The organism is Agathobaculum butyriciproducens (assembly GCA_003096535.1).
GTDB lineage: Bacteria > Bacillota > Clostridia > Oscillospirales > Butyricicoccaceae > Agathobaculum > Agathobaculum butyriciproducens.
The window spans coordinates 1-57,671 of sequence record QEKJ01000013.1 but is presented as its reverse complement, the minus strand read 5'-3'; the positions used below and the strand labels follow the sequence as shown (position 1 = coordinate 57,671).

Sequence of the window (57,671 nt, the reverse complement as noted above, 5' to 3'; positions counted from 1 at the left end):
GTGGTGTACGCCTGCACGGTGCCGTGCGCATGCGCTGTGCGGTACTTTCCGCCTTCGCGTGTCGGCTCCACCAGGCCGCTGATGAGCGTATCACCGGTCTGCACGGCATCTCCTGCCTGCACCATTGGCTGTCCCTCGAGCGCACGCACCTGCGTTACCACGCCGTCCCGCGTGGCCACCACCTTGGTGACCGCGTGCTCGTCCAGTACCTCCGGCGGGTCGGTGCTGCCGTAGGCGACCACGGTCAGGCTGTTGCCCCGCAGATTGAGCGAAAAAAACGTGATATTCGGCTGCAGCTGCATCATCTTCCACCGTATCTGACGGGTGTTCAGGTCCTTGATGGGCATGCCGATATGCACCCCCATTTCGCTCAGCTGCTGCATGACAGCCGTTTCGTCTATCGCCGGTGCGATCTCGGTCTGTATCGCCCATACATGCGTGCCGAGCAGCCAGCACAGTGCCGCGGCGAATACGGCTCCGCCCCAGAGCGCCGTACGCGGACGCAGACGCGCCGCAAGGAACGGCAGACCGCGTTTCCGGAGAATATGCACGCGACATCCCGTGCGGCCCATGTGCCGCCTGAGCGTCCGGAAATCCCGGATGGACAGGGTTGCGTGCAGCTCATTCCATGCCGTGCGGTCCATCTGCCGCAGCGTGATACCCTGCGCCGCGCACAGGTTGAGAAACCGCGTCAGGCTTGCGCCTGTCACGCGCACGCGCACCTGCCCGCAAGCCAGCAGCCACAGCCGCCCGATCATTCGCGCTCCTCCTTCCTCACTCGGTCGTAATGTATTCCACCGACGAGATCACGCCGATCACCGCCAGTTCGTCCATGGAAAGCGCCGTCAGCTCCAGGTCTGCACCCAGAATGCGTACCTCGCACCCGCGGCATCTGACGCGCAGGATGCTGTCGTCGTATTCCTGTATGCCGCAGTGGTTCTCCACGATCACCCGGCTATCTCCGAGGATTTCCACACGCGGGCGGTTTGGGTGGAGGTCCTCCATGAGTTCGGCGTATAAGTTATCTTTTAGCATGTTGCGCCACCTTCATATCGCATTTTACCTTCTCCGCAGGGCGAGGCACTCCAGAGTGGCTTCTCTTGCGGCTTTGCCGCAATTCACCTTCTGCCCTCACCCCGCCGTGTAACTCATTTGCAGATGCGTAGCCGTAGGGGCGAACAGTGTTCGCCCGCAACGCGACCGGAGTCTGCGCAAGGAACGGCCAAAACCGCATGATTTCACGTTACGTGGGAGCACAATGTGCTCCCCTACGGGGTAGATTGTGCAGACCAGACAGATACGGCGGGGTGAGGGTGCCCCGCCCTACGGTATATCAGGTATAACGGTATATGTTATGTATAAACGTACTGAAACTTTCCTGCTTCTCATACACTGTTCCGAGGTGACGCTATGAAGCTGTTCTTATCGCTGGCTCTTTTTGCCGCGTTTTTGCTTTGCCCGACTGCCTGCGCGGATGGTGTCCGCGAGGGGCTTTCTTTAGCCGCAGTGCAGGCCTTACCGGCTTTATTTCCGTTTTTCGTTGTCAGCGGACTGCTTGTCCGCTGTGATACCGCGCGGCTGTCGCCGCTGCTGGCAAAGCCGCTTGCCCGCTTATACGGCCTGCCGCCCGAGGCTGCGCCTGCACTGGTGCTCGGACTCATCGGCGGGTATCCGGTCGGCGCCACGACCGCATGTGCGCTGCTCTCCGAGGGTGTGCTTTCCCGCGAAGCGGCAGAGCGCGTGAACCGGTTCTGCAACTGCGCCAGTCCGGGCTTCTGCATCGGACTGGTTGGTCTCGGCGTGTTCGGCTCCGCGCAGGCAGGCGCGATGCTATACGGGATACATATCGTTTCGGCACTGATCGTCGGATTGTTTTCCGCGCGTACCCCATTATCTGCCGTGTCGCAGCGTATCCATAACCGGAACCGCACCTCATTCCCCTCGATTTTCTGCGCGTCCGTACAGCAGGCAGCGTCCACGGCGCTGACCGTGACGGCATTTCTGACCATGTTTTCCATCCTGCTGCGGCTGCTTTCGCCGGTTTTTGCACTTTTGCCGTACGGAAACGTACTGGACGGCATGATCGAGCTGACTAACGGCTTAGACGAGCTGACGGTGCTGACGCTGCCGCGCAGGACACGGCTGACGCTTGCGTCCTTCCTGCTGGGATTTGGCGGACTGGCTGTGCAGTTTCAGGTGCGCGCCCTCGCGGAAGCACACGATTTGCCGGTGCGCGGCCTGTTTGCCGCAAAGCTGCTGCACGGTACGCTCGCAGCTGTGCTGACGGCTTTCCTGTTTTCCCTCTCGCCTGCCGTGCTGACGGTTTCCTCACCGGAGCTGACACCGATATCGGTACGGTTCCGGTATACGCTTGCTGTGCTGTTCGTTTCCGCTTTGTATCCAATTTGGGGGTGGAAAAAGCGCAGGAAATGATATATAATATTTATATATGTCTTGTGTCCGCCGATACTGATCCTGTCGGACACTTTTTCACCTGATTTTATCACGACTGGAGTGACCACGCATGAGGCTCAAAAAGCTGCTGCGAAAAAATATAGAACCGCGCTGCACCTACTGCGCGCACGGCTCTCCGCTGGCGGACGGCGAACGCATTGCCTGCCGCAAACGCGGTGTGGTAAACGGCACCGATCACTGCCGTTCTTTCCGCTACGATCCGCTGCGGCGCACACCGCCCAAGCCGGCGGTTCTGCGCGGGCACTTCACCGATGCCGATTTTTCTTTAGGAGATACCGATGAAGAGCAATAATTTCAAAAACCGTCTTACCGCACTGGCGCTGTGCTTTACACTGCTGCTTGGTGCGGCGCCGATCACCCGCGCTTATGCCGTGAATGACGAGAGTGATACCTCATCGAGCCAGTCGGATTCCGACAGCACGGACACCTCGTCCACCGATTCCGACAGCACGGACACCTCGTCCATCGATTCGGGCAGCACAGATTCTGCCGACAGCAAGGATTCCAAGGACGCGACCGCCGACAACGACAAGGACGTTATCGCAGCGGCAAGCGAAGCGCCTGCCGTAACGGCTACCGCCGCCCTGCTCATCAGCCCGGATTCCGACATGGTGCTGTATGAGAAAAATGCGGACGAAAAGCGGTATCCGGCGTCCACGACCAAAATTATGACCGCGCTGCTGACGCTTGAGAATGTCAAGGATCTGAACGAGACCGTCACAGCCGAACAGGGCGACTTCGCCAAGGTTACATCGGACAGCTCGAACGCAGACATCAAGGTCGGTGAGACCGTGCGCGTCATCGACCTGCTGTATGCGCTTATGCTGCCCTCCGCAAACGAGGCGGCGTACATGCTCGCGCGCCATGTCGGCGGCACGAGCGAGCACTTTGTGGACATGATGAACACCCGCGCCGAGGAGCTTGGCTGCACCGGAACGCATTTCTGCAACCCGTGCGGCCTGCACGAAGAAGACCACTACACCACCGCCCGTGATCTGTACCTCATTGCCCGCGAGGCCATGAAGAACGACACGTTCACCAACATTATCGACACCGTGCAGTACCGTATGCCCAAGACCAACATGCACGAGGAACGCATCATCTTCACCACCAACCAGCTCATCTTCAGCTCGTTCAATCCGTGGTCGTACCCGTACAACAAGGGCATCAAAACCGGACATACCTCGCAGGCGGGCAACTGCTTTGTCGGCTACGCGGAGTACGGCGATGCCAAGCTGTATTCGGTCGTGCTCGGCAGTGCCGCCTCGTCCAAGGAGTACCCGACGGTAGCGGCCAGCTTCACGGATACCAAATCGCTGTATCAGTGGGGCTTCACCCACTTTAAGACCAAGACCGTTGCGAAAAAGGGCGACACGCTCGCCCATGTAAAGGTGGATCTGTCCACGCAGACCGATCAGCTGGTGCTGACCGCAAAAAACGATCTGGTAGCGCTGCTCCCTGCCGATGTAGAGACCGATTCGCTGGAAGCGACACCCAATCTGCCGGAAGCCGTTGATGCGCCCATCAAGGCCGGTGATGTGGTCGGCAGCATGACATACAGCTACAACGGCACGTCCTACGGCACGGTCGAACTGGTCGCGCTCAGCGATGTGGAAATGAGCCGCGTACTCTATTACTCGGACAAGCTGAGCCATTTCTTCCAGAGCACCGTGTTCAAAATCGTGCTGATCGCAGCCGCAATCTTCATCGTGCTGTACATTCTGTTCAACATCACATTCGGCGGAATCCGGCGCCGCCGTCGCCGCAAGGCGATGCGCAAGCGCTACGATAACGATGATTATCCGCGCAGACACCGCCGATAAACAATCGCATACCGGCGGTTCAGCGAACTGCAAATACAGAGGCGGACCCATGTGTCCGCCTTTCATCTTACCCCCAAAAATCATACGTCAAAAGGAGCCTTTTCCCATGCAAATCATCGCAGACCTGCATACCCACACCAGTGTAACCGACCACGCGTTCAGCACGCTCACCGAAATGGTGCAGGCGGCCGAGGACCGCGGTCTTGCGGCTATCGCCATCACCAACCACGGCCCCACCAATCCGGACGGCCCGCACGAGTGGCATTTCTCCAACCTGGACCTTATCCCGCGCAAGATTGGCAAGGTAACGGTCATTCGCGGCATTGAATTCGACATCACTGCTCCGGCAGGCGGCATCAACGTCATTTCCAACAAGAGTCTCAAGCCCGTTGAGTTTGCGCTCGCATCCTTCCACGAGTGCATGTTCCCGCCGGTGGACAGCAGCGTGCACACGGCGGCGCTCGAGGCCATCCTGTACAACCCGTATGTCAACGCGTTCGGCCACCTCGGCAACTCCAACTTCCCGTTCGACCACGAGTACATCATCAGCCGCTGCAACGACCACGGCAAGATTGTAGAAATTAACAACGCATCTCTGTCCATCCGTAAGGGCAGCCATGACAACTGCATGGACATCGCCCGCCTGTGCATGAAGTATGAGGTGCCTATCTCGGTGGACAGCGACAGCCATATCTGCTACCGCGTCGGTCATGTGGAGGGCGCACTGGAAATGCTCGAGGAAATTGGTTTCCCGGAGGAGCTGATCATCAACAGCAGTGTGGAGCGGCTGAACAACTATTTCAAGGGCCGCGGCCTGCATCTGTTCGACGAGGAGGATTTGCTGTGAGAATCGGTATTGATCTGGGCGGCACGACCGTCAAGGCGGCGCTCTGCACCGAGGACGGCACGCTGCTGTGCAAGGACAGCCTTCCGACCCGGACCGGCAACGCAGCCGGCCTGAAAGCAGATATGAAAACGCTGGCGCTCTCGCTGTGCAAGGCGCACAGCTGTGCGGTAGAGGACGTAACGGCGATCGGCATCGGCGTGCCCGGCTCGTTTGACAAGAAAACCTGCACCCTGCGGTTCGGCACCAATCTGGGTCTGAATAACGTCAGCTTTGCGGATGCGTTTTTGCCTGAGTTCGGCTGTCCGGTGCATCTGGATAACGACGCGAACTGCGCCGCGCTCGGCGAAGCGACTGCCGGTGCGGCCAAGGGCACGCGCAACATGCTGATGGTAACGCTCGGCACCGGCGTTGGCGGCGGCATTATCATTAACGGCCAGCTGTACACCGGCTGCAACGGCATTGCCGGTGAGATCGGGCACATGGTGATCCGAAAAGACGGCGAGCCGTGCAACTGCGGACGGCACGGCTGTCTGGAGGCGTACTGCTCGGCGGCTTCGCTCGTGCGGTTTGCCGAGCGTGCGCTCGAGGACGGACGAAAGAGCGTGCTTGCCGTACACAAGGGTCAGCTGAACGCCAAGCAGATCTGCGATGCAGTAGACACAGGTGACGCGCTCGCGCAGGAGCTGTTCGACGAATACTGCGGCAATCTGGCGAACGGTCTGGCAAGTTTTGTGAATCTGTTCCAGCCGGAGAGTATCGTGCTCGGCGGCGGACTGGCGGGCTATGGCGAAAAGCTGCTCGAGCCGCTGCGCATGCTCACTTTCCCGCAGACCTTCCGCGGTGAGGACCGAAATACCGAGATCGTCTGTGCGTCGCTCGGCAATGACGCAGGTCTGGTGGGCGCAGCGATGCTTGCAGAGTAATCGCTTGCGAAGCGAACGAATCTTGCCTGCCCGGCAGGGGCACAAGAGGGTAGACACCAAGGTTTCCACCCTCTTGTGAATCACCCCTTTCCCTTTGGGATAGTCTAGCGAAAATCGGAGAGCGGCGACCGCTTCGAAAAGGAGAACGGCAGAGGATTTTTTCTTCCGTAGGGGAGCACAGTGTGCTCCCATTTCTCTACCTCTGCGCAGTGCCAGATACATTGCTTCTACACATACCAGCTACTCTTCGCAGGCGCAACATAACAGTGTTGCGCAACTCGTTTGCGCGTTGTTACGGACGGCATCTACGAATTGTATCTGATGTAAGACTATACCGTAGGGTGCGACGACTCGGCGCACCGTATCAAACAACCTGCACACGCGTAACCGTAGGGGCGGTCATTGGCCGCCCACGCAACAGAAAATCGTCACGTCAATTTTCCATTCTCCATTTTCCATTCTCCATTATTCAACCGCATAAAAAAGGGCTGACCCGTCGGGTCAGCCCTTTCTCTGTCCTGCTGTTTTGTCTGCCGTTACTTGATGATGTTTTCGCACCAGCGCTGCATGATCGCTGCGATCTCGGCACGGGTGGCGGTGCCGGTCGGTGCCAGACGGCCGCCATTCTTACCGTTCAGCACGCCTGCGCCGACTGCCCACTGCAGAGCCGGAATCGCGTACTCACTTGCCTGCTGAACATCCACATAGCTGAGAATATTGGTATTCTCACCCACGCTTACGTCGATACCCTTGCTCTGGGCGTAGCGATACAGGATCGCTGCCGCCTGCTCGCGGGTGACGGCTGCATTCGGTCGGAAGGTACCGTCTGCATAGCCGGTTACGACCTTACTGGACGCTGCCCAGCCGACTGCTTCGGCATACCATGCGTCAGCCTGCACATCCGAGAAGTTCGCTGCTGTGCCCTTCGGCTTGCCTTCCAGGTTATACAGGATCTGCACGAGCATACCGCGCGTCAGGTTGGCATTCGGTGCAAATGCACGGCTCGATACACCGTTCATCATTTTGTGCGTGAGCACATAATCAATGGACAGATGATACCACTTTGCAGTATCTACATCTGTAAACGGTGCGGACGGACAATCCTTGCCGCCATCGCACGGCTGGTCTGCGGTAGTCTTGAAGCCCACGCTGACCTTAGCCGCCGGCATCTTAAAGGTGTATTTGCCGCTGCCGAGATCGGTCAGGGCAACCGTCTTGCCGTTTACGTCCGTGACAGTCAGCGTACCTTCTCCGGCAACAGTCAGCGTTACGGTGTCGCCTGCGGCCGCCTTGGTCTTATCCGCCTTGACGGTATTCGCCAGTGCGGACGGGATCACGATGTCGTAGGTGGTCGGGGCAACGGCTCCGCCGCCGCCACCGCCGCCGCCCGACGTCGGCGCGGTATACTTCGTCCAGCTTACGCCGAACGGAGACAGGCTGGTTACATGGAACCGCAGACCATCGGTCTCCTTGGTGATATGGGTAAACTTCTCGATCTTGCCCTCGGAACCGGTCTTGGTCAGCATATGGACGATTTGGAAGGTATCCTTGCTGTCCGTACCGTTCGGATACGGCAGAACAACGTCTACACCGTCCGCCGGGAAGTTGTTTTCGTTTACCGGAATCCACTTGCCGCTGTCATAGTATTTAAGCGCGATGTCGTAGAATGCCACGCCATCCTTCCTGCCGGTCAGTTCCGCTGCCAGCTTTGTCTGAATCTTTTCGACCGTATCCAGTTCCGGAATATTTTTGAATTTCTCCGGAACGGTCAGATCGCCGATGATTACCCGATGTGCTTCTACGCTCATATCCGGCACTGCCGTTACGTTCTTGATCGTGACGGTGTAGCTGCCGTTTGCGTTCTTCCTGGCTTCCACTGCGTCACAGCCATGCAGCGTTGCATGTTCGGCAAGTTTGCCGTTGATGCAGTCGTAGCCGTTGATGACCAGCTTGCTGATTACCGTGTAGTCACCTGCCAGACCGACTGTGAATGTCAGATCGCCGTTTTTGCGGATTTCAGTCTCCGGCTTGGTATCGTCCGGTGTACGCTTCACATCGGAGACCTTCCAGCCGATGCCGCCGGTCGGAATGGCGAAACCTTTGTAGGGAACGAACTTGACAGCTACATCGGTCTTGCCGGTCAGGCTCGGGATAACCAGCTCGTTAGAGATGTTATTCTGATCTACACCGTTTACCATCCACTGTGCGACCATCTGCTTGTTTCGTCCGTTTTCTACGGCAGGCGTTGCCGTGAATACGATCTTGCTGCCGCGGGTAACACTTGCCGGACTGTTCTTCTGCGGCGTAATGGCCTTGCCGTTTGCCGCTGCAGCAACCGTTGTGCCGGTATCTGCATCCTGAACATCCAGGGTTACATCGTAGTTGATCGCGCCGTCAAATACGGCCTTGACCGTCGTATCCCTGCGAATTTCCGTCAGTGCCAGCGTATTGCCGGATGCAGCCTGTGCAGCACCGCCGTTAACCGACCATTCCTTGAGATAGTAGCTATTGCTGCTCGGTACTGCGGTAACAGTCGTGCTGCCGCCGCGCTTGACGCTTGCCGGTTCTGCCGACGCCGTACCGCTGCCCTCGCTTGTTACCGTAATGGTGTATGTCGGGCGCTCAATCAGCGTTGCGGAAACCTCAGTCTTTGCGGTTACATTCTTGACCGTATAAGTGAGCGGTGCATCTGCCGTATCGGTCATCTCAGCGACTGTCGAGCCGTTCACCTGCCATGCCTGCACCATATCGTCCGTATTCTCCGGCGTTACGGTGAAGGTTACGTCCGAACCAGAGGAAACATAGCCGTCCGTTATTGTCTTGCCGTTTGCGGTGATGGCGATATTGCCGTTTCTGCCGTTCGGCACGGCGCTGACCGGAACCATTGCCTTGAAGGTGACTGCAACCGTGCTGTTTTCGGTTACGTTCAGGGTGTAGGTGCTGCCGCTGTTGGCAACCGAATGACCGTTTACCGTCCACTCGTCAATCTCATAACCCTTATCGGGTTCTGCGGTGAAGGCAACCTTAGTGCCGCCGTTGACCTGTGTGCCGGCTGCAACCGATGCACTCAGCGTGCCGCCCGCCGGCTGGCTATACGTTACTTCGTACTCTCCTGCGCTGAACTGTGCTTCAACATGATATGCCGTTACGTTCGGCTTCGTGAGACAGCCGTTCTCGACCGTCCACGTCAGCGTATTGCCGTTACCGGCAACTGCCTTGCCGTTGACCGTCCAGCCGGTCACATTCTGACCTGCTGGCGGTACTGCCGTAAAGGTGAGCGACTCGCCGCCGCGTGCGGTTGTGCTGTTCTGTCCGTTTACGGTGACGTTATCACCGGTGGTGATGTTGTACTCGACCTGCTGGAACCTCGGTGCAATGTAAATCGAGTTTGCACTGGTCGTGTTTGGATAGGTATAGGTTTCGCCTGTGCCTGCGCTGTCATCACGCACATTATTGACGTACCAGCCTTCGATTTCGTAACCAGGCTTTACCTCTGCCGTGAACTTGATCGGCACGCTTGCCGCAATATTCGCGCCGGTAGCCGCATCACCGAGGATAGACGTTTCATTCGCCTCTGCCGCGCTGATATAGCCGCCTTCGCTTGTTTCGTCCGTCGGACCGAAGGTAATGCCGGTCACCAGCTTGACAAAGCGAACCTGAACCGTCGTTTCACCCCGCAGATTGCTCAGCGTCTTGCTCACTGCGGTATCCGCCGTGGTCTGGCCGTTGATGGTCCAGTCCTGTACGCGGTAGCCTGCGTTCGGCACCGCCGTGATCGTGATATCCGAGTCGCGGTAGAAGCTGTGCGTGCCTGCTTCGAGGTTCTCCTGCTTGTATGCGCGCATGCCCTTGCGGGTGATTTCTGCGGAAACCGTGCCGCCGTCTCCCTCGTCACCGAGCGAATCAACGGACAGGGTGAAGTCGTACTGCGGGAGCGCCTTAGACGTTGCATGAACTTCTACATTGCTTTCGATAGAGCCACTCCGGGTATAAGTGGTGTTATCATTTTCTGCTCCGTTGACATTCGTCCAACCGGTAACGTTCCAGTTGTCAGTCTCGTAGCCATCATCCGGTGTTGCCGTAAATACGATATCGCCGCTGTACTTCTCGACATGATCGCCGGTGCTCAGCGTCTTGTTACCCTGCTTTGCCGTTACGGTGATGTGAGTGTCACCGCCAAAGGTTATCACCGGCTTCTCGGCAAAGATTACCTGAACCAAGGTATCCTTCGTAATCTGGATATCATCCTTCGCTACCTTGCCCGACTGATAAGCCTGCGCATTGTCGTAATCGAATGTCTGCGTTGCACCATCAGCCGTAACCATGATTTTCTGCACGAAATAACCGTCGTTTGGTGTTGCCGTGATTGCTGCCGTGCTGTTCATATTCACATGACCGTTTTCACCCTCAGCACCAGTCAATACAACATTCTGGATACCGCGTGTGCCAGCAACTTCGACTGTGCCGTTGACCGGCGCAGCCACCGTCACCTGCGGCTTCTCCGCGATATGTGCGATAACCTCAGTGGTCTTTTCCAGACTTGCGATGGAGGCCTTTGCCGAATCCTTTGCATCCGCTTCCGCACCAGTCCATTTAGAAACATAGTAATTCTCGTTTACCGCAGCAGCAAACTCAATCGTCGAATAATTGCCAACCGTACTGCCGCTGGTAATCGCATTGCCGTTTTTAATCTTTGCGGTAACGGAAGCAATGTCTGCGTTTATCAGGTCACCCTTTGCATCCACTGCCTTGAAGGTCAGCATTACCTCCTGCGCCGCATTGATCACAGCCGTAACCGTATGCGTTCCAGTGATATTGCGCAGCGTAAACTGCTTCTGCGTACCCGAATTTGCGGCTTCCTTACCATCCACCTTCCACGTCTTGACCGTGTAGTTGCTGCCCAGATTTTCCAGTGCAAACGTTACTGCCGCACCGTCCGGCACCGCATTCAGATCTGCCGCAGTGCCGTCTGCCAGCTTCGCCGAGGTCTGCACGGACGGCAAGGTGCTGCCGGTTTCCGACTCGATGTTGAAGGTGAGCCTATAGGTGCCTGCCTTGCTGAACTCTACCGCTACCTTGCGTTCCTTCTGCACATTTTCCAGTGTCAGCGTGGACTCACGGTACAAATCGGTCGTACCCGGCCAGTAATACGGCTTGTCGTCCACCACCCAGCGTGCTACCGACATACCGCTGTTCGGCGCAGCCGTGAACGTCACATTTGCGCCTTCCGCAATCTTCTGTCCGGTCGTGACTGCACCGCCGTCCTTCAGTGCTGCGGTCAGCTTACCGCCTTCGCCGCTGCTGAAGGTAATCGTGTGCGAATCACTGCTGAAGGCTACTTCTACGTCCAGCTTTTCTGTCAGCGCCGCTACCGTCAGTCGTTCGCCAACCTTTTTGCCGTTCGACAGAATCTCCGTCACCTTGTACTTTGGATTACCGGTAATGGACTGACCGTTGACCTTCCATTCCTTTACAAGGAAACCGTCGTTGCTCTTGGCATCAAACATCAGCCTGGTGTTCTTAGCGATGTTCTTACCGCTTTCAAACTTCTGGTCGAGGTTGCCGCTGTTGTAGCTTGCACTAAGCGAGCCGCCTTCACCGGCGCGATAGGTTACGCTCAGGGTGTCCTGCTTGACAACCAGCATGCGCTTGGTCAGATTCAGCTCGTACTTCTCGAGCAGCGACTTCACAGCCGCGTCCTCACCGTTGACCGCAATCGTTACCTCAAAGCGGCCGCTGACGTTCTTTCGATTGCCCTTGTCATCATACAGCGCACATACGGCTGTAATTGCCGACGGCAGGGAGTCACCTGTCTCCAGCGCATCCGCCTTGACCACCAATGCGCTCTTGCTGTCCGGTGCCTCTGTCGAAGTATGCTCGCTGTTATCCTTATCCCAGGTTACATACAGCTCCAACGGCTTGCGCTTTACCGTAATGGTCGTGGACGCCAGCTTGGTGCGCTTGGAAGTATCGCTGTAATTCTGGTATGCCGTGATGATATAGGTTCCCGCCTTCTCCGGTCGGAAAGTGCTGCCATTGATAGCCGTTTCCTTACTCTCGCTCTGACCGGACTGACGCCATGTGTAGGCGATATCTCCCGTAACCTCTGTTTTGCTGCCTGCGGTAACAGCGTTTCCGTTTTTCGTTACAGTCTGCTGCTGCACGGTCAGAGCAATCGGCGTACCGTATACGCTCGTAATCTTGTTTTCTTTGCCAACAGTGCTTTCAAGAGTGTAAACGGTCTCCGTTGTGCTGGTCTCGCCGTCCTCTACACTCTGCACGCCTGCCAGATAATATACCGTATCACTTGTCAAGCCGCCGGTCGCGGTGGTCGTGATGGCATACAGACCGGCTGTCGGTGCGGTCCACGTTTTGCTGTCCGTGCCGCTGCTGTCTGTTCTGCCGACAATCGTGCTGACCGTGCCGTCCGACGTGTTCGTAATCGTCAGCGTGTACTCCACATTGCCGAGTGCAGAGCCGTTCTTTTCCGCCTTTTCCGCCGTTTTCGTCGTCAGGGTCAGCGCCGTACCGGAACCAGGCGTAGATGTAGTAACCTTATTTTCAACTGTCGCTTGCTCGGTTACCAGTGTGAAGGAAGGCTCCTCATAATCGCCCAGCTTCGTCTGCTGTGTGCAGGTCAGCTCGGTCCGTTCATAGCTGTTCTCTGTCTTCTTCACCAGCTGATAATACTTGACAGTATAGGTGTCCTCTTCCGCACCGGCGCTACCACTGGTCGACTTAGCCATTGTACTGAGAATATAGCGGTCAAACGTGGTTTCGTTCTCCGTCACAGTATCCTTACCGTGAATCAGGTACTGCTCGCCGTTCCGGTACTTGCTTTCGTCGTATTCCGCGTCTGTCGGTACATTCGTTGCACTGTTCAACGTAAACGCTTTTGCTTTTGCTTTTTCGTTTTCGTTTTTGTCTATCACCACGGTTTCCGGCGTAATCGTGCTCAGCACTGCTGCGTCTGCATCACCGTTCTTCCACTGATAGGTGGTATTCATGGTGAGTTCCGAACCTGCGGTATACGTCTCGCCAGTCTTTGTTACGGCGTAGTATACGGTCGATACCGAACCGTCATCTTCCTTCTTTTCACCGATGCCGACATATTTTCCCTCTTGATTGTTTACCTTGTAAACATTCAGCGTCAAGTCGCCGACTTTTACGGTGCACGGAACGGTTGTCTCTACGGATTCTGTCGTGGTTTTAACCGTGTTGAAATTGCTCTGACCGATATACGGCTTCTCCTGAGTGCCGCTGCCCTCCAAAGTACCGGATACCGTCAAACCGGCGGTTGCCTGCGGTGTACCGACCGTCAGCGTTGCCGCATCACTGTAGAACGAAATCGGCGTTGCCGACTTGGTATAACACGTTACCACGCAGCGGTACATCGCACCATTCAGTTCGCTCGTTACCGACTTTACGGTATAGGTGTCCTGCGTAGCACCTTCAATATCCGTCCACTTTCTTCCCGGCAGACGCTTCTGCCACTGATAATCCGTGCTCGAAAATTCTGCCGGAGTCGAAGCCTGCACACGGAAAGTTGTCGAGCCGTTCAGCGGAACGGTTACTTTGTCCGGTCCATTGATAATCGGACGGCTCATCTCATTCGCCAGCGTCTTGCCGACAACGATCTCGCTTTCAACCGACTCTTCCTTACTGGTATAATATCCGGAAGTGATCGTATACTGATACTCTTCGTTCGACGCAAGATCCTTCAGCTGATACGCATATTCACCACTCGGTGATTCCGATGCGTCTACGGTGTCAATCAATACGAACGGCTTATTCTTATTGTTCTCAATGTAGCGGTAAATCTTGTAATACTCCGCCGGACGGTCGCCGGATTCCCACGACAGCACCATACTGTTGGTGGTCTGCTCACTCAGCGACAGATCCTGCGCCGGAGACGGCGGTGCCGTCACATTGCTGACAACATAGCCCAGTACCGGTACTTCATCGCCGTTGAACGGTACCGTCCATGTGCCGAAGCTCCAGTCAAAGTTATAGCGCGAATCGCCGCCGCCGGTAACAGAGCCCAGCTTGGTAATCTCCTCAGTGTTTACCTTTTCGGTTCCGGCGCTTGCTCCCCAGTGATAACCGCCGCCAGCCTTGAAGCCGCCAACTACACCATACATCTGCACCGAACCCTCATAGGTGTAATCAAAGGTTACGCCGCTGCTGGTTGCAGCCGTAAAACTCTGCAGCTGTGTACCCGAATCTTTGTAATGACCAACTTTACCGGATTGCTCCGAATGGGAACCGCTCGGCAGACTGGAACGATAAGTATTCGGCTGACCGGACGTGCCCAGATGCAGGTTGCTGCCAATCTGCTGCATACCCTCGTACGCCGAAGCAGCCTTATTATAAGTATCTACCGAAACCATGTTCATCGAAGGATTACCCGGAACCGCCAGCGTCATAGAACTGGTCAGCTTCGGCGAATTGCCCTTCTTTGTGCCATCCGGATACTTCACCTGATACTCGTAATATGTCATCGGTGTTGCATACATGAGCACCATATTGTCGTTCGTATCATTAGAATACTCGACCGTTATTTCCTTGCTTGTAGATTTTGTTGCACCAACAGTAAAGGTATGACTGGTATTAAATTCAACACCGCCGCCGGTCTCAATCAGCGGTGCAACATATTCAAAGCCCGCCATGATATCAAAACCAAACGAACCGGATGCCGTTACTGCTACAGTATTATCCTTACTGTATCCGATTCCGGTCTGCGAGTTTCCGATATCGCCGTCATTCACCTCCGCAAAGTGCGGCGACGCTTCCAGAATCGCCATTACCTTCGGATCGGTGTAGCCGGTGCTGACGCTTTGGATCTTCGCAAGCATGGCATCGTTGTTTACATCTGCCGTTGCAATCGCCAGATTGCAGTTGCTCTTGTCATAGTATGTCCAGTCATCCTCCCAGCGGCTGAACGTGCTGTCCGGCGTAACCGTTGTCTGACCGCCCGAGGTGCTCGTACTCGATTTTTTATAAAGCTGACCAATCTTCAAAAACTGCTTGTCGAAGGTCTCCTGCTTGCGGTACTCAACGTAGTATACCTGTTCCATGCCCTGCTTGTTGCCGTTAAAATTGCCGACGGCATAGTCCAGAATACCGCTGTTGTTGATTAGTCGGCCGCCCAGCCAGCGGTCATGGCCCTTATCCGAGCCGTCCAGGATAGACAGCTGCTGACTGCCGTTCACCGTGCCGACTTTATACATACTGCCGGAAATGAACAGATATTCCTGGGTGTTCACGCCGTCCGCCGCAACAGCCGCTACCGCGATCGGATTCTGCACATCGTCACCCTTGGTGCCGGTATTGGTAAAGCCGTTGGTGACAACTTCGGTGGCCTTGCATTTCTCTGTCCACGAATTATCCTTCGTGCTGTACTGATAGCTGTACGCCAGCAGCTTGCTCTTGTCGAAGTCGCAGTCCTGATAATTACCATTCTTATCGTAGTAGCCTACCGCAACAACTTCCGGCGGCATACTGCCGCTCGGCGCATTGCTGACATAACCGATGGTTACGCCTGCAAAGCGGGCGCGACCGCTTGCACCGTCATTGCTGTTCAGCAGCTTCTTGTTCATCATCTGCTTCCAGCTTTTATTGTTGTTGTAATCGTAAACCGTCAGATAGGATTTCTCGTAGTCGGTATGACCGTCATACGATTTCTCCTTCAGGTCATTGACGTTGACCGTCATTGCCAGCTCGTCGATACCGTCCATATCCACGTCGCCGACTTCCATATCAACGCTCAGATGCGCACGCAGCTCGTTATCGCCGTTGCCGTCGTGGTACAGCATGGCCTTCAGCGCGTCTCGGCCGCCGTCGATGACGTCACCGAGGTTGATCACGCGACCGTTGTCAGTCAGTGTGCTGCCGCTGAACGTATACTCCTTAATGCTGTCTACAGTAGCCGTATCCTTGTTATTGCCCGGCGTATAGATCATCAGCGTGTCCTTGCCGTCACCGTCAAAGTCGCCTGCGGCCAGACTCAGCATAGCGCGGGTCTGGTAGAATTTCAGTTTCTTGATGTATTCGGTGTCGTTACCATCTCCAATCTGGACAACATTCGATACTCTGCGGTCCTTGTTCGTCACATACAGACGAAGCCGTTCCGAACTTTTATCAAATACCAGATTCGCAATGTATTCATCCTTGCCGGTGCCGTTCGGATCAAACGCCACAGTCGCAATACGCTCGGCATTGCCGACCTCGGTCGAGTTGCTCCACCGGAATGTGGACATCTGACTGCCCTTGCCCTTGCCGTTGGCGGCGCCGTTGGCTGCGCCCTCGTATGTCGTCTGGAACTCATCCGAGTCCACACCGGCTACAACCAGCTCGTGGTTCTGGAACAGCGGAACCCATCCCAACGTGCCGTATGGGTTATTACGAAGTGTGGCTGCGTCTGTTATGCCCGTTTTTTCTTCCGTGGGCAGACCAAAGCCGTCTCTTTCTGCAGCAGTATCCGCTGCCGCCGCCTGCGGCAGCACGATCTGCGGCAGCAGACCCGCCAGCATACTGCATATCAGCAGCAAACTGCAAATTCGTTTTTTCATCTTTCTTCCTCCTTGCCTTATGAAATAAACGGTTTCCACGGCTTTCCCCTTGCTTTACCGCGGAGCACCGTCCGAGGATACAGGTATTTCACCGTACTTTCAGTATAAGGGCAAAAAGGCGGCGGACGGCGAAGGTACCAAATTTGTTACCTTCGCCGTCCGCTGTAAATATTCAATTATTGCTCCTCGAGCCGATATCCGCTGCTGCGGTACGAATTGACCGTGACCCTCGCATCCTCGCCGCCGAGCTTCTGCTTAAGCCGTGAGATCGTCATGCGCACGGCATGCGGGTCGGCTCCCATCGGCTGCTGCCAGACCGCCTCGTACAGCTCCTGCGCGCTGACGCTGCGGTTCGGGTGCCGCGCCAGATACAGCAGCGCCGCAAATTCCTTCTGCGTCAGGTTCAGGTCGGTCTCTCCGATGTACGCGCGTCCGCTCAGCAGATTCATCTGCAGCGGGCCAAGCCGTACTGCGCGTTCCTTCGGGTGCGCCGCACGCAGACGCGCTTCCACGCGGGCCATGAACACCTCCAAATCATACGGCTTTGTCAGATAATCGTCTCCGCCTGCGGTCAGACCCTTGACGATATCCTCATTTTCGCCCATAGCGGTCAGGAACAGGATCGGCACATCGTATTCCTGCTTGATCTCGCGGCACAGCGCCACACCGTCGCCGTCCGGCAGAAGAATATCCAGCACGATCAAGTCCACCGCGTGAAAGCACAGCAGCTCCCGGCACTTGTGTGCAGTTTCCGCCTGCAGGGTGCGGTAACCGCGCATGTGCAGTGCCGCATCGTTGATCGCCATGATGTGCGGGTTGTCCTCCACCAGCAAAATCAGTTTATCTTCCACAATCGTTCTCTCCTTGTGTTTTGAGCGGCTTTTTCGGCAGTTCGAGCCGGAACACCGTGCCGTCTGCATCGGTGTGCTCCACCTCGAGCAAGCCGTGGTGAATCTTCATTGCATCCGCGCAGATCGTCAGGCCGATACCGCTGCCTCCATCACCGCTGCAGCCCTTCTCAAAGATATGCGGCAGCAGGTCGGGCGCAATGCCGCTGCCGGTGTCGCTCACACGCAGGCACACCCGCTCGCCCTCGTCCGCAATGCGGTAGGCGATCACGCCGTTCTCCGTGTGACGGTTGGCATTGACCGTCAGATTGATGAGCACCTGCAGCAGCATTTCCGTATTGCCCCAGAGCGTAATGCCCTCTCCACTGTCGCTTTCCAGCCGGTTGTGCTTCTTTTCCAGCATCGGACGGCACACATCCACCGCGCCGGACAGCAGCTGCGCCGCGTCAATGACGCCCATCTCAATATCGGGTGAGCCGCCGTTGGCGAGATCGATCAGCCGCGATACCAGCGCAGAAAGCCGCTGCGCCTCGGACGAAATGGTCTGCATGTGTTCATGCGCATCCGCGCTGACCGCTCCGGTGCCAAGCTGCCAGTCGGTCAGCTGCGCATAGCCGCTCATGACCGTGAGCGGTGTTTTCAGTTCGTGCGCCATCTGGTGCAGAAATTCGCTTTTCAGCCGGTTGAGCTGGGTCAGCACCTCGCGCTGACGGCGGCTCTCGGACAGCTCCTGTTCCCGGCGGTTGATCTTCAAACTGATGGCTCCCGCGATCAGGAATACGAACACCAGCAGATACGGCGGTGCCGCTCCGTGGCGCGTAATGGTCATCACGATACGGCCGAATACCGCCTCGTATACATTCGACCCGAACAGCAGCAGATAGCCGAGCAGAACGAGCACGTCGTCCCACTCAAGCCGCCGGATACGCCAGAACCGCCGAATCAGCTGTACGACCAGATACAGGAAAAACGGCATCGAGAGATAATACCCGATCCTGCTCAGCGGTGCGATATCCTGCGTCGGCAGGATAAAATGCGCCGCCGCCAGCACGGCATACAGCACCGCATAGCACCGCACAACAATCGGCTTCGCCAGCTTTTCGTACAGGCTTTGCAGCAAAAGCAGCAGAAAACACGGCTGCAGCGTAATCATCAGCACCAGAAACCGATATGGAACTGCCCAGTTGTAATTTGCAGGCAGCAGATGCAGCACATAGAAATTCTGGTCGCGCAGGCCGAGCAACGCGCAGATAACCGCGAGGAAAACATACTTGATCTCGCCCTGAAAGACCGCAAACAGCAGAAAATACATGCCGAACAGGCACAGCGAACCGCCAAGCACCAGGGAATACAAATTCCGGCTTCGGCGCATGTGGTCGATGTTCTCCGCAGTGGACAGATGCATCTGCGTCAGACCGCCGCCTTCGCGGTGCACGAAATTCGCGTACTGACAGACCACCTCGACCGTGCCATCCTCGCCGGTGTAAATCGGTATGAGCATGTAGTCGATGCGCGGCTCAGACTCCGCCGCAGACGCCCCCACCTTGCCGATTTCGAGCACTTCACTGCCGTTTACCAGCACGCGCGTGCTGTAATCGAATGAGTAGCCGCCGAGTGTCAGGTATTGTTTCGGCTGCGCGTGTATTTTCAGCCGATATGAGCCGTATGGAATGGATTCGTCGCGTTCTCCCGGTTTGGCAGCGTCCAGCTCTGCGCCGCTGCCGAGCACCTCAGGATAGAACGTCCATTCACCGTCTATCTCATATACCGCCGACGAAAAGTCCGCTGATGTTGCATCCAGTACGCCGTCCTGCGCTTCCATTGCGCTGAAATCTCCCGATCGGTTGGAAAACAGCAGCATCAGCAGCACAAAAACCAGCAGGATAGCCGCCGTTATCGATATATAGCGCATTCGTTTGTTCTTCATGGGCAGACCCCCCTTCAAATCTCATTATAGGAGAAAAAGCCCAATGATTCAACAAGTTAATTTTTCGATTGACATAATGGAGAATGGAAAATGGAGAATTGAGAATGAACGTAAAGATTACGTTATACTGTAGGGCGGGGTGCCCTCACCCCGCCGTTTGTAAATCACTTGCAATCGTGTAACCGTAGGGGCGACCAGTGGTCGCCCACGCATCCATTAAACCATAGTGCGGGAGGCCAATGGCCTCCCCTACGAGATTAATGCTGCCGATGAATTTACATCCGGCGGGGTGAGGCAGAAGGTGAATTGCGGCAAAGCCGCAAGAGAAGCCACTCTGGTGTACCCCGCCCTACGATTACATTTCATCTTCCATTCTCCATTTTCAATTTTCCATTTTCGTATCATTACATCTCAATTTTCCCAAAGAAAAACCGGCCGCTCACGCAGCCGGTTTCAATTTCACAAAATGCAGGGAATGTTATTCCTTGTTCAGCGCCTCCAGACGAGCCTTATTCGCTGCGATAACCTTTTCCTGTACCGGAACCGGTGCCTCATCGTAGCGCTCGAACTGGGAAACAAACGAGCCTCTGCCCTGCGTCATGGAGCGCAGCTTGATCGCGTAATCGCCAAGCTCTGCCATCGGGCACTCGGCTACGATCTCCTGCTTGCCGCCGTCGAGCGGATTCATGCCCATGATGCGGCCGCGGCGCTTGTTCAGATCGCCGATAACATCGCCCATGTAGGAATCCGGGATAACGACCTTGAGCGAGCAGACAGGCTCGAGCAGAACCGGATTTGCCTGCGGGATACCAGCCTTGTAGGCCAGACGGGCCGCCATCTTGAAGGACAGCTCGTTGGAGTCTACATCGTGGTAGGAGCCGTCGAGCAGGGTTGCACGCAGACCAACCATCGGATAGCCGGCCAGAACGCCATGCTCCATCGCCTCGCGAATGCCCTTGTCAACTGCCGGATGGAAGTTCTTCGGTACGGAACCGCCGAAAATCTTCTCCTGGAACAGGTAATCGCCCTCGGCATACGGTGCAAATTCCATCTTAACGTGGCCGTACTGACCATGGCCGCCGGACTGCTTCTTATGCTTGCCTTCTACCGTAACAGCCTTGCGGATCTTCTCGCGGTACGGAACGATCGGGTCGGTCAGCGTAACCTCTACGCCAAACTTATCCTTCAGCTTGGAGCACAGAACGTCCAGATGAATATCGCCGGCACCGGAGATCAGGTGCTGCTTGGTTTCCGCGTTGAACTCGGTATCGAAGGACGGATCCTCATCATGCAGACGAGCAAGACCGGTGGAGATCTTCTCCTCAACGCCCTTTACCTTAGGCGCGATTGCCTGCGTGTAGCACGGCGGCGCAATCTCGATCGGCTCAAGCTCAACCTTGCGAACGCTCATCGAAAGCGTATCGCCGGTCTTGGTGGTAACCAGCTTGGAAACCGCGCCGATGTCGCCGCAGCCGATCACCGGAACCTCGGTCGTCTTTTTGCCGCATACAGTGAAGATGTGGCCCATCTTCTCGTTTGCATCGGCACGCTTGTTGACCAGCGTCATATCCTGCTTGACCTCGCCGGACATAACCTTAAAGTAGGAGAAGCGGCCGTACTGGTCAGCGACCGTCTTAAATACAAATGCACAGGTAGAGCCGTTCGGGGTGCAGTTGATCTCAATCAACTCGCCCTTTTCGTCCTCGCAGATCTCGACCGGCTTTTCATCGGGAGACGGCATGTAGTCCGCAATGCCCTTGAGCAGTGCGTAGGAGCCGATACCGGTTGCAGCAGTGCCGCAGAATACCGGCGCGAGAACCAGATCCTTCACACCCTGACGGATACCGGCGATCAGCTCTTCATCCGAGAACTCTTCGCCTGCGAAGTAACGCTCCATCAGGTCCTCAGACAGCTCGGCGATGTTCTCGCACAGTGCTGCACGGTGCTGGTCGATACGGTCCTTCATGTTGTCCGGGATCGGGATCTCGACACGCTTGTTGCCTTCCATGCGGTACGCCTTGCGGATAACGCAGTCCACAATGCCGACGGTATCGCGGTTGCCCTCAAAAATCGGGACAACGATCGGCGCTACCGATACGCCGAACTGCTTCTGCAGCTTGTGCAGAGAGTTATAGTAATCCGAGTTTTCCTCGTCGATCTTGGAGATGTAGAACATACGCGGCATTGCGTGCTCCTCACAGTGAGCCCAAGCCTTTTCGGTGCCGACGCCCGGACCGGACTTGCCGGTTGCGACGATCAGCGCGGACTCCGCAACGCGCAGTGCGCACTGCACTTCACTTTCAAAATCAAAGAAACCCGGGGTATCGAGCAGATTGATCTTGCAGCCGTTCCACTCTACCGGCGCTACAGCCGTGGAAATGGAAAACTTGCGCTTGATCTCTTCGGGATCAAAGTCACAAACCGTGTTGCCGTCCGCGATCTTGCCAACGCGGTCGGTTACACCGGCGATATTGAGCAGGCTCTCGACCAGCGAGGTCTTGCCGTCGCCGCCGTGACCCATCAGACATACATTACGGATCTTGTTAACCGGATAATTCGCCATAGTTTATATTACACTCCCCTGCCCTAACCTGTCATCGTGCCCTGCCGGCACGTTATACTCCTGGGCGCTTTGTTTCGCGGGAGCAATCCTCTCTTTGCTGGATCGTTCCCCTTCTTCGTTATTATACACCATACAAACCAGGTATGCAAGCAGTTTTTTGTGCAATTTTCATGTAGCATTTTTCACAACGCCGTCGAATAACAGCGGCGGCCACTTAGTGTACGTTTCGCACACATTCTGATAAAAAATCCGAATTTTCCTTTGTTTTTTGCATTTCTGAAAGATTTTCAGCAAAATCACTCGCTTTTGTTTATTTCTTACAAATAAAATGATATAATTTTAGTGCTACTTCACAAAGGAAGAAAAAACACCCTTCGCACAATCTGACAAAGGGAAGCCTGTGACGGCATTTTGCACAGCTGGCCGTTCCGCCGATCTCAGGCAATATTCTGCCGCAGTTTTACAACACGATAGACGCATCTCCGGCGGTCAAGCATTTTTGCGGTATCTCGAATATCGCAGTAACTGAGAACGGAGAATTAACATAACGGTTGCATTCTCCATCCTCAATTCTCCGTTTTCCATAAAAAAGCCGCTTACCTGTCGGTAAGCGGCTTTGGGCTTCTTTAGTTCAGGAAATCCTTCAGCTTCTTGGAGCGCGACGGATGACGCAGCTTACGCAGCGCCTTTGCCTCGATCTGGCGGATACGCTCGCGAGTTACGTTGAATTCCTTGCCAACCTCCTCGAGGGTGCGGGTATGGCCGTCCTCGATGCCGAAGCGCAGGCGCAGAACCTTTTCCTCACGCGGCGTCAGAGTCTTGAGCACCTCAACGAGCTGCTCCTTGAGCAGCATAAAGGAGGCCGCCTCTGCCGGTTCCGGCGCGTCGTCATCCGGGATGAAGTCGCCGAGGTGAGAATCCTCCTCCTCGCCGATCGGCGTCTCGAGCGATACCGGCTCCTGCGCGATCTTCAGGATGTCGCGCACACGGTCAACCGGCATGTTCATCTCCTTGGCGATCTCCTCCGGGCTGGGATCGTGGCCCAGCTCCTGCAGCAGCTGGCGGGAAACGCGGATAACCTTGTTGATGGTCTCAACCATGTGTACCGGAATACGGATCGTACGCGCCTGATCCGCAATCGCACGGGTGATCGCCTGACGGATCCACCACGTTGCGTAGGTAGAGAACTTAAAGCCCTTGGTGCTGTCGAACTTCTCAACTGCCTTGATCAGACCGAGGTTGCCCTCCTGAATCAGATCGAGGAACAGCATACCGCGGCCGACATAGCGCTTTGCAATGGAGACAACCAGTCGCAGGTTCGCCTCAGCCAGACGCTTCTTTGCACGGTCGCCGAGCTTGATATCCTTCTCAAGCTGTGCGCGCTCCTCCGCCGGAATGGCATCGCCTTCGTTTGCGATACGCTCTGCGGCCTCGTTGCCCTTCTGCATGCGCTCTGCGAGCGTTACCTCCTCCTCAGGAGACAGCAGATCGACCTTACCGATCTCCTTCAGATACATGCGGACCGGATCGTCAATGGCGAACGTCTCAGCCATGGCAGAGGTATCGACCAGCTCTTCCTCCGGAACCTCTTCCACTTCCTCCGGCTCAAAGGAGTCGTCATCGTCACCGATGACCTTCTCCAGCACACCGTTCGTCTCGACCTCGATGCCCATGGTCTCGAGCGTCTCGTACACCTTGTCGATGTCCTCGCTCGACAGCTCCAGATGGCTCAGTGCATCCGAGATCTCCTTGAGGGTCAATCGGCCGTTCTTCTTGCCAAGCGCGAGCAGGTCGCGCAGGATCTGCTGCTGTGCTGCCTGCTGCTCCTGTGCGTTTGCGGCTGCATTTGCGTTTGCTTTCGTCATATCGTTTGTCCTCCCGCGTTTTGTTTTTTGATGCGTCCGAATGTAAGCAGCGGGTCCTCTCCCGCCTGCGTAATGGTTCCATCCTTGACGCGCTGCATTCGTATGGTGTTTATGTATTCCTGCAGTTCCCCTCGATGCTCTCCGGCCGGAATGCCGGGTTCGAGTATCGCGGACAGCAGGCTCATTTCGTTAGGCTCCAGCCATCCCTCAAAGGACAGCACATCGACCATCTGGTCGTTTCGGTTCAGCTCCAGCACGCGCTCGTATATCTTACGCAGCACCGGTGCGGAAAACCACGCCGGCTGCAAGTCCTTTTCGGCAACGGCAATCAATTTCTGGTCCGAGAACAGAAGTCTAAGCACGTTCTCCTCGGCCTTTGCGGATTTCATGTCGGTATACGCCAGAGACCTGTCCTTCGGCTGCGCCAGTCCGACCGGAGAGCGTATCTCACGCCGTTCGGCGGCCTTTCGCCGCTTGCGCTGAATGCCTAGTTCGCGCCGAACCTCAACGTTCATGGCTTCGGCGGTCACGCCTGCCATCTTGGCGGCACGTCCGGCGTAGACCTCGCGCTCGATGGTGCTCTCGATGCCGGCGAGCATGCGCGCTGCATCTCTAAGGAACAGCACGCGTGCTTCATCATCCTCAAGATCGTACTTTGCGGCGATCTGTTCAATGCGGAACGCGTTGTGGTCCTCGCTGCGTTCAATCAGATTGCGGAACGCATCCGCGCCGCGTGCCTTGATGAATTCATCCGGGTCCTTGGCCCCCGGAATACGCAGCACCTTGACCTGCAGATCACATTTTTTCAGAATATCGATCGCGCGCTGTGCCGCCGCCTGACCGGCTCCGTCCGCGTCATACGAGATGATAATGCGGTCGGTATGCCGCGCGATAATGCGCGCCTGCTCCTCGGTCAGCGAGGTGCCAAGCGATGCAACCGCGGAATCAAATCCCGCCTGATGCAGCGCGATGACATCCATATAGCCCTCGGCTAAGATAAAATAATCGTTCTTCGTGCTTTTTGACAGGTTGAGCGCAAACAGATTGCGGCTCTTGTGGAAGATCGGCGTTTCCGGCGAGTTCAGGTACTTCGGCTTGGAATCATCCAGCACACGGCCGCCGAATGCGATCACATGACCGCGCACGTCGATGATCGGGAACATGACACGATTGCGGAACCGGTCGTAAATATGTCCCTTTTCGCTGCGGCTGACCAGACCGGCGTCCATGAGTTCCTCGCGCGTGTAGCCTTTGGCCGTCATCGCATCGATGAGCGCGTGGAAGGAATCCGGTGCATAGCCGAGTCCGAAACGGTTCATCGTCCTTCGGGACAGACCTCGGTTGATAAAATACTGCTGTGCGGTTCGGTTTTCCGGCCGCCAGAGTGTGTCATAATAATAGCGTCCAGCATCCCTGCAGAGCGCGTACAGACGCTCTCTGTGGCGCGCCGCTTTGCGCTCGGCTTCGCCCTGTTCGGGTATCTGCATGCCCGCCCGCTCGGCGAGATAGCGTACCGCATCCGGGAAGGTCAGACCTTCCGCCTTCATAATAAAGGTGATGACACCGCCGCCTGCGCCGCAGCCGAAGCAGTGAAAGATCTGCTTGTCCGGCGAAACCGAAAACGAACCGGTTTTCTCATTGTGGAAGGGACACAGACCGAAATAGTTCGCGCCGCTCTTTTTCAGCTGCACATATTGCGAAACGATCTCTACAATGTCGTTCCGCGCTGACAGCTCGTCCAGAAATATACGGTCAAACGGCATTTCGTGCCCCTCCTTCCCTATTTATCGAACGAAAACGAATATATGATACCCATTTTCGTTAATCCTCAATCTTATTCCAGCTTTTCGGAATAAATAAATTCTTATAAACCGCTATCGAGTAGCGGTCGGTCATGCCTGCAACATAGTCGCACGCGATCCGCTCGAGCGCCTCCCCCCGGGCCTGCAGCACGAAGTAATCATCCGGCAGCTCGTCGGGATGCTCAATAAAATATTCATACAAACTGCGCAGCATGGATTTTGCGCGTTTTTCCTCGCGCTGTGCAGCCGTGCCGTGGTACACATGATCGAACATGAACTGCCGCAGCTCCATCATGTCCGCGTGCATCTGCTCGTCCATGCCGATCTCCAGATACCGCTGACCGTACTCGATCATCGCCGTCACCAGCGTGTCAATGCGCTTGCCGTGCGTCTCACCCAGGCGTTTCCTCAAATGCTGCGGAATATCGTTCTCGCGGATAATGCCCGCGCGTACCGCGTCATCAATATCATGGTTGATGTAGGCAATGCGGTCGGCAAAGTGGATAATGCGGCCTTCCGGCGTACTCGCCTTGCGCCTGCCAGTATGGCAGACAATGCCGTTGCGCACCTCGCGCGTAAGGTTCAAATCCTCGAGCACATCCACAACGCGCAAACTCTGCTCGTTGTGCCGAAACCCGAATGGACAAGCCTCGTCAAGCGCCGCCTCTCCGGCGTGGCCGAACGGCGTGTGCCCGAGATCATGTCCAAGTGCGATCGCTTCGGTCAAATCCTCGTTGAGTCCGAGCGCCCGCGCGATGGTCCTCGCAATCTGCGCGACCTCGAGCGTATGCGTCAGCCGAGCACGGTAGTGGTCACCCTCCGGCGAGATAAATACCTGCGTCTTGTTGCCCAGCCGCCGGAACGCCTTTGAATGGATAATGCGGTCCCGGTCACGCTGAAAGCAGGTGCGGTACGGACACGGTTCCATCGGGCGCAGCCTGCCTGCGGAGCTGTCCGCAAAGGTCGCCCACGGCTCAAGCACCGCGTGCTCGCGCTGTTCGTTCTGCTCTCGAATGGTCATATGTACCGCCTCCTCAGCCTCGGAGAATCCGTCACATAATAGTTATACGAAACGAAATCTGAAAATCCTCTTTTTTTCACAAAAATTTTTTCAGAATTTTGTGAGCCTTGCAAGCCGATATTTACTTGACACGCCGACCCATGAATCGGGTCTCCATGACCTCGGCGTAGACCTGCCCTGCCGTGGCTTCGGCAAGCGCCCGATTGAGCTCGTCCTCCCGACCGGCGGGCAGCGTCACGGTCAGCGTTACATCCGCGCCGTAGTCGGTCTCCTCGACCGCGCAGTCGTGATCAGGCAGCAGGTGCAGAATAATCTCGTACAGATTGTACGGGCACGCGATGAGCGCCACCGTGTACAGGCTCATTCTCTGCGCACCGGCCGCCGCGACAGCCACCTGCGCACCCTGCGTGTACGCGCGGACCAATCCGCCCGTGCCGAGCAGAATACCGCCGAAATAGCGCGTGACAACGCAAACGCAGTCGGTCAGGTTCTCGTGGCGCAGCACCTCGAGGATCGGCATGCCTGCCGTTCCCTGCGGTTCTCCGTCATCCGAGTAGCGCATCACATTGCCTTCACGGAGAATGTAGGCGTAGCAGTTGTGTGTCGCGTCCCAGTAGGTCTCGCGCATCTCCTTTATCTTCGCTACCGCCTCTTCGGCGGTTTCAACGTGCCACAGCCGTCCGGTGAACTTGGAGCGTTTTTCTTCAAATTTGTCCTCGCCGTAATCGGCAAAAGGCACAAAGTAGTCTTTTTCCATCAGCAAATCCTTAAATAATTAGGAATTAGTAGTTAGTAATTGCGGTATCGCGCCATGCGCGATGATTCAAAATGCGCTTCGCGCACCTTAATTTCTAATTTCTCATTACTAATTACTCATTATCCATAATGTATGTCGAAACTCTGCCGTAGGTCTTATCATCCACGACCGCCTCGACAATCGTGCCTTCCGCGGCATAGTCGGTCGAGTCGATCTGCGCTTCACGGTGCAGCATATCGAGCACGGCGCCGTCGCTGTACGGGATGCACAGCTTTACCTTATGCTTGCCCTTGCCGAGCGCCTTTTCGATGGCAGTCAGCAGGTCGTCAATGCCCTCGCCGCTCTTTGCGGAAATCTTCACGCCCTCATCCGGCCGAATGAACGGAATGACATCCGGATCGCACTTATCCGCCTTGTTGTACACCATCACGCGCGGAATATCCTGTGCGCCGAGCTGTGCCACAACCTTATCCACAGTCTGTGCATGAATCTGCCAATTTTCGTCCGAAACGTCCACAACATGCAGCAGCAGATCGGCATACGCCAGCTCCTCGAGCGTTGCCTTAAACGCCGATACGAGATGATGCGGCAGCTTGCGGATAAAGCCTACGGTGTCGGACAGGAGTATCTCCTGTGTGTCCGAAATGCGCTTTTTGCGCGTGGTCGGGTCGAGCGTATCGAACAAGCGGTCGTTCGCCTCGATGCCCGCACCGGTCAGGGTGTTCAGCAGCGTGGACTTGCCCGCATTCGTGTAGCCGACAATGGCAACCAGCGGCAGCTCGGCCTTTTTGCGCTGGCGACGCTGCACGGAGCGCACCTGCCGCACCTGCTCCAAGTCGCGGCGCAGCTTGTCAATGCGGCTGCGGATGTGACGGCGGTCGCTCTCCAGCTTGCTCTCACCGGGGCCGCGCGTGCCGATGCCGCCGCCGAGACGGCTCATCGCCTTGCCCATACCTGCCAGACGCGGCAGAATGTACTGGTACTGCGCCAGCTCGACCTGCAGCTTGCCCTCGCCGGTGCGCGCACGCTGCGCGAAAATATCGAGGATGAGCGCCGAGCGGTCGAGTACCGTGCGGCCGATCAGCTCTTCCAGATTGCTCATCTGCGACGGCGACAGCTCGTTGTCGAACAAGATCAGACTTGCGTCGTTCATCTCGGCAAGCTGCTTGACCTCTTCCGCCTTGCCCTCACCGATAAACGTGCGGGCATCCGGCGCCGGACGGCGCTGCAGCGTCATCGCAACAGCCTCTGCACCGGCAGTCTCCGCCAGCGCGCGCAGCTCGTCCATCGTGCGCTCGTCCGCATCCTGATCGGCGTTGAAGCTCGGACACGACAGACCGACCAGAACCGTCCGTTCGATCTGCTTTTCTTCTGTTTGATTGGTAAACGACATGGAAAATTCCTCCTTGCTGTTAAATTGTCCTCTATATTTATTACACCCAAACGCAAAACCGTACAAGACTTGATTTTCCGTCCAATTTGCGGTAATATAAAGGCAGACAAAGTGAATATTTTTCCGTCACGGCAAACCGTGGCGGATTTTTTGTTATATAGAAAATGCCCTATCGTTGTAAGTCAGCGCACCCTGCGGTAACATCTGTTATCAAATTAAACTCGTAGTTGCTGTCCATAACAACGCGTAAACGAGTTGCGCGGCACAGATATGCCGCGCCTGCGCAGAGTAAACCACCTGTGTAGCAGTACGGTATCCGAGAACTGCGAATCGGTCGAGTAATGGACGCGCAATGCGCGCCCCTACAGACGGGTAACCCGACTGCCGTACCCCTATTTCGGAGCGGTCGCCGGTCTCTGGTCTGCGCCAAGCTAAGAAACAAAGGGAAACGGGAGTTAAGAGGGTAGAAACCGCAGGTGTCTACCCTCTTGCCCACCGCCGTGGGTACGGCGAATCTCCTGCCGTCCGCAGACGGCAACTCTCCGCTGAGGTTCAGCGAAAAACTTTCCGCCCGGACAGGATGAACCGCCTGCGCGGTTCAAGCGCACCAGACCGCCTGTGCCGCAAACACCCTTCCGCAATCTGCAAACAGATAACGAAAAAGCCACCGAAAACACGTTTCGATGGCTTTTCTCATTACTTGTCCAGATTGAAACGCTTCTTGAAGCGATCAACACGTCCGCCGGTGTCTACCAGCTTCTGCTTACCCGTGAAGAAGGGGTGGCACTTGGAGCAAACGTCAACGACGATGTTCTCCTTGGTGGAGCCGGTCTCAATGACATTGCCGCAGGCACAGCGGATCGTGGTCTGCTTGTAGTCGGGATGGATGCCCTGTTTCATGTTGTTTCACCTCTTTCCACGGATATGTTTACATATCTCCAACAGTCGTAAAATTATCTTACCACATGTTTTCCGAAAATGCAAGCATTATTTTTCATAAATCAGATTTTCTTCTTTCCAGCCCTCGAGCACGGGAATCATGGACGCAGCAAGCTGCTTTGCGCCTGCCAGATCGTGCAGCAGATAATTGCCGCACTCAATGCGGCTCGCGCCCGGAATCTCGCCCTCGTAAGCGGCGATAAACGCCATGCTCTCCTGCACGAGCGCAATCGCATCCGACGGCTTCATATCGCGCACAAGGAAGTAAAAGCCGGTCTGACAGCCCATCGGGCCGCAGTAGATGATCTGATCGGCAAACTTCGAGTTGCGTGCATACGTTGCAAACAGGTGCTCGAACGTATGCCCCGCCGCCGGCTGGATGTAAGTGCCCGCATTCGGGTACACCATGCGGATGTCATAGGTGGTGATGTCACCGTCGATACGCGAGGTATACATACCCGGCTTCAGTTTGTCATGGTTTACTTCAAAGCTGGCAATTCGTTTCATGCCTTTGCCTCCCTTTCAACACCAAGGAATCGAAGCTCCGTGCGGTATTCGCGCCAGAGCAGAATATACGAGATAAAGAATGCCGCGATCTCCGCGATCGGGAATGCATACCATACCGCATTCAGGCCAAACTGCTGACCCAGCAGCCATGCCGCCGGAAGGATAACGACCAGCTGACGGCAGACAGACACGATCAGGCTGTTCATGCCGCGTGCGGTTGCCTGAAACATTGTGGAATTAATGATACCAAACGCTGCACCGAGGAAGGACAGGCTGATGGTCTTGAGCGCCGGAACGCCGACCTCAATCATCTCCTGTGCTGCCGCCGCATCGGACTTGTCCACAAACAGCATGAGCATCTGCTCGGGCAGCAGCTGGAACAGCACCAGACCCAGACCCATGATGACGACAGCCGCCGTCAGCGTGATCTTATAAGCACCCATCAGGCGCTTGCGGTTGCGCGCGCCGTAGTTGTAGCCCATGACAGGCAGCGCACCCTGATTGAGTCCGAATACCGGCATAAAGACGAAGGTCTGCAGCTTGAAATACACACCGAGTACGTTGACCGCCGTCTGCGAGAAGGCAATCAAAATGCCGTTCATGCCCGCCGTCATAACCGAAACCACGCTCTGCATGACGATGCCCGGCAGGCCGACACGGTAAATGTCCTTGATCGTCTGTCCGCGCCACTTGAACTCGCGCATGTTGACATTCAGCACCTTCTGTTGACGGAACACGCCCCACAGACCAAGCGCCATGCCGAAGATCTGGCCGATAACGGTCGCGAGCGCCGCACCGCGGATGCCCATCTCCGGGAACGGGCCGATGCCGAAGATCATCAGCGGGTCAAGGATGATGTTGATGATGGCGCCGGTCAGGCCCTGACACATCGGGATGATCATGTTGCCGCCGGACTGCTGGATCTTCTCGCACATCATCGAGATCATAACAAAAATACTCATGCCGACCGCAAGGTGCGAATACTGGATAGCGTAAGCCGAAACCGCCTCGCTCGCACCGAATGCGCCAACGAATACACCCGAAAATCCCCAGCCGAGGATGAAGAATGCGATGCCGCCAACAACCGCCAGCGCAACGCCGTGCTCTGCCGCCGAGTCCGCGTGCTTCTGGCGCTTTTCACCCAGACGGCGCGCAATGAGTGAGTTTACGCCCACGCCTGTGCCGACACCGATCGCCACGACCAGCATCTGCAGCGGATATACGAGCGAAACCGCCGCCAGCGCATCCTGCGAATACTTGGCCACGAAGATACTGTCTACGATATTGTACAGCGAGTTGATAATCATGGAGATCATCGCCGGCAGTGCCATCGAAAAGATCAGCGGACCCATTTTGGCGGTGCCCATTTTATTCTGTTGTTCCAAAAATTTCAGCCTCCCAACGTAAAAGGAAGCCGCGTTAGGATTTCTAACGCAGCTCCATACTCTCTTTCCTATATATAATAGGACATGATGCGTTATATTGCAAGTGTTTTTTACAATTTATCCGCAAGTTCGGCAAAGGAATGCTCGACGAACACATCGCTCACCTGCCGGAGCGTGTCTTCGCCCTCCGCGTAGGCGGGCTCTGCCATGCCGCAGAGCGCAAAACCGGCTTTTTTCGCCGTTACGCCCGCATACGGCGCATCCTCGAACACCATGCACTCCTCTGCCGTCAGACCGAGACGCTTTGCGGCTTCGAGATAGATGTCCGGCTCGTACTTGGGCACGCCTACGTCCTCGATGGTGAGCATGAACTCGAAATATTTCATCATGTCGCGGTCGATGAGCGCCTTCTCCGCGTGGCGGCGTGCCGTCAGCGTAGCGATCGCCATTTTGACGCCGCGTGCGCGCAGACCTTCGAGAAAGTCGATCACGCCGTCCTTCGGCCGGGCAATCGTCTCGTAGCGCGAGGTGATCATCTCGTCCATGCCGTCGAGCATCTGCTGCTGGGTCAGCGGCAGGTTCGGATAGCGTTTCAGAAAATACTCCGCGACCTGCGGCTGGGAAAAGCCCTCGCATACCGCGTAGTCCGCGTCTGTGATGTGAACGTCGAACTGCGCAAGGTAGCGCTGTGTCAGTCGTTTCCAGACCGGCATGGAGTCCAAAAGCGTGCCGTCCATGTCGAAAATTGCACCTTTGAAATTCTGCATTGGTTTTGTTCCTTTCGAAGGATAAGATGTAGGGCGGGACACTCCAGAGTGGCTTCTCTTGCCTTTCGGGCAATTCACCTTCTGAGGTCACCCCGCTCTACAATTCAGCTTAGTGTGATTATTTGGTTTTTCGGTCGATATATCTCGGCTGGAGCTTGGAATAGACGATCTTCTGCTCACTGTACAGGCCGTAGTAGCCGGAGAGCATATACGAGATGGCGATGACCAGCGCGAACAGCGAAAGGCTCTGACCGCCGAACAGCTCATACGCCAACAGGATGGATGTGAGCGGCGAATTTGTCACGCCGCAGAACACAGCCGTCATGCCGAGACCGGCCGCAAAGGACGGCGCCAGACCGAAAAATCCGCCGTAGGCGGCGCCGAAGGTCGCACCGATGAACAGCACGGGCACGATCTCACCGCCTTTATAGCCGACGCCAATGGTAATCGCCGTCAGCACCAGCTTGAGGAAAAACGCCTCGTAGGCCGCATGACCGGCAATCGCGCGTTCAATGACCTGCATGCCTGCACCGTTGTAGTCTCGGGTGCCGAGCAGCAGGCTGATAAGCACAACGACAGCACCGCCGACCGCGATGCACGCGTACTGATTCGGCAGAAAATGCTTGAACAGATGGCCGATTTTATGGAAGATGATGCACACGAGCGCACTCAGTCCGGCGCAGACCACGCCGAACGCCACCAGCTTTACAATGAGCAGCACATCTGTATTTCCCGGCACACCGGAGAGCGTAAACGCGGTCGTGCCGCCGCCAAGCTGCAGCGCTACCTGATGCGCGATCACGCTCGCAAGGATGGACGGAAACAGCGCCGCGTAGTACATCACGCCCACGCTGATAACCTCCATTGCGAACACGCTCGCCGCAAGCGGCGTGCCGAACAGCGCCGAAAAGCACGCTGCCATGCCGCACATGGTGATTGTGCGGGAATCCTTGTCGTCCAGGTGCATCAGATGTCCGATATTGCCCGAAATCGCACCGCCGAGCTGCAGCGCCGCACCTTCTCGTCCGGCAGAGCCGCCGCACAGATGGGTCAGCACCGAGGTGATGAAGATGCTCGGCGCAAGCCGCAGCCGTACCGGATGATCCTGCCGCACCGAGGTCAGGATAAAGTTAGTGCCGCGCTCAAGCGGCATATCCATTTTACTGTACCAGAACGCAATGAAAACACCGACCAGCGGCAGAAAATACAGTGTCCAGCTCTGCTCCTGCCGGGTTTCGGTCGCCCATTCAAGCGCGTGCTCAAACGCCGCGCCGACCGCGCCGACGACCACGCCGATGATTACCGCAAACAGGCACCATCTCACAAAAATGCTGATATTATGCCGCACGCGATACCACGAGCCGTACAGCTGCCGCAGCAGACGGCGTCCCGGCTTGTTATTCTGAGGCATAGCGCCCCTCCCCCTTCATGCAATCTCATTTCCGATAAGAATTGCCCCGCAGAGATAACCTGTGGGGCAATTTGTGAGTAAACTATGCTTATTTGCTCGTAGATGAGGTTTCCTTGAGCACAACATCGTGTGCGCCGCCCTCGACGATCGAGGTTGCGGATACCAGCGTGATCTTTGCCTTCTTCTGGAACTCCGGAATGGACAGAGAGCCGCAGTTGCACATGGTGGAACGTACCTTGCTCAGGGTCAGGCCGAGGTTGTCCTTCAGCGAGCCTGCGTACGGAACGTAGGAGTCAACGCCTTCCTCGAAGGACAGCTTCTTGTCGCCGCCCATGTCGTAGCGCTGCCAGTTGCGGGCACGGGCAGAACCCTCGCCCCAGTATTCCTTCATGTAGCTGCCGTTGATGTTGACCTTGTTCGTCGGGGACTCGTCAAAACGAGAGAAGTAGCGGCCGAGCATGAGGAAGTCAGCGCCCATAGCCAGCGCCAGCGTGCAGTGATAATCGTGAACGATACCGCCGTCCGAGCAGATCGGAATGTAGATGCCGGTCTCCTCGAAATACTCGTCACGAGCGGCTGCAACCTCGATCAGAGCGGTAGCCTGACCGCGGCCGATGCCCTTCTGCTCACGAGTGATGCAGATGGAGCCGCCGCCGATGCCGACCTTGATGAAGTCCGCGCCGGCCTCAGCGAGGAAACGGAAGCCCTCACGGTCAACAACGTTGCCCGCGCCGACCTTTACACTGTCGCCGTACTTTGCGCGTACCCAGGACAGGGTGCGGCTCTGCCACTCGGAGAAGCCCTCGGAGGAGTCAATGCAGAGAACGTCTGCGCCCGCCTCAACCAGTGCCGGAACACGCTCTGCGTAGTCGCGGGTGTTGATGCCTGCGCCGACTACATAACGCTTGTGCTCATCGAGCAGCTCAAGAGAGTTTGCCTTGTGGCTGTCGTAGTCCTTGCGGAATACCATATAAACAAGGTGCTGCTTGTCGTCTACCAGCGGCAGAGAGTTCAGCTTGTTGTCCCAGATGATGTCGTTTGCGATCTTGAGGCTGGTATCTGCCGGAGCGGTGATCAGCTTGTCAAACGGAGTCATAAACTCCTCAACCTTAACGCTGCGCTCCATGCGGGAAACGCGGTAGTCGCGGCTGGTGACAATGCCGAGCAGCTTGCCGTTAGCGGTGCCGTCATCGGTAACAGCCATGGTGGAGTGACCGGTGCGCTCCTTCAGCTTGAGAACCTCCTCAAGGGTGGTGTCCGGCTTTACGTTGGAGTCGGATACGATGAAGCCTGCCTTGTAGCTCTTTACGCGGGAAACCATGGCAGCCTCGCTCTCGATCGACTGCGAACCGAAGATAAAGGAGATACCGCCCTCCTGCGCCAGTGCGATCGCCATACGATCATCCGATACCGCCTGCATGATTGCAGAAACCATCGGAATGTTGGCATACAGCGCGGATTCCTCGCCCTTTTTGTACTTAACGATTGGTGTGCGCAGGCTTACGTTCGCCGGCATGCACTCCGCAGAGGAATACCCCGGTACCAGCAGATATTCGTTAAAGGTATGCGAAGGTTCACTGAAATAATACGCCATTTCGTCGTTCTCCTTTTCTCCAAATAGGTCGTTTTTGATAGTTAAGTTTATTATATCCTTTTTGCCCTGTAAAGTAAAGCGGGCATATGACGGTTTTTCACGATTTTTGCCGCATGCGTGTTATGCAATCCGTGCAATAAACTGTCGCGGAACTACAGTTTCACCGACACGCAGGAACGGACCGTGGGCCGTTCCAAAGTTGTCCGAAAGTTCCCATACGGAAACTTTCTCCCTCTCAGGGTGTAAAACCTGCGCTATCCTTGCGCGGATTCTTGGACGCGCTGCGCCGATACATGCTCCCGGTTTGCTCTCATTAAACATTTTTAAGGATAGAGGCCTACGGGCTACGAATTTGCACAGTAAATTCTATTTTATGCGCGCTATCGCGCTTAATTGATATAGCCTGTTCCTTTTCGATAGATTAGAGATAGAAAAATCCGCAGACGTTCCCGTCTGCGGATTTTTCATTTGGAAATGAGGAATGAATGATGGTGGCATATTGAAGTCCTGCGGAGCCGTCCGGTATTTTTCCGGTGCCCCTTCGCTTTTGTTGTACTCAATTTACCATCGTGCGGCCGCAATGTCAATGCATGCAAATGAATCTTAACACGCTCTTAACTGCCGGGCGGTCAAATGCTGTCAGTCCTCGTCAAGCGACACCCATTCGGTATCGCCGGTGTGGAAAAAGTACAGCACGCAGGCGCGGACCGGTCTGCCGTAAATCTCATGCACGGCACGCGCGTAGGCGGCCAGCTGCGGACGGTACTGCTCGGCTCTCTCGACCGCACCGCCCTTCTTGATGCGGTCGGTCTTGAAGTCAAGGATAACAAAACCGTCCCTGGTTTCGATCAGGCAGTCGATAACACCCTGCAGGAGCACATTTTCCTCGGGTGCGTCCGCCGCAACCGGAAAATACGCTTGCGCCGGAACGAGCACGGAGAACTTGAACTCACGCCGCACCTTGTTTTCCGCCATAAAGGTTTTGTACAGGTCGGAGGCGAAAAACCGTTCGATCTTGCGTTTATCCACAGCATGCGCCTGTTCTGTGGACAAAATCTTCTTTTCCGCCAGACGGTTCAGCTCGTTTTCCACGCCGTTCGGCGCACAGGCGGCGTCAAAGTCGCAGAACTGCATGAACAGGTGGTGTGCTGTGCCGATCTCGGCCGGTGTCAGCTTTTTTTCTCCCTGCTCGAACAGCGGCGCGCGCAGCTGCACCTCCTTCCGCGGAGGCGGTGTCTCCTCGGCGGCCTCGTCTGCGCGGTAGCCGCGGCCGACACCGGTGGCGGTCAGCTTGCTCGGCAGATCCGCGAGGTAAGCATGCGGGTAGTCGAAGTGCGGCTGCACGGTGCAGTTGCCGGTCTCCCTGTCCTCGAAACGCAGGATTTCAGTTTCCTGCGGCTGCAGGTCGCTCGGATAATACACCTTGAGCGTGAATGCGTCATTGTCCGTGCCGTGCTCGGGCACCTCAGGCGCATACTCCTCGCGGAACGCACGCGCGCACGGATGCCGCAGCAGCGGTGTCAGAATCCACGCAAGCGGCGTGCGCACCGCGCCCATGGCGTACTGCGGCAGCTCATCGAGCGATGCCAGCAGCGACCATTTTTTCAGCGAATTCCGCAGACTGCCGGTGGCTGCCGTCAGAATCAGTTTTTCCTTGGCGCGCGTCATCGCTACATATAATACGCGCAGCTCTTCGGATATCATCTCGCGGCGCATCTGCACCGAGACCGCAATGCGCTCGGCGGTGTCATACTGCACACCGCGGTCACGGTCGCGGCACTTGCTGCCGAAGCCGAGGTTCTGGTGCACGAGCACCGGCTCCTTGAGGTCGCTGTCGTTGAACTGCTTGGCGCAGTCTGCCACGATAACGACCGGAAATTCCAGTCCTTTGGACTTGTGGATGGACAGAATGCGGACCGCACCGCCGGTGGCCTCGGCACCGACCGTCTGGAAATCCTCGCCCTGCTCGAGCATGCCGCGCAGCAGGCGCACAAAGTCAAACAGGCCGCGGAAGCCCTGTCCCTCAAACGAGCGCGCCCGCTCGAAGAATGTCAGCAGGTTGCTCTGGCGCTGTGCGCCGTTCGGCAGCGCGCCGTACAGGCCGAGTGCACCGGTCTGATCGTAAATTTCCCACAGCAGGCGGTACACCGGCTGATCGCACGCAAAAGTGCGCAGAAAGTCCAGCCGCTGCAGAAAGGTTTCCACCTTCGGGAAATCCGTTCGCGACTGCAGAAGCGCGTCATAATAGCTGATCTTGCGATCCACAAGGCGAATATCTGCCAGTTCCTGCTCGGTGAAGCCGAACAGCGGCGAGCGCATCACACCGATAAGGTCAACGTCCTGCCTCGGATTATCAATGACGCTGAGCAGCGACACCATCGTGCCGACCTCGGCAGTCTCCAGCAGGCCGCCGCGCTGCTCGGCGCTGGCTGTTACGCCGATACGCTCCAGCTCCGCAATGTAGGTCGGCGCCTTGCTTCTGGGCGAGCGCAGCAGGATTACGATGTCACCCGGCGTGACCGGACGCAGCTTTCCGGTCTGCTTGTCCGTCACCGGAAAGCCTTCATCGAGCAACGCACGAATCCGCTTCGCGGCAAGCCGCGCTTCGAGTTCGGTCTTGTCCGGCGCATCATCGTCTTCGCCGAGTCCGTCCGCATCCACGAGCAGGACTTCGGTCTTGTACCGCTCGTTTCCGGCCTCCGGATAGTAGTCCGCACCGAGGTGCAGCGCCTCCTTGTCCGTGTACGCGAGGTCGCCCACGGTCTCGCCCATGACGGCGGCAAACAGGTAGTTGCACGCGTCCAGCACAGCCGCCCGCGAACGGAAATTCTGCCCGAGGACAACACGGCGCGGCTGCCCGTCGGCGGCATCCGCCGCCTCACCGAAGCTGCGGTATTTCTCCAGGAAAATGGACGGGTCCGCCAGTCGAAAGCCGTAAATGCTCTGCTTGACGTCACCGACCATGAACAGGTTGGTCTCGTCTCTGGAGAGTGCGCGGAAGATGGCATCCTGCACGGCGTTGGTGTCCTGATACTCGTCTACCGCAATTTCGGTGAACTGCTCGGACATGGTTTTCGCCAGTGCGGACGGCTTGCCGTCTGTGTACAGCAGACGCACGGCAAAGTGCTCCAAATCGTTGAAATCCGCAGCATTTCTTGCACGTTTCGCTGCCGTAAAGGCATCGTCGAAGGCATTTACCATGTCGATGAGCGCGAACAGCGCGGGTGCTGTCAGGCCACGGTCGTACTCCGCCTCTTCTGCGGTGACGGTCAGCCATTTCTCCCGAATATTATTGGCAACGCCCTTCCACTCCTCGCGCATGGCCTTGATCTGCTCGAGGAACGCCTTGTCCTCAAATTTTCTCGCGGCCTTGAGTCGGTCAAACGAGATCGACCGGGCAGCCTTCACGCAGTCGTCCCAGCTGCCGTTATACAGCGCATCAAGCAGACGCTCGGCCTGATTTAAGTCGCTCGTCAGCGCGGGCAGATAGTTGTCCGCCAGCTCGTCAATGCCGGTCAATTCATCCACAGCCATGTGCAGAAATGCCGCACCGTGCTGTGCCGCCGACCTTGCCTGCTCGCGCAGAACACAGCCGTGCGGCGTGTCCATGCCGCGCGTGTACAACCCCGCACGCACGTCCTCAAGGAACGCCCGCGGATCGGGATGCGCCTGAATTTTCTCGTAGGTGCCGAGAATGACCTCGCCCAGCTTTTTATCGTCGCGCCCCGCCGTCAGCAGGTCACAGAGCGCGAAAAACTTCTCGTCCGCCTGCTCGTAGGCCGTGTCGAGCACTTCTTCGAGCACCTCGGCGCGAAGCAGCTTGCCCTCGTTTTCGTCCATCAGGCGAAAGTCGGGCGCGATGCCGAGCACCGCCGCCTGCTCGCGCGCGAGCGACAGGCACAGCGCATGCACAGTCGTGATTTTCGCGCGGTGCACGAGGAACAGCTGCCGCCGCAGACGGGTATCCCGCGGGTTTGCGGCTACGGCCGCACCGAGGGCCGCACCGATTCGCTCACGCATTTCGGCTGCCGCTGCATTGGTAAAGGTAACCAGCAGCAGGCGGTCGATATCGACCGGATCGTTCTCGTCCGTCAGCCGCCGGAGCACACGCTCGGTCAGCACGGCTGTCTTGCCCGAGCCGGCTGCCGCTGAAACCAGCAGTGCGCCGCCGCGGTCGTCGATCGCGGTCTGCTGATCAGGTGTCCACTTCGGCATTGTCGTCCCCTCCTAACTGCTCCCAGAATTCCTTGTCCTTGATGTTTTTCAGCCAGCGCATCTTGTCTCCGGCGGTCTCATCGAACCGGCAGGCTGCCCGGAAATCACACCATTCGCAGTAGCTGCGGTCGGTCTTGCGCGGGTCGGCTTCAATGCTGCCGTTTCGCAGAGCCTGTCCCATTTCGAGCAGCTTTTTCTGCGTGTAGCGTGCCAGTCTGCCGAATTTCGCCAGATCAGCTACCGCAGACTTGGCGGCAAGCGTCGGCTCATCCTCGCCCTTCCTGGTCTTGATAGAGACCGGAATAAACCGTCCGTCACCCTCCAGACCGTGCTCCATTGCCTCGAGCAGCGACATATCGTCGCTCAGCAAACCCGAACGCCGCAGCGCCTTATCGCGCAGGATGCGCAGCCCTTCCTCGTCCGTGTCGCGCGCCGCGTCCGGCAGCTCATCGCGCACCGGAACGTACAGCACGCCCGCCGGTACGATTTCGTTCAGCTCGGCAGTCAGGCGGGCACGATAGCGGCCAAGACCCTCCTGCTGCAGCGCGTACAGATAGATGATAAGCTGCATGTTGAGTCCATACCAGATGTCGGACAGCGAAAATGACTTTTTTCCGCTTTTATAGTCCATAACGCGCAGATAGAGGCGGCCGTTTTTGATGTAGCCGTCCACGCGGTCCACCTTGCCGGAGAGTGAAACCGACACATCGCCGTCCTCACACTGCACGGGCGGCAGGTCGCCGCTGCGCGAGAAGTCCAGCTCATAGTCGATCGGCGCAAAGTCGGATACGCGAAGTTCTTCGATCACGTTGTCGAGGATCTGCTCCACGGCGCGCACCAGTCGGCGGAACAGGTACTGGAAACGCGCGGTTTTGTTCTCCAAGCCGCCCAGTTCCTCCGCGACATACTGCCGTACCGCTTCACGGCAGGCTTTGCGCACGGTCGGCTGATCGGCATGGGCGGCGCCGCCCTCGCACTTTCCAAGAGCATCCAGCGCATGCTCGAGCACATAGTGGATGAACGTGCCGGTCGAGAGCGCATCAAACTTCGCCACGCGGCGCGGCTTGGCCTTCAAACCATACTGCATAAAGAATGCAAACCGACAGGAATAGAACGTATCCACACGCGAAGCGGTCAGATTGAGGCTTTTTCCGTACAATCCGTCAATCGTGTGCGGACTGCTCAGCGGTCCTCTGCCGCGCCGCTGCGCCTGCGCGTTTTTGACGCGCTCATCATCCTTATAGTAGTCATAGGCAGCCCGCACGGCGGCTGTCCGGTCGCCCGAAAGATACGCACACGCGAGTTCGACCGCCGGTCGTTCTGCCTGCAGGCGGTCACGCACGGTCTCCGTCCGGTGGGTGGAAAACGGCACATCCGGCAGCAATTCGCGCACTGTGTTTACGAAGTAGGACGGCCGCGTTTCACCGCCGCCTGCGTCGATGGTATGATACGTCAGCAGCAGCTCGTCCGTCGGGCACGCGAGTGCTCGATAGAGCGTTTCCTGCTCCATCAGCAGGCGTTCCTCGCCGTAGGCTTTGAGTTCCACGCCGAGCGCGTCCATTTTGTCGCGGTCCATGTCGCTCAACAGCGAGGTCGAGGACGGGGTTTTCGGTATCAGGCCGTCGTTGACGCCCAGCAGGATGACATATTTCGCATTTTCCGTACACGCACGCTCGATGTTGCCGCAGGTCACGCGGTCGAGCGAAACCGGAATCGTACCCACATCATACTCGCCGAGCACCAGCCGGAACAGCTGCGCGAAACGGTCGAGCGTCAGCGGCATATCACCGCACACCCATGCAAACTGCTCCATCGCAGAGACCAGGATTTCCCACAGCTGGCGGTACTCGTCAGCCAGCTGCAGACGGCCCGCCTGCTCGTGTCCGGCGGCGCGGTCAGTCATGCGCTGCGGCGCATCCACCGCGAGAAGAAATGCATAGAGCGCACGCACGCAGTCGCCTGCAGGCTGCTCACCTGCAAGTGCCTCGCGCAGTGCGGAGAACGGCGCGATTGCCCGTTTGCGGAGTGTGTTCTGCTCGGCAAGCTGTGCCTTCGCGTTCTCGTCGATGGATAGACCGTAGCCTTCCGGATGCTCGGTCCACTCGCGTTCCCATGCTCCGCCACGGATGTTCCAGGTGAGCACATAGTTCTCTAATTTGTCAATTTCGTCCCAATCCAAGCCCGCGAGTCCGGTCTTGAGACAGGAGAACAGATCTTCATATCGGAAGTGATTTCGCACCGCTTCCAGTGCATTCGTGACCAGCGCCATCGGCGGACGGGACAGCAGATCCGGCTTTTCCGCGAGGAACACCGGAATGTCGTACCGCGCCATCGCCATTGCAAGGAACGCGCTGTACGGCTCGATATCGCGTGCCGCAACCACAAAATCGCGGCAGCGCGCGCCTTCGTCCCGCACCTTGCGCCGAATGTAAGCCGCTGCATGCTCACACTCGTCAAACGGTGAAGCCGCCTCGTACAAACGAACGCCGGCTGCGCTCTCCTGCGGGGTGCGCACCGGCAACAGGCTTTCGCGTTCGAGCGCAGCCAGTCCCTCCGGTCGGGCCACCTTGCTTTCGCCCAGTTCGATGCGCTCGACCGTCTGGTTATGATGCTTTGCCATCCGTGTTAATTTCTGCACTGTTTTACAGCCGGTAAGGAAAATCTCCGGGTAATCCGTATCACAGGTTACCGCCGCAGAGAGTGGCACACCTGCCGCCAGCATGGCATCAACTACTGCACTTTCCTGCACGGTAAAGCCGAGAAATCCATCCAGATAGACCGCTGCGCCGTCCAGCGTGTGACTTTCTGCCAGACGGTCGCGCAGGTGTGTCAGACGGTCTCTCGGGTCAGGCAGGGACTCATCGCACAGGCGCTCATATGCCGTCAAAATCTGTGCAAGGTCGGACAATTTTTCTGCAAGTACAGCGTCCTCACTCTCCTCGGCAGCCGCAAACAGCGTCTCCGGTGCGACTGCACAGGTTTTGCACTCGTCGATCAGCCGCAGTGCCTCCTGCAGCAGCTCCGGCTTGTCTGCCAGACCCTTCCACGCACTCAGCCCGCCCTGCACACGGCGTGCCGCCTCCTGCAAGGTCAAAAGCTGACCTGCCGGTGTCAGCATCTGCTGTGCCAGTCCGCCGACCTCAGAGAACACACGGTCAGCCAATCGTGAGAACGTCAGCACCTCGGCCGTGCGTGCGCCGTGGTTGTGCGTGGCCGCGGCAAGCCGCCGCTCCATCAGGTGCGAGTTCAGCTCGGGCACGAGCAGAATCTGCCGTCCCTCTCCCCTTTCACTCAGCGCCGCGATCTCCCGCAGGATGGCCGTTGTCTTGCCGCTTCCCGCTCGTCCGGTCCAGATCCGCATGGCACACTCTCCTTTCGTTTCATAGCTATTTGATTATAGCACAACCGAAGCAAATTGAAAATGGATACACCCACCGCAGTGGGCGTCCAGCGAGCAACCGCCCATAGGGCGGCTCTTAGCGAGTCGGAATAGAAAACAGGAAATTATCAATAAAGACCGCGCGGTCGTTTTATACTTTTTTGTGAGTTATTCGCTTATTTTTCAGTCTTTTTTGAACTTTTCCGGTGTTTTGTTTGCATTCTCATATTCTGTAAAATTATTTTTTCAAAAAACTCTTGCATTTTTCTCCGCTTGGGACTATACTTTCCTCAGGCAGAGTAATAAAGGCTTTGCCCCGCAAAACCAAATATTTGATTCTTCAGGGCAGGGTGCAATTCCCTACCGGCGGTACAGCCCGCGAGCGGATGCCATTCGGCGGAAGCATGATTCGGTGAAATTCCGAAGCCGACAGTATAGTCTGGACGAAAGAAGAATGCGCGGAAAGACCTTCCGCTTGTTTGCTGTTCTGAAATGCTGATTCGGTGTTTCAGACTTTTTATTTTCACAATGCTTTTCTCAGCGTCCCGAAGATTCTTGTCTTTGGGACGTTTTTTATGGCTGTCGCCAAACTATCGTGAAATTTTCTACAGAATTATATCAGGTGATTCTATGCAGGAGCAAAAACAGGAATATATGCGTCGGGCGCTGGCGCTGGCCCAGCGCGGAGCCGGTCACGTCAACCCGAATCCGATGGTCGGCTGCGTCATCGTCAAGGACGGAAAAATCATCGGTGAAGGCTGGCACGAGCACATCGGCGGCCTGCATGCCGAGCGCAATGCATTCGCGCACTGCACCGAGGACTGCACGGGCGCAGACCTTTACGTCACGCTCGAGCCGTGCTGCCACTGGGGACGCACGCCGCCGTGCACAGACGCAGTCATCGAGCACAAGATCGGCCGCGTGTTCGTTGGCTGTCTCGACCCGAACCCGCTGGTAGCCGGCAAAGGCGCACAGATCCTGCGCGACGCAGGCATCGAAGTCGAGACCGGCGTGTGCGAGGACGAATGCCGCCGCGTGAATGAAGTTTTCTTTCACTACATCACGCACAAAACGCCGTTTGTGACGCTCAAGTACGCGATGACGCTGGACGGCAAAATCGCCGCGCACACCGGTGACAGCCGCTGGGTTACCGGCGAGACCGCCCGCCGTCATGTGCACGAAACGCGCAACCGGCTGCCCGCCATCATGGTCGGCATCGGCACCGTGCTTGAGGACGATCCGCTGCTCACCTGCCGCATTGACGGCGGGCGCGATCCGATCCGCGTAATCTGCGACAGCCGCGCAAGAACGCCGATCGACAGCAGAATCGTACAGACGGCGAACAAAATCCCGACCTATATCGCGGTCATCGGTCAAAATGAGCGCACCGCTGAACTGGAACGGCACGGTGTACACATTCTCGAATGCAAAACGAAAAACGAGCGCGTAGACCTTGCCGACCTGATGCGCCAGCTCGGCGCACTCGGCATCGACGGTCTGCTTCTCGAAGGCGGTTCGGCACTTGCGTTCTCCGCGCTGGAGGCCGGTGTGGTGCACCGCGTGCAGGCGTACATCGCCCCGAAAATCATCGGCGGTGCAGGCGCAAAAAGTCCGGTCGGAGGTCTGGGATTTGACAAGATGGTGCAGGCGCTTCCGCTGAAGGACGTGACCTGCACGCCGATGGACGAAGATTTCCTGATTGAAGGGAGATTGTAATGTTTACTGGACTTATCGAAGAAATCGGTACGGTGCGGCGCATCGAGCGCGGCGCAAAGGGCGCTCGGCTGACGATTGCGGCGAATACCGTGCTCGAAAATACAAAAATCGGCGACAGCATTGCCACGAACGGCGTATGCCTGACCGTGGTCGCGCTGACGGACGACAGCTTCAGCGCCGACGTGATGGCGGAGAGCCTGCGGCGTTCCGCGCTCGGCAGTCTGCAGAGCGGCTCGCCGGTCAATCTGGAGCGCGCGATGCCTGCCGACGGACGGTTCGGCGGTCATATCGTATCCGGCCACATCGACGGCACCGGCTCGGTTCTCTCGCAGCGGCGCGAGGACAACGCCGTGTGGGTGACGATCAAAACACCGGCTCCCCTGCTCCGGTACATCGTCGAAAAAGGCTCGATCGCTATTGATGGTGTCAGCCTTACCGTGGCGGCTGTGACGGGCACCGACTTTTCGGTCTCCATCATTCCGCACACCGGCGCGCAGACCATTCTGCTCGGCAAAAAGCCGGGCGAGCCGGTCAACCTCGAATGTGATGTGATCGGCAAATATGTTGAAAAAATGCTCACGCCGCACAAATCCAGCGGTATTACGATGGATTTTCTTGCACAACACGGATTTTAACGGAGGTTTTCTCTTATGGAATATCAGTTCAATACAGTTGAAGAGGCGCTCGAAGAGCTTCGCGCCGGACACCTCATCCTCACCATTGATGACCCGGACCGCGAAAACGAGGGCGACCTCATCTGCGCGGCACAGTTTGCCACGACCGAGAACGTCAACTTTATGGCGACCCATGCCAAGGGCCTGATCTGCACACCGATGAGTGAGCAGGTTGCACTCCGTCTCGGTCTCGAGCAGATGGTAAAGGTCAACACCGACAACCACCACACCGCGTTCACGGTCTCTATCGACCATGTGGACACCACGACCGGCATTTCCGCCGAGGAACGCGGCTTTACCTGCCGCAAATGTGCGGATATCCACACCAAGCCGGAGGAGCTGCGCCGTCCGGGACACGTTTTCCCGCTTGTTGCACGCCGCGGCGGTGTGCTGACCCGCAACGGCCACACCGAGGCAACTGTCGATCTGTGCCGTCTGGCCGGACTCGAGCAGTGCGGTCTGTGCTGTGAGATCATGCGCGATGACGGCACAATGATGCGCACCTCCGAGCTGATGGAGAAGGCCCAGGAATGGGGCCTCAAGATCATCACCATCAAGGATCTGCAGGACTACTGCCGCCGCCATGACAAGCACGTTGTCCGCGAAGCCTGTGCGAAAATGCCGACCCGTTTCGGTGAGTTCCGCATCTACGGCTACGTCAACGACCTGACCGGCGAGCACCACGTTGCGCTCGTCAAGGGCGAGATCGGCGATGGCAAGAACCTGCTCTGCCGCGTACACTCCGAGTGCCTGACCGGCGACGTGTTCGGTTCCCGCCGGTGCGACTGCGGTCAGCAGCTGGCGGCAGCCATGCAGCAGATCGACAAGGAAGGCCGCGGCGTGCTGCTCTATATGCGCCAAGAAGGCCGCGGCATCGGTCTGATCAACAAGCTGAAGGCGTATGAGCTGCAGGAAAAGGGCTTCGATACCGTTGAGGCAAACGTAAAGCTCGGCTTTGCGCCCGACCTGCGCGAATACTGGATCGGCGCTCAGATCCTGCAGGACCTCGGCGCGAAGGAGCTGCGCCTGCTGACCAATAATCCGGAGAAGATTTACGGTCTGGACGGCTTCGGCGTAGAGATCGCCGAGCGCGTGCCGATTGAGATTGCACCGCAGAAGGACGACGCATTCTACCTCAGAACCAAGAAGATTAAGATGGGACACCTCTTTAGTGAAACATTGTAATCAATCTATCCCGCAGGGCGGGATGATCTCACCTCGCCCTGCAATATATCTGTTCACCATATTGAAAGGAAGATTTTAAGATGAAGGTACTCGAAGGCAAGTTAGTAGCAACCAAGGGCAAGTTTGCAATCGTTGGTGCACGTTTCAACGAATTTATCGTTTCCAAGCTGATCTCCGGCGCGGAGGACACGCTGGTACGTCACGGTGTGGACACGGATGACATCACGCTCGTATGGGTTCCGGGTGCATTTGAGATCCCGCTGGCGGCGCAGAAGCTGGCGCAGAGCGGCAAGTATGATGCAGTTATCTGCCTCGGCGCGGTTATCCGCGGCTCGACCAGCCACTATGACCTCGTGTGCAACGAGGCTGCCAAGGGCATCGCACAGGTCAATCTGCAGACCGGCGTACCGGTAACGTTCGGCGTGATTACCACTGAGAACATCGAGCAGGCCATCGAGCGCGCAGGCACCAAGGCCGGCAACAAGGGCGCAGATGCAGCGATTGCGGCTCTCGAGCTGGCAAACCTGCTGCCGCAGATCTAAAGATCTAAAATTGTGCAGAAAACCCGCTCCCGGTTATACCGAGAGCGGGTTTTTCATTTATCGCGTGAATGATTGAGAATGGAAAATGGAGAATGGAGAATTATCGTGATGGTAAAACGTGTGTTCCCATACCAAAATCATTTGCAGATGTGTAACCGTAGGGGCGCACAGTGTGCGCCCGCAAAACGTTTGATATGGCGCTGCATAGGAGCACACTGTGCTCCCCTACGATAAGGCATATGCCAACGATTCAGAACAATGGTGAATTCCTCATCTCTGCGTTCATTTTCCATTCTCCATCCTCCATTTTCAATTATTATCCCGCAGATGCAAAAACCACCCGAGAAAATCTCGGGTGGTTTTCTATTTATCTCACTGCTCCGTCTCCTCCCATGAGCGCGGTCAGCTCCTCAATCCGCTCCAACGGGAACGGCGGGAACGCCACCGGCTTCATGGCGATAGACATCAGCTTCATCGGGTTATCGTCAGCCGCTGCGCGGTTGGAATGCAGTACACCGCAGCGTCGGCAGCGATGAATCACTGTCCACTCACCGTTTTTGCGGACCCAGACACCGATGGCGTCCATAATGCCGCCGCAGTCGGCGGCACGGTCGCCCGGCTCATCGTCCACATGCAGGCTGGACAGGCAGTTCGGACAGTGATTCCTGTGGTCGCTGCCCGCGCCTACCGGTACGACCGGATGGCCGCACACCCTGCAGGTGAAGCTGTCGTCACAGGCATGCGTTTTGTAATAACCCTTTTGATATTGCTTGCATTTATTCTCCCGATTCATGGGAATTCCTCCTGAAAAGTCGATTATTTTCGTCCTTTTGGGAGGTGGTTTATGGATTCAGCCGATCTCCCGGTCAGCTTACCGAATCCAATTCACCGTATTTCTTCAAAAAGCAAAACTCCTTTAATTATTTATCCTTAAGTGCGTCCTTTACCTTATCCCAAAAGCTCTTGCGCTTGATCTGATTCTCGTCGGTAGACGTTTCCTCGAACTCACGCAGCAGCTTTTTCTGCTTGTCGGACAGGTTCTTCGGCACCTCGATGTTTACGCGGACGTACTGGTCGCCGCGACCGCGGCCGTTGACGTTCTGGATGCCCTTGCCGCGCATGCGGAACGTAGTGCCGGTCTGTGTGCCTTCCGGAATCTTGTACTCGATGCGGCCGTCGATGGTCGGCACCTGCAGCGTATCGCCGAGTGCGGCCTGTGCGAACGAAATCGGAATATCGACATGTACATCCGGGCCGTTGCGAGTAAAGATCGGGTGCGGACGGATGGCAACCGTTACGAACAGATCGCCTGCAGGGCCGCCGTTTACGCCGGCATTGCCCTGACCTCGCTGCTGGATGGACTGACCATCGTCGATACCGGCCGGAATGTTGACCTTGAACTTGCGGGTCTTGCGGACACGGCCCTGACCGCCGCACTTCGGACACGGCTTCTTGATGATCTTGCCGGTGCCGCGGCAGTTCGGGCAGGCGCCTTGCGTCTGGAACATGCCGAGCGGCGTGCGCTGGGTCTGCGTAACAACGCCGGTGCCTCGGCAGTTCGGACAGGTCTCCGCCGTGGTGCCCTTTGCGGCACCTGTGCCGCCGCAGTCGTCACAGGATTCGATGCGCTCGATCGTGATCTCTTTCTCACAGCCGAACGCGGCTTCCTCGAACGACAGGATCACGGTCTGACGGATGGATTCGCCTCGCTGCGGTGCATTGCGGCGGGACGACCGTCCGCCGCCAAAGCCGCCGCCGAAGAACGAGCCGAACAGGTCGCCCAGATCGCCCATGTCAAAGCCGCCGCCGTAGCCGCCCGCACCGGCGCCGCCGCCGTAGCTCGGGTCAACGCCGGCAAAGCCGAACTGGTCGTACTTGGCGCGCTTCTCCTTGTCGGACAGCACTTCGTACGCTTCGTTTGCTTCCTTGAACTTATCCGCAGCCTCCGGATTATCCTTGTTGAGGTCCGGGTGGTACTTGCGCGCCAGCTTGCGGTATGCCTTTTTCAGCTCATCATCACTTGCGCCCTTCTGTACGCCGAGCACTTCATAATAATCTCTTTTATCAGCCATAAAAAATCATCCTATACACAGGGATAGGCGCACCAAAGTGCGCCTCTCCATTAGAGTGGAGTGTGGAGAGTGAAGAGTGAGGAGTTTTTCTCTCCACTCTTCACTCTTCTATCTTCACTCTTGCTTATTACTTATTGTCGTCGTCCTTAACTTCGGTGAAGTCAGCGTCTACAAAGTCGCCCTGCTGGCCGCCCTGTGCGCCTGCACCCGGCTGGCCGCCCATGTTCGGGTTGCCCTGCGGTGCCTGCTGCTGATAGATCTTGCCGGCCAGATCGGAGAACTTCTTGGACAGACCCTCGGTTGCAGCCTTGATCATATCGGTATCGGTGCCCTTGAGTGCTTCCTTAACCTTTTCGATCTCAGCCTGAACGCCGCTCTTCTCGTCTGCGGACAGCTTGTCGCCCAGATCGGTCAACGCCTTCTCGGACTGGAATACCAGCTGCTCAGCGTTGTTGCGAACCTCAACTGCTTCCTTGTTCTTCTTATCCTGCTCAGCGTACTGCTCAGCCTCGTGCATAGCCTTGTCGATCTCGTCCTGAGACAGATTGGTGGATGCAGTGATGGTGATCTTCTGCTCCTTGCCGGTGCCGAGGTCCTTAGCGGATACGTTTACGATGCCGTTTGCGTCGATATCGAAGGTAACCTCGATCTGAGGAATGCCGCGCGGTGCCGGAGCGATGCCGTCGAGGGTGAAGCGGCCGAGGGTCTTGTTGCCTGCAGCCATCTCGCGCTCGCCCTGCAGAACGTGAATCTCAACGGACGGCTGGTTATCAGCTGCGGTGGAGAAGATCTGGCTCTTCTTGGTCGGGATGGTGGTGTTGCGGTCGATCAGCTTGGTGCATACGCCGCCGAGGGTCTCAATGCCGAGGGACAGCGGAGTTACGTCGAGCAGCAGTACGTCCTTGACCTCGCCGCCAAGTACGCCGCCTTGGATGGATGCGCCGATTGCTACGCACTCGTCCGGGTTGATGCCCTTGAAGCCTTCCTTGCCGGTGATGCCCTTAACAGCCTCCTGTACAGCCGGGATACGGGTGGAACCGCCAACCAGCAGGACCTTGGACAGATCGGAAGCGGACAGACCAGCGTCGCTCATAGCCTGACGAACCGGGCCCATGGTGCGCTCAACGAGGTCTGCGGTCAGCTCATTGAACTTTGCACGGGTCAGAGTCAGCTCGAGGTGCTTCGGACCGGTAGCGTCAGCCGTGATGTACGGCTGGTTGATGGAGGTCTGACTCATGCCGGACAGCTCGATCTTTGCCTTCTCAGCAGCTTCCTTCAGGCGCTGCATAGCCATGCGGTCATTCGACAGGTCGATGCCGTTGGACTTCTTGAACTCATCAACCATCCAGTCGATGATGCGCTGGTCGAAGTCGTCACCGCCGAGGTGGGTATCACCTGCGGTGGACAGAACCTCCAGAACGCCCTCGCCGATGTCCAGAACGGATACATCGAACGTACCGCCGCCGAGGTCGTATACCATGATCTTCTGCTCGGATTCCTTATCTACGCCGTAAGCCAGTGCAGCAGCGGTCGGCTCGTTGATGATACGCAGAACTTCCAGACCTGCGATCTTGCCGGCATCCTTGGTAGCCTGACGCTGCGAGTCGGAGAAGTAAGCCGGAACGGTGATGACCGCCTGATTTACCGGCTGGCCGAGGTATGCTTCTGCGTCAGCCTTCAGCTTCTGCAGGATCATAGCGGAAATCTCCTGCGGGGAGTACGGCTTGCCGTCGATGTTTACGCGGTAGTCGGTGCCCATGTGGCGCTTGATGGAAATAATGGTGCGGTCTGCGTTGGTTACAGCCTGGCGCTTAGCGACCTGACCGATCATACGCTCGCCGTCCTTAGAAAATGCAACAACAGACGGAGTGGTGCGCGCACCCTCAGCGTTAGGGATGACTACGGCTTCGCCGCCCTCCATAACAGATACACAAGAGTTCGTCGTACCAAGGTCAATACCAATGATCTTACCCATAATAAATACACTCCTTAAATGATAGGATTTTGTTTACTTTAATTAGTAGTTAGTAATCAGTTTGCAACCTTCACCATCGCATGGCGAATAACCTTATCGCCAATCTGGAAGCCCTGCTGGAAGGTTTCCGCGATGACATTCTCGCCGAGGTTTTCATCCTCAACGTGCATAACCGCGTTGTGGAAGTTCGGATCGAATGCGGTGCCTGCGGCAGCGTCGATGACGGTGACGTTAATACCCTTGAGGCTTTCGGTCAGCTGCGTCATGGTCAGCTCAACACCCTTTTTATATTCGGTGTCGGCGGTCTCTGCCTTGAGCGCCCGCTCGAGGTTATCATAGGTCGGCAGCAGTGCGGTTACGGCGCGGCTGACGGCATCGGTGTACGCCTGCTCACGCTCGCGCTGGCTGCGCTTGCGGAAATTATCGTACTCCGCCGCCATGCGGAGATAACGGTCGTTCAGGTCGTTATACTTGGCTTCCCAGTCCGTCGCGGGCTTTGCTTCAGCCTTGGCGGTCTCCTCTGCGGGCGCCTCGGTCTTTACCTGCTCCTGCTCTTCCGCCTCCGGCTTTGTCTTTTTGCTCATGTCGTTTTGTGCCTCCGTTTACAGGAAATCAGTGATTTCCGTCTTTTTCATCTAAAAATGTCTCGGCGATCAGTTTGTTCAGCCCTTTTGCGAAGCGGCTGAGCTGTGCGGACAGCTTGGCGTAATCCATGCGGGTCGGGCCCACGATGCCGATCGCGCCCTGACCGATCTTGCCGATATCGTATTTTGCGTAGATCGCCGAGGTTTCACTCAGCGGGTTTTCGCCGTTTTCCGGTCCGATGAAGAACTGGATGCCGTCGATCTTGCGGGTGGCCGGCAGCAGGTGCTTGCGGTCGTCCTCCATGTAATCGAGCAGCGTCTGTGCCTTTTTCGTATCGCGGTACTCCGGAAAACGTAGCAGCTTGCTGGCACCGTCGAGGTAAACCTTCTGGTCGCTCAGCTCGGTGATCAGCTCTGCGATGTACTCGGCTACCGGAGCGAGCAGCGCGGTCAATCCCGCGGCGCGGCGCACAATGTCGAATCGCTCGGCGGTGATGCTCGAGAGCGGCAGTCCGGTCAGCGTCTGGTTGAGTACATAGGTGAGCAGCTCGGCCTCATCCTTGGAGACCTCAGCCACCGTGCGGACCATTTTGTTCTTAACCGTACCCGAATCCGTAACTACTACGATTACGAAATTCATCTTATCGACTGCGATGATCTCAAACTGCCGGATGGCGATCTGTGTCATGGCCGGTGTGATAGCAACCGACGCGTAATTCGTCAGACTGGTGAGCAGCTTGCCGGCCTCCTGAATGAGGTGGTCAAGCTCGCGTACCTTGGTAAGCACGCTGTTCTGCAGTGCGTTTCCGTCCTCCGCATTGTCGGCCGGACGCTCCATCAGTTCATCCACATACAGTCGATAGCCTTGCGGTGAGGGGATTCGTCCCGCAGAGGTGTGCGGCTTTTCGAGGTAGCCCATGTCCTCCAGCTCACTCATCTCATTGCGGATGGTGGCGGACGAGAACGGCAGCTCGTGTCCCTCGGTCAATGCCTTGGAGCCGACCGGCTCAGCCGTGCGGATGTAATCGCCGATAATGGCTTTGAGTATTTGCTTTTTACGTTCCGAAAGCTCCACCGAAGCAGACTCCTTTCTTTCGGTTGTTAGCACTCCATCTCCCCGAGTGCTAAACTTAATTTACCACCACATACGGGCAAAGTCAAGTGCTGTTTGTGAACAATTTATGAAATGATCGTCGGAATTTTATCACACCCGCCTGCCGAGTGCTGAAATGCCAGTTTTCACTGTATAAAAAACGCTCTGATTTGGTCGTTTTTCCTTGCGTTCGCGTCCACGCAGTGATAGAATTAGTATGAGAGAGAGACTGGCAATCGTTCGATTGCCGTAGAGAGAAAATCCGCTCTATAAAAAGGAGAACAAACATGAAGGAAATCAAAGTTGGCATCGTCGGTTTGGGCCGTCTCGGTTCGGTACACGCGCAGAATCTCGCGTTCAAGATTCCCGGCTGCAAGCTGGTCGCTGCCTGCTCGCTTGAGCAGAAGGAGCTGGACTGGGCGAAGGACTACCTCAAGGTAGAGTACACCACCACGGACTACAAGAAAATGGTTGACGAGGCAGACATCGAAGCTGTCGTTATCGTCTCCTCCTCTCCGGAGCACTGCTGGATGATCGAGTACGCGCTCGATGCAGGCAAGCACGTTTTCACCGACAAGCCGCTCGGCTGCTCGCTTGAGGAGTGCAAGCGCGCTGAGGCTGCTGTTGAACGTCACCCGGACAAGATCTTCTTCCTTGGCTTTATGCGCCGCTACGATCCGTCCTATGCGGATGCAAAAGCACAGATCAACGCAGGCCGCATCGGCAAGCCGTATCTGGTAAAGGCTACCGGCCTTGACCCGGAAGCACTGGTCGAGAGCTGCATCAAGTTCTCCAAGACCTCGGGCGGCATCTTCATTGACGCGGCTTCGCACGACATTGACCTGATGCGCTGGTTCCTCGGCGGTGAGGTTACTGAGGTTTACGCCGCAGGCACCAACTTTAAGCACCCCGAGTTTGCCGAGAACGGCGACACCGAGACCGGCATGGCAATGCTCAAGTTTGACAATGGTACGGTTGCTTTCCTGCACGTTGGCCGTACTGCGCCGCACGGCTACCACACCGAGACCGAAATCGTCGGCACCGAAGCGCATATCCGCGTAGCCGGTGTACCGTGGAAGGACCGTGTAATGGTTTACGATCAGTACGGTGCCCGTCAGGAGATCGTAGAGAACTTCCCGCAGCGTTTCGCAGAGGCTTACCTGCTCGAAATGGTGGACTTCATCGACTGCATCCAGAAGGACCGCAAGCCCGAGCTGACCGTTTACGACGGCACCAAGGCAACCCTCGTTACCTACGCGATTACGGATTCGTTCCACTCCGGCAAGCCGGTTCAGGTACAGTATTAATATATTGTAAAATCGCACAAAAGCAGAGCCGAAAGGCTCTGCTTTTTCTTGCATATTTTCATCTTCTCTGCTATTATAATGGCAAGGAGGTAGAGATTATGAACAACAACATTCCCATTGCCCGCTGGCTTTCCATGTTCTGGCTGTGCAGCGCCGTTTCACTGGTGCTTGGACAATTCAGCGGCCCCGTCACTTTGAACGGCACAAACGGTGCAGCGCTCACCGTTACCGGCATTCTCGGTATATTCTGCACCCTCGTGCAGTTTTATCCGTTTTACCGGTTCAGCCGCGTGTCCGAGCGCCTGCAGCGTGCGTTCACAGCCACTGTGCTCAGCGTGGCGGCAACCGTTGTCGGCCTGCTGGCCCTGACACTCGTTCCGAGCGACACGCCGCCGTATACACCCAGCACGTTTTATCTGCTGTTCAGCCTGATCGCACTTGCCGGTGTGATCGCAGCCTATGTCTCGCAGTTCTGGCTGTACACCGGACTGGACGATGTCTGTACGGAGCGCGGCTACGACTTTCCGCCCAAGCGTATTCGCTGGTGCTTTTATCTTTCCCTTATCAACATTTTGCTGCGCATGCTGCCAACTTCTATTCCGATTTTTCTCTCGCAGATTGCCAGCCTTGTGCTGCTTGCCCTGTTTATCCGCGCTGCATATCAAGCGGAAAAGCTGACCGTATAACCCAATATAAAAGAAAAAGGACCGCTGGGGCGGTCCTTTTTCTTATATATGAGAGATTATTTGTAGAGAGCAGGTTTATCCATCATCTCGATCGGCAGGAACTGATTCGTGCCGCGGGAACGGTTGAGCGTGTCTGCTGCGACGCAAGCAGCGTAGCCGTCCCATGCGGACGGACCATCCGGCTCACCCTTCTCCTCGAGGGTCTTGACCCAATGAGTCAGCTCAATGTCATAGGCTTCAATAAAGCGGTCCTTCCAGTCGGTCAGGATTGGGAACGAACGGGTTGCGTTCGAGCGCTTGACAACCGCATACGGATCAGGCAGGTTGACTGTGCCCTTCTCGCAGACGACCTGACACTGGATGTCGTAACCGTAAGCGTCCGCAACCTGAACCTCTACGTCAATGCGAGCACCGGACTGGGTTTCCAGCAGCACGATCTGCGGGTTGTCGTAACCCTTGGTAGAGCACGCGGACTGGCGCACCTTGAGCACCTGACCGCTCTTATACTCATCGCCGAGCAGCCAGCGGCATATGTCCAGCTCGTGGATTGCAACGTTGGAAACGCCCATCTCGGTCTGGAAGCCGTCCGGCTGAGATACGTTGCGGTGGCACGCGTGAATCATCAGCGGCGCACCCAGCTCACCGGAGTCAATGATGCGCTTCATCTCGGCGTAGCCGCGGTCATAGTGGCGCATAAAGCCGACCTGTACCAGACGCTTGCCGTGTGCGGTCTCGGCCGCGATGATTTTCTCGCAGTCGGCGGCACTCTGTGCCAGCGGCTTCTCGCAGAACACCTGCTTGCCCGCTTTAAGAGCCTCAAGCACATAGCCTGCGTGGCTCGGGTCGGACGAGGTGATAACGACCGCCTGCACCTCCGGTGCTGCAATCAGCTCCTCGCCGGTCTTGTATGCCTTCATGCCTTCATACTGCGCCGCAACCTTAATCGCAGCTTCTTCAAAATAGTCTGCACAGGCAACAACCTGACAGCCCGGAACAAGGTCCGTCAAGCGTCGAATGTGATCGCGGCCGATTGCGCCGCAGCCGATAACACCAATATTCAGCATGCTGATCCTCTCCTTTTTAACAACAGGAATAATCACTTAAAATCTCGTTAATACACGCGGATTCCCGCGTTTTTCACACTTTTTCTTCATTGCATACATTGTACCGCAATCTCTCCGTCACGGTCAACCGTCCCACCAAAACATTGGTAGCCTGCCTAAAAAAGCACCGCAAATTTATGGCAAAATGAAAGCTCAAAAGCAGATGACAGTGCATTTTTGATTGTGCACTGTGCGTAGTTATGCTTGACGTCAGCGCTGCTCTCCCCTATACTTTGAAGTAGCAAAGGAGAATGTGTCAATGGCAGTTACCATACAAAAAATCGCAGAACTGTCCGGTGTGTCGCGCGGCACGGTGGACCGTGTGCTGCACGGACGCCCCAACGTCAATCCGATGATACGCGAAAAAGTTGTCCGTGCCGCAGAAAAACTAGGCTACCAGCCTCCAGTGCCGCCGAAATCGGCAGATTGCAGGCAAGCGGCTATTCTCATTCCGCAATGGACGGATGGGCACTTCAACCGTCAGATCGTCAGCGGCATTCGCAAGGCACTGCGCTATATCGCCGATCCAGCGTTTGTACTGACCGAGCAGCTGCTGCGTACCATGACCATGCAGGAGCTGCTCCGCGCGATGGACGAGCAGATTCGTTCCGGCGTGGATGGACTCATCATCCGTGCCGAGAATACGCCGGAGGTCCGCGCCGCCATCGAGCAGGCAGTGCAGCAAGGCGTGACCGTCATTACCTACGATGCCGACGTGCCGGACAGCGGCCGTCTGTGCTATGTCGGGCAGGATTTAGTCCGCGCCGGCGCAATCGCTGCAGGCGTTATGGCGCGGCTCATTCGTCCGCTCGAACATGTACTCATCGTCTCCGGCAACCTGCGTATGGAATCACACAAGGGCCGTGTGGACGGTTTCTGCCGCCGGCTGCTCGAGCTTGGGTTCTCCGAGGACGCCTATCAGGTTATCGAGACCAACGAAATGCCCGATCTTACGAGCGAACTGGTCGCACAGTCGCTCGTCTCGGACAGCCGCCTGCATGCGGTCTATATGGCGAACCAGCCGCTGTCCGGCTGCATTTCCGGCATCCGAAAAGCACGCCGCGCCGTACGGCCCCATATCATCTGCAACGACCTCACACCTGCCGCGAAGCGGTATCTGCGGGACGGCACGGTGGATTTTGTCGTCGGTCAGACCTTCTCGCAGGAGTCGTTTCAGGCGGTTTTGGCAATGTATCAAATGCTGCTGCACGGTGTGAAGCCGAAGCGTGAACTGTATTATACCGATCTGCGGTTGATCACGCAGGAGATGTTGTAGCGGGAGATTTCATTTTTCATTTGTTCATTATCATGGTGCAGATCGGATAAACGGCGGGGTGAGGGCACCTCGCCCTATGAATATATAATAAAGATGATACCAATGAGGATAAAATTCGCAGCGGAGGTGAAACCGTATGTGCAGCAGTAATTTATCTGATACTGCGAATATGTCGAGACATGGGAGCACACTGTGCTCCCCTACGGCAGAAAAAATTCTCTGCCGTTCCCTATCCCCGCCCGGAAAGGGCGCAGCACTCTCTGCAAACTTCGTGCCGAATAAATCAATCCAAATTCACGCAAAAAAGAGCCGCTTTACAGCGACTCTTTTTTGTTTGATATGCGCGGACTGATTACTTAGCAGCCAGACGGCGAGCCTTAGCAGCCATGCGCTCACGGGTAACGTCGAGCAGTACGGCGCCGATGATAACCAGGCCGAGTACGAGG

37 protein-coding genes and 1 riboswitch (1 of these 38 running past the window's edge) are annotated in these 57,671 nt (G+C 56.7%); of the genes, 12 read left to right on the top strand and 25 right to left on the bottom strand.

The genetic code is table 11. The annotated features are described in order from the left end of the window. Positions 1-758, bottom strand: partial view of a sporulation protein YqfD gene (locus tag C7386_RS09680; protein WP_116705407.1) — the 5' portion only. It extends 466 nt beyond the left edge of the window; only the first 758 of its 1,224 coding nucleotides appear in the window; the start codon lies at positions 756-758; its stop codon lies off the left edge, out of view. A 16-nt stretch (positions 759-774) separates the two neighbouring features. Then, positions 775-1,035 (bottom strand): YabP/YqfC family sporulation protein, encoded by a 261-nt coding sequence (locus tag C7386_RS09675; RefSeq protein ID WP_116705406.1) that lies wholly within the window; start codon positions 1,033-1,035, stop codon positions 775-777. A 375-nt stretch (positions 1,036-1,410) separates the two neighbouring features. On the opposite strand from C7386_RS09675, the gene C7386_RS09670 reads away from it, so the two are divergent. The 5 genes from C7386_RS09670 to C7386_RS09650 all read left to right on the top strand — a co-directional run bounded on the left by C7386_RS09670 (position 1,411) and on the right by C7386_RS09650 (position 6,068). Continuing rightward, entirely contained in the window at positions 1,411-2,433 is a 1,023-nt protein-coding gene (locus tag C7386_RS09670) for a sporulation protein (protein WP_116705405.1), read from the top strand. Positions 2,434-2,524: 91 nt separating this feature from the next. Next, on the top strand, positions 2,525-2,767 hold the full coding sequence (locus tag C7386_RS09665; protein WP_110436314.1) for a hypothetical protein: 243 nt from the start codon (positions 2,525-2,527) through the stop codon (positions 2,765-2,767). Beyond that, complete coding sequence (locus C7386_RS09660) at positions 2,754-4,298, top strand: D-alanyl-D-alanine carboxypeptidase family protein (protein WP_116705404.1); 1,545 nt, start codon at positions 2,754-2,756, stop codon at positions 4,296-4,298. Before C7386_RS09665 ends, C7386_RS09660 begins: the two co-directional genes overlap by 14 nt. Positions 4,299-4,404: 106 nt before the next feature. Continuing rightward, positions 4,405-5,145 (top strand): phosphatase, encoded by a 741-nt coding sequence (locus tag C7386_RS09655; RefSeq protein ID WP_165815527.1) that lies wholly within the window; start codon positions 4,405-4,407, stop codon positions 5,143-5,145. Then, the gene (locus C7386_RS09650; protein WP_165815526.1) at positions 5,142-6,068 is read left to right on the top strand and encodes an ROK family protein; all 927 of its coding nucleotides are present in this window, start codon (positions 5,142-5,144) and stop codon (positions 6,066-6,068) included. Before C7386_RS09655 ends, C7386_RS09650 begins: the two co-directional genes overlap by 4 nt. 536 nt (positions 6,069-6,604) lie before the next feature. Here the strand turns inward: C7386_RS09650 and C7386_RS09645 are convergent. The 17 genes from C7386_RS09645 to C7386_RS09565 all read right to left on the bottom strand — a co-directional run bounded on the left by C7386_RS09645 (position 6,605) and on the right by C7386_RS09565 (position 42,994). Beyond that, on the bottom strand, positions 6,605-16,639 hold the full coding sequence (locus tag C7386_RS09645; RefSeq protein WP_110436310.1) for an S-layer homology domain-containing protein: 10,035 nt from the start codon (positions 16,637-16,639) through the stop codon (positions 6,605-6,607). A gap of 176 nt (positions 16,640-16,815) precedes the next feature. Next, complete coding sequence (locus tag C7386_RS09640) at positions 16,816-17,490, bottom strand: response regulator transcription factor (RefSeq protein ID WP_118646933.1); 675 nt, start codon at positions 17,488-17,490, stop codon at positions 16,816-16,818. Next, positions 17,480-19,414 (bottom strand): sensor histidine kinase, encoded by a 1,935-nt coding sequence (locus C7386_RS09635; RefSeq protein WP_110436308.1) that lies wholly within the window; start codon positions 19,412-19,414, stop codon positions 17,480-17,482. The genes C7386_RS09640 and C7386_RS09635 overlap by 11 nt, the downstream gene beginning before the upstream one ends. Before the next feature lie 478 nt (positions 19,415-19,892). After that, positions 19,893-21,977: an elongation factor G gene (locus C7386_RS09630; RefSeq protein ID WP_110436307.1), complete on the bottom strand. Its 2,085-nt coding sequence runs from the start codon at positions 21,975-21,977 to the stop codon at positions 19,893-19,895. 626 nt (positions 21,978-22,603) lie between these two features. Continuing rightward, the gene (gene rpoD, locus C7386_RS09625) at positions 22,604-23,842 is read right to left on the bottom strand and encodes an RNA polymerase sigma factor RpoD (RefSeq protein ID WP_110436306.1); all 1,239 of its coding nucleotides are present in this window, start codon (positions 23,840-23,842) and stop codon (positions 22,604-22,606) included. After that, entirely contained in the window at positions 23,839-25,605 is a 1,767-nt protein-coding gene (gene dnaG, locus C7386_RS09620; RefSeq protein WP_110436305.1) for a DNA primase, read from the bottom strand. The genes rpoD and dnaG overlap by 4 nt, the downstream gene beginning before the upstream one ends. 58 nt (positions 25,606-25,663) lie before the next feature. Further along, on the bottom strand, positions 25,664-26,665 hold the full coding sequence (locus tag C7386_RS09615; protein WP_110436304.1) for a deoxyguanosinetriphosphate triphosphohydrolase: 1,002 nt from the start codon (positions 26,663-26,665) through the stop codon (positions 25,664-25,666). A gap of 121 nt (positions 26,666-26,786) precedes the next feature. Then, complete coding sequence (locus tag C7386_RS09610; protein WP_110436303.1) at positions 26,787-27,422, bottom strand: YigZ family protein; 636 nt, start codon at positions 27,420-27,422, stop codon at positions 26,787-26,789. Positions 27,423-27,534: 112 nt separating this feature from the next. Beyond that, positions 27,535-28,815 (bottom strand): GTPase HflX, encoded by a 1,281-nt coding sequence (gene hflX, locus C7386_RS09605; RefSeq protein ID WP_116705401.1) that lies wholly within the window; start codon positions 28,813-28,815, stop codon positions 27,535-27,537. A gap of 696 nt (positions 28,816-29,511) precedes the next feature. After that, positions 29,512-29,715, bottom strand: coding sequence for a 50S ribosomal protein L31 (gene rpmE, locus C7386_RS09600; RefSeq protein ID WP_016147979.1), 204 nt, complete (start codon positions 29,713-29,715; stop codon positions 29,512-29,514). Between the two features lie 87 nt (positions 29,716-29,802). Further along, on the bottom strand, positions 29,803-30,261 hold the full coding sequence (locus C7386_RS09595) for an S-ribosylhomocysteine lyase (RefSeq protein ID WP_110436301.1): 459 nt from the start codon (positions 30,259-30,261) through the stop codon (positions 29,803-29,805). After that, the gene (locus C7386_RS09590) at positions 30,258-31,646 is read right to left on the bottom strand and encodes an MATE family efflux transporter (protein ID WP_116705400.1); all 1,389 of its coding nucleotides are present in this window, start codon (positions 31,644-31,646) and stop codon (positions 30,258-30,260) included. Before C7386_RS09590 ends, C7386_RS09595 begins: the two co-directional genes overlap by 4 nt. A gap of 110 nt (positions 31,647-31,756) precedes the next feature. After that, the gene (locus C7386_RS09585) at positions 31,757-32,413 is read right to left on the bottom strand and encodes an HAD family hydrolase (RefSeq protein ID WP_110436299.1); all 657 of its coding nucleotides are present in this window, start codon (positions 32,411-32,413) and stop codon (positions 31,757-31,759) included. A gap of 118 nt (positions 32,414-32,531) precedes the next feature. Further along, positions 32,532-33,824: a chloride channel protein gene (locus tag C7386_RS09580; RefSeq protein ID WP_110436298.1), complete on the bottom strand. Its 1,293-nt coding sequence runs from the start codon at positions 33,822-33,824 to the stop codon at positions 32,532-32,534. Positions 33,825-33,912: 88 nt separating this feature from the next. Then, positions 33,913-35,418 carry an IMP dehydrogenase gene (locus C7386_RS09575; protein WP_110436297.1) on the bottom strand — a complete coding sequence of 502 codons (1,506 nt, stop codon included), beginning with the start codon at positions 35,416-35,418 and terminating at the stop codon, positions 33,913-33,915. 639 nt (positions 35,419-36,057) lie between these two features. Further along, positions 36,058-39,633: a helicase-exonuclease AddAB subunit AddA gene (gene addA / locus C7386_RS09570; RefSeq protein ID WP_110436296.1), complete on the bottom strand. Its 3,576-nt coding sequence runs from the start codon at positions 39,631-39,633 to the stop codon at positions 36,058-36,060. Continuing rightward, complete coding sequence (locus C7386_RS09565; protein ID WP_116705399.1) at positions 39,614-42,994, bottom strand: PD-(D/E)XK nuclease family protein; 3,381 nt, start codon at positions 42,992-42,994, stop codon at positions 39,614-39,616. The genes addA and C7386_RS09565 overlap by 20 nt, the downstream gene beginning before the upstream one ends. 350 nt (positions 42,995-43,344) lie before the next feature. Further along, positions 43,345-43,471: riboswitch (FMN riboswitch) on the top strand. 171 nt (positions 43,472-43,642) lie between these two features. Between C7386_RS09565 and ribD the strand changes: the two genes are divergently transcribed. The 4 genes from ribD to ribH all read left to right on the top strand — a co-directional run bounded on the left by ribD (position 43,643) and on the right by ribH (position 47,129). Next, entirely contained in the window at positions 43,643-44,728 is a 1,086-nt protein-coding gene (ribD, locus tag C7386_RS09560) for a bifunctional diaminohydroxyphosphoribosylaminopyrimidine deaminase/5-amino-6-(5-phosphoribosylamino)uracil reductase RibD (RefSeq protein WP_110436294.1), read from the top strand. Continuing rightward, positions 44,728-45,363 carry a riboflavin synthase gene (locus C7386_RS09555; RefSeq protein ID WP_110436293.1) on the top strand — a complete coding sequence of 212 codons (636 nt, stop codon included), beginning with the start codon at positions 44,728-44,730 and terminating at the stop codon, positions 45,361-45,363. Before ribD ends, C7386_RS09555 begins: the two co-directional genes overlap by 1 nt. A gap of 15 nt (positions 45,364-45,378) precedes the next feature. Continuing rightward, positions 45,379-46,587 (top strand): bifunctional 3,4-dihydroxy-2-butanone-4-phosphate synthase/GTP cyclohydrolase II, encoded by a 1,209-nt coding sequence (locus tag C7386_RS09550; RefSeq protein ID WP_110436292.1) that lies wholly within the window; start codon positions 45,379-45,381, stop codon positions 46,585-46,587. Between the two features lie 80 nt (positions 46,588-46,667). Beyond that, complete coding sequence (gene ribH, locus C7386_RS09545; protein ID WP_110436291.1) at positions 46,668-47,129, top strand: 6,7-dimethyl-8-ribityllumazine synthase; 462 nt, start codon at positions 46,668-46,670, stop codon at positions 47,127-47,129. Between the two features lie 367 nt (positions 47,130-47,496). Here ribH and C7386_RS09540 read toward each other — a convergent pair whose 3' ends face one another. The 5 genes from C7386_RS09540 to hrcA all read right to left on the bottom strand — a co-directional run bounded on the left by C7386_RS09540 (position 47,497) and on the right by hrcA (position 52,835). Continuing rightward, the gene (locus C7386_RS09540; RefSeq protein WP_110436290.1) at positions 47,497-47,922 is read right to left on the bottom strand and encodes an RNHCP domain-containing protein; all 426 of its coding nucleotides are present in this window, start codon (positions 47,920-47,922) and stop codon (positions 47,497-47,499) included. A 127-nt stretch (positions 47,923-48,049) separates the two neighbouring features. Beyond that, the gene (gene dnaJ / locus C7386_RS09535) at positions 48,050-49,201 is read right to left on the bottom strand and encodes a molecular chaperone DnaJ (protein ID WP_116705398.1); all 1,152 of its coding nucleotides are present in this window, start codon (positions 49,199-49,201) and stop codon (positions 48,050-48,052) included. A 127-nt stretch (positions 49,202-49,328) separates the two neighbouring features. Beyond that, positions 49,329-51,176 (bottom strand): molecular chaperone DnaK, encoded by a 1,848-nt coding sequence (dnaK, locus tag C7386_RS09530; RefSeq protein WP_116705397.1) that lies wholly within the window; start codon positions 51,174-51,176, stop codon positions 49,329-49,331. 56 nt (positions 51,177-51,232) lie between these two features. After that, the gene (grpE, locus tag C7386_RS09525) at positions 51,233-51,760 is read right to left on the bottom strand and encodes a nucleotide exchange factor GrpE (protein ID WP_116705396.1); all 528 of its coding nucleotides are present in this window, start codon (positions 51,758-51,760) and stop codon (positions 51,233-51,235) included. 28 nt (positions 51,761-51,788) lie between these two features. Next, positions 51,789-52,835, bottom strand: coding sequence for a heat-inducible transcriptional repressor HrcA (gene hrcA, locus C7386_RS09520; RefSeq protein ID WP_158557228.1), 1,047 nt, complete (start codon positions 52,833-52,835; stop codon positions 51,789-51,791). Between the two features lie 305 nt (positions 52,836-53,140). On the opposite strand from hrcA, the gene C7386_RS09515 reads away from it, so the two are divergent. Both C7386_RS09515 and C7386_RS09510 read left to right on the top strand, forming a co-directional pair. Then, entirely contained in the window at positions 53,141-54,160 is a 1,020-nt protein-coding gene (locus C7386_RS09515) for a Gfo/Idh/MocA family protein (RefSeq protein WP_110436285.1), read from the top strand. A 98-nt stretch (positions 54,161-54,258) separates the two neighbouring features. Then, entirely contained in the window at positions 54,259-54,846 is a 588-nt protein-coding gene (locus tag C7386_RS09510) for a hypothetical protein (RefSeq protein ID WP_110436284.1), read from the top strand. 56 nt (positions 54,847-54,902) lie between these two features. Here C7386_RS09510 and C7386_RS09505 read toward each other — a convergent pair whose 3' ends face one another. Continuing rightward, positions 54,903-55,910, bottom strand: a complete 1,008-nt coding sequence (locus C7386_RS09505; protein WP_110436283.1) for a Gfo/Idh/MocA family protein — start codon at positions 55,908-55,910, stop codon at positions 54,903-54,905. A 298-nt stretch (positions 55,911-56,208) separates the two neighbouring features. On the opposite strand from C7386_RS09505, the gene C7386_RS09500 reads away from it, so the two are divergent. After that, positions 56,209-57,225: a LacI family DNA-binding transcriptional regulator gene (locus C7386_RS09500; RefSeq protein WP_116705395.1), complete on the top strand. Its 1,017-nt coding sequence runs from the start codon at positions 56,209-56,211 to the stop codon at positions 57,223-57,225. Positions 57,226-57,671: the final 446 nt, after the last annotated feature.

Coding starts and splice junctions, on each gene's coding strand:
- C7386_RS09675 (WP_116705406.1), bottom strand. CDS start 1,035: ATGCTAAAAGATAACTTATACGCCGAACTCATGGAGGACCTCCACCCA.
- C7386_RS09670 (WP_116705405.1), top strand. CDS start 1,411: ATGAAGCTGTTCTTATCGCTGGCTCTTTTTGCCGCGTTTTTGCTTTGC.
- C7386_RS09665 (WP_110436314.1), top strand. CDS start 2,525: ATGAGGCTCAAAAAGCTGCTGCGAAAAAATATAGAACCGCGCTGCACC.
- C7386_RS09660 (WP_116705404.1), top strand. CDS start 2,754: ATGAAGAGCAATAATTTCAAAAACCGTCTTACCGCACTGGCGCTGTGC.
- C7386_RS09655 (WP_165815527.1), top strand. CDS start 4,405: ATGCAAATCATCGCAGACCTGCATACCCACACCAGTGTAACCGACCAC.
- C7386_RS09645 (WP_110436310.1), bottom strand. CDS start 16,639: ATGAAAAAACGAATTTGCAGTTTGCTGCTGATATGCAGTATGCTGGCG.
- C7386_RS09635 (WP_110436308.1), bottom strand. CDS start 19,414: ATGAAGAACAAACGAATGCGCTATATATCGATAACGGCGGCTATCCTG.
- C7386_RS09630 (WP_110436307.1), bottom strand. CDS start 21,977: ATGGCGAATTATCCGGTTAACAAGATCCGTAATGTATGTCTGATGGGT.
- rpoD (WP_110436306.1), bottom strand. CDS start 23,842: ATGACGAAAGCAAACGCAAATGCAGCCGCAAACGCACAGGAGCAGCAG.
- dnaG (WP_110436305.1), bottom strand. CDS start 25,605: ATGCCGTTTGACCGTATATTTCTGGACGAGCTGTCAGCGCGGAACGAC.
- C7386_RS09615 (WP_110436304.1), bottom strand. CDS start 26,665: ATGACCATTCGAGAGCAGAACGAACAGCGCGAGCACGCGGTGCTTGAG.
- C7386_RS09610 (WP_110436303.1), bottom strand. CDS start 27,422: ATGGAAAAAGACTACTTTGTGCCTTTTGCCGATTACGGCGAGGACAAA.
- hflX (WP_116705401.1), bottom strand. CDS start 28,815: ATGTCGTTTACCAATCAAACAGAAGAAAAGCAGATCGAACGGACGGTT.
- rpmE (WP_016147979.1), bottom strand. CDS start 29,715: ATGAAACAGGGCATCCATCCCGACTACAAGCAGACCACGATCCGCTGT.
- C7386_RS09595 (WP_110436301.1), bottom strand. CDS start 30,261: ATGAAACGAATTGCCAGCTTTGAAGTAAACCATGACAAACTGAAGCCG.
- C7386_RS09585 (WP_110436299.1), bottom strand. CDS start 32,413: ATGCAGAATTTCAAAGGTGCAATTTTCGACATGGACGGCACGCTTTTG.
- C7386_RS09580 (WP_110436298.1), bottom strand. CDS start 33,824: ATGCCTCAGAATAACAAGCCGGGACGCCGTCTGCTGCGGCAGCTGTAC.
- C7386_RS09575 (WP_110436297.1), bottom strand. CDS start 35,418: ATGGCGTATTATTTCAGTGAACCTTCGCATACCTTTAACGAATATCTG.
- addA (WP_110436296.1), bottom strand. CDS start 39,633: ATGCCGAAGTGGACACCTGATCAGCAGACCGCGATCGACGACCGCGGC.
- C7386_RS09565 (WP_116705399.1), bottom strand. CDS start 42,994: ATGCGGATCTGGACCGGACGAGCGGGAAGCGGCAAGACAACGGCCATC.
- ribD (WP_110436294.1), top strand. CDS start 43,643: ATGCAGGAGCAAAAACAGGAATATATGCGTCGGGCGCTGGCGCTGGCC.
- C7386_RS09555 (WP_110436293.1), top strand. CDS start 44,728: ATGTTTACTGGACTTATCGAAGAAATCGGTACGGTGCGGCGCATCGAG.
- C7386_RS09550 (WP_110436292.1), top strand. CDS start 45,379: ATGGAATATCAGTTCAATACAGTTGAAGAGGCGCTCGAAGAGCTTCGC.
- ribH (WP_110436291.1), top strand. CDS start 46,668: ATGAAGGTACTCGAAGGCAAGTTAGTAGCAACCAAGGGCAAGTTTGCA.
- C7386_RS09540 (WP_110436290.1), bottom strand. CDS start 47,922: ATGAATCGGGAGAATAAATGCAAGCAATATCAAAAGGGTTATTACAAA.
- dnaJ (WP_116705398.1), bottom strand. CDS start 49,201: ATGGCTGATAAAAGAGATTATTATGAAGTGCTCGGCGTACAGAAGGGC.
- dnaK (WP_116705397.1), bottom strand. CDS start 51,176: ATGGGTAAGATCATTGGTATTGACCTTGGTACGACGAACTCTTGTGTA.
- grpE (WP_116705396.1), bottom strand. CDS start 51,760: ATGAGCAAAAAGACAAAGCCGGAGGCGGAAGAGCAGGAGCAGGTAAAG.
- C7386_RS09515 (WP_110436285.1), top strand. CDS start 53,141: ATGAAGGAAATCAAAGTTGGCATCGTCGGTTTGGGCCGTCTCGGTTCG.
- C7386_RS09510 (WP_110436284.1), top strand. CDS start 54,259: ATGAACAACAACATTCCCATTGCCCGCTGGCTTTCCATGTTCTGGCTG.
- C7386_RS09505 (WP_110436283.1), bottom strand. CDS start 55,910: ATGCTGAATATTGGTGTTATCGGCTGCGGCGCAATCGGCCGCGATCAC.
- C7386_RS09500 (WP_116705395.1), top strand. CDS start 56,209: ATGGCAGTTACCATACAAAAAATCGCAGAACTGTCCGGTGTGTCGCGC.